The organism is Kribbella sp. NPDC020701 (assembly GCF_055562215.1).
On the sequence record NZ_JBVHFT010000010.1, the window covers coordinates 56,625 to 112,697 of the forward strand.

The 56,073-nt window shown below is 68.4% G+C and carries 52 protein-coding genes (2 of these 52 running past the window's edge); 22 read left to right on the forward strand and 30 right to left on the reverse strand.

Going from position 1 to position 56,073, the window contains the following annotated elements; all coding sequences use genetic code 11:
• Nucleotides 1-221, forward strand: the 3' portion of a protein-coding gene (locus tag ACZ3HV_RS23880; RefSeq protein WP_465687185.1) for an FKBP-type peptidyl-prolyl cis-trans isomerase. Its footprint begins 151 nt before the window's first position; only the last 221 of its 372 coding nucleotides appear in the window; the start codon falls outside the window, past its left edge; the stop codon is at nt 219-221.
• Nucleotides 222-338: 117 nt separating this feature from the next.
• On the forward strand, nt 339-965 hold the full coding sequence (locus ACZ3HV_RS23885; RefSeq protein ID WP_465687186.1) for a DUF2238 domain-containing protein: 627 nt from the start codon (nt 339-341) through the stop codon (nt 963-965).
• On the opposite strand, the gene ACZ3HV_RS23890 is transcribed toward ACZ3HV_RS23885, so the two are convergent.
• The 5 genes from ACZ3HV_RS23890 to ACZ3HV_RS23910 all read right to left on the reverse strand — a co-directional run bounded on the left by ACZ3HV_RS23890 (nt 944) and on the right by ACZ3HV_RS23910 (nt 10,518).
• Nucleotides 944-5,959, reverse strand: coding sequence for an AAA domain-containing protein (locus ACZ3HV_RS23890; RefSeq protein ID WP_465687187.1), 5,016 nt, complete (start codon nt 5,957-5,959; stop codon nt 944-946). The two genes, ACZ3HV_RS23885 and ACZ3HV_RS23890, sit on opposite strands and share 22 nt — an antisense overlap.
• Nucleotides 5,956-7,125, reverse strand: a complete 1,170-nt coding sequence (locus ACZ3HV_RS23895) for a M48 family metalloprotease (protein WP_465687188.1) — start codon at nt 7,123-7,125, stop codon at nt 5,956-5,958. The genes ACZ3HV_RS23890 and ACZ3HV_RS23895 overlap by 4 nt, the downstream gene beginning before the upstream one ends.
• A 60-nt stretch (nt 7,126-7,185) precedes the next feature.
• On the reverse strand, nt 7,186-8,166 hold the full coding sequence (locus tag ACZ3HV_RS23900; protein WP_465687189.1) for an ABC transporter ATP-binding protein: 981 nt from the start codon (nt 8,164-8,166) through the stop codon (nt 7,186-7,188).
• A gap of 3 nt (nt 8,167-8,169) precedes the next feature.
• Nucleotides 8,170-9,207, reverse strand: coding sequence for a FecCD family ABC transporter permease (locus ACZ3HV_RS23905; RefSeq protein WP_465687190.1), 1,038 nt, complete (start codon nt 9,205-9,207; stop codon nt 8,170-8,172).
• A gap of 240 nt (nt 9,208-9,447) precedes the next feature.
• Nucleotides 9,448-10,518 (reverse strand): FecCD family ABC transporter permease, encoded by a 1,071-nt coding sequence (locus ACZ3HV_RS23910; RefSeq protein ID WP_465687191.1) that lies wholly within the window; start codon nt 10,516-10,518, stop codon nt 9,448-9,450.
• 148 nt (nt 10,519-10,666) lie between these two features.
• Between ACZ3HV_RS23910 and ACZ3HV_RS23915 the strand changes: the two genes are divergently transcribed.
• Nucleotides 10,667-11,488 (forward strand): siderophore-interacting protein, encoded by an 822-nt coding sequence (locus ACZ3HV_RS23915; protein ID WP_465687192.1) that lies wholly within the window; start codon nt 10,667-10,669, stop codon nt 11,486-11,488.
• Nucleotides 11,489-11,541: 53 nt separating this feature from the next.
• Here ACZ3HV_RS23915 and ACZ3HV_RS23920 read toward each other — a convergent pair whose 3' ends face one another.
• Nucleotides 11,542-12,741, reverse strand: coding sequence for an alginate lyase family protein (locus ACZ3HV_RS23920; protein ID WP_465687193.1), 1,200 nt, complete (start codon nt 12,739-12,741; stop codon nt 11,542-11,544).
• 222 nt (nt 12,742-12,963) lie between these two features.
• Nucleotides 12,964-13,554 (reverse strand): TetR/AcrR family transcriptional regulator, encoded by a 591-nt coding sequence (locus ACZ3HV_RS23925; protein WP_465687194.1) that lies wholly within the window; start codon nt 13,552-13,554, stop codon nt 12,964-12,966.
• Between the two features lie 209 nt (nt 13,555-13,763).
• Between ACZ3HV_RS23925 and ACZ3HV_RS23930 the strand changes: the two genes are divergently transcribed.
• Together ACZ3HV_RS23930 and ACZ3HV_RS23935 are read left to right on the forward strand one after the other, a co-directional pair.
• Complete coding sequence (locus ACZ3HV_RS23930) at nt 13,764-14,465, forward strand: SDR family oxidoreductase (protein ID WP_465687195.1); 702 nt, start codon at nt 13,764-13,766, stop codon at nt 14,463-14,465.
• A gap of 52 nt (nt 14,466-14,517) precedes the next feature.
• The gene (locus tag ACZ3HV_RS23935) at nt 14,518-15,417 is read left to right on the forward strand and encodes a class I SAM-dependent methyltransferase (RefSeq protein WP_465687196.1); all 900 of its coding nucleotides are present in this window, start codon (nt 14,518-14,520) and stop codon (nt 15,415-15,417) included.
• Here ACZ3HV_RS23935 and ACZ3HV_RS23940 read toward each other — a convergent pair.
• Both ACZ3HV_RS23940 and ACZ3HV_RS23945 read right to left on the reverse strand, forming a co-directional pair.
• Entirely contained in the window at nt 15,414-16,007 is a 594-nt protein-coding gene (locus ACZ3HV_RS23940) for a DJ-1/PfpI family protein (protein WP_465687197.1), read from the reverse strand. The genes ACZ3HV_RS23935 and ACZ3HV_RS23940 overlap by 4 nt on opposite strands.
• 77 nt (nt 16,008-16,084) lie before the next feature.
• Nucleotides 16,085-16,405 (reverse strand): DUF1330 domain-containing protein, encoded by a 321-nt coding sequence (locus ACZ3HV_RS23945; RefSeq protein WP_465687198.1) that lies wholly within the window; start codon nt 16,403-16,405, stop codon nt 16,085-16,087.
• 115 nt (nt 16,406-16,520) lie between these two features.
• On the opposite strand from ACZ3HV_RS23945, the gene ACZ3HV_RS23950 reads away from it, so the two are divergent.
• A complete protein-coding gene (locus ACZ3HV_RS23950; protein ID WP_465687199.1) occupies nt 16,521-18,455 on the forward strand; it encodes a serine/threonine-protein kinase in 1,935 nt (644 codons plus the stop codon).
• Nucleotides 18,456-18,522: 67 nt separating this feature from the next.
• On the opposite strand, the gene ACZ3HV_RS23955 is transcribed toward ACZ3HV_RS23950, so the two are convergent.
• Both ACZ3HV_RS23955 and ACZ3HV_RS23960 read right to left on the reverse strand, forming a co-directional pair.
• The gene (locus tag ACZ3HV_RS23955) at nt 18,523-19,803 is read right to left on the reverse strand and encodes an adenylosuccinate synthase (protein ID WP_465687200.1); all 1,281 of its coding nucleotides are present in this window, start codon (nt 19,801-19,803) and stop codon (nt 18,523-18,525) included.
• Between the two features lie 311 nt (nt 19,804-20,114).
• The gene (locus tag ACZ3HV_RS23960; RefSeq protein ID WP_360366187.1) at nt 20,115-20,600 is read right to left on the reverse strand and encodes a VOC family protein; all 486 of its coding nucleotides are present in this window, start codon (nt 20,598-20,600) and stop codon (nt 20,115-20,117) included.
• A gap of 57 nt (nt 20,601-20,657) precedes the next feature.
• Between ACZ3HV_RS23960 and ACZ3HV_RS23965 the strand changes: the two genes are divergently transcribed.
• The gene (locus ACZ3HV_RS23965) at nt 20,658-21,479 is read left to right on the forward strand and encodes an AraC family transcriptional regulator (RefSeq protein ID WP_465687201.1); all 822 of its coding nucleotides are present in this window, start codon (nt 20,658-20,660) and stop codon (nt 21,477-21,479) included.
• Here ACZ3HV_RS23965 and ACZ3HV_RS23970 read toward each other — a convergent pair.
• The 3 genes from ACZ3HV_RS23970 to ACZ3HV_RS23980 form a co-directional block, all read right to left on the reverse strand.
• Nucleotides 21,466-22,671 (reverse strand): MFS transporter, encoded by a 1,206-nt coding sequence (locus ACZ3HV_RS23970; RefSeq protein ID WP_465687202.1) that lies wholly within the window; start codon nt 22,669-22,671, stop codon nt 21,466-21,468. The genes ACZ3HV_RS23965 and ACZ3HV_RS23970 overlap by 14 nt on opposite strands.
• Nucleotides 22,672-22,824: 153 nt before the next feature.
• Nucleotides 22,825-23,571 carry a 2-phosphosulfolactate phosphatase gene (locus ACZ3HV_RS23975; RefSeq protein WP_465687203.1) on the reverse strand — a complete coding sequence of 249 codons (747 nt, stop codon included), beginning with the start codon at nt 23,569-23,571 and terminating at the stop codon, nt 22,825-22,827.
• Between the two features lie 43 nt (nt 23,572-23,614).
• The gene (locus tag ACZ3HV_RS23980) at nt 23,615-24,022 is read right to left on the reverse strand and encodes a DUF3151 domain-containing protein (protein WP_360366179.1); all 408 of its coding nucleotides are present in this window, start codon (nt 24,020-24,022) and stop codon (nt 23,615-23,617) included.
• Between the two features lie 145 nt (nt 24,023-24,167).
• Here ACZ3HV_RS23980 and ACZ3HV_RS23985 point away from each other — a divergent pair, with 145 nt between their 5' ends.
• The 3 genes from ACZ3HV_RS23985 to ACZ3HV_RS23995 all read left to right on the forward strand — a co-directional run bounded on the left by ACZ3HV_RS23985 (nt 24,168) and on the right by ACZ3HV_RS23995 (nt 26,103).
• A complete protein-coding gene (locus ACZ3HV_RS23985) occupies nt 24,168-24,617 on the forward strand; it encodes an HNH endonuclease (RefSeq protein ID WP_360366177.1) in 450 nt (149 codons plus the stop codon).
• 12 nt (nt 24,618-24,629) lie between these two features.
• Nucleotides 24,630-24,788 carry a hypothetical protein gene (locus ACZ3HV_RS23990; RefSeq protein WP_465687204.1) on the forward strand — a complete coding sequence of 53 codons (159 nt, stop codon included), beginning with the start codon at nt 24,630-24,632 and terminating at the stop codon, nt 24,786-24,788.
• 340 nt (nt 24,789-25,128) lie between these two features.
• Complete coding sequence (locus tag ACZ3HV_RS23995) at nt 25,129-26,103, forward strand: type IV toxin-antitoxin system AbiEi family antitoxin domain-containing protein (RefSeq protein ID WP_465687205.1); 975 nt, start codon at nt 25,129-25,131, stop codon at nt 26,101-26,103.
• Nucleotides 26,104-26,164: 61 nt separating this feature from the next.
• Here ACZ3HV_RS23995 and fbaA read toward each other — a convergent pair whose 3' ends face one another.
• On the reverse strand, nt 26,165-27,190 hold the full coding sequence (gene fbaA, locus ACZ3HV_RS24000; protein ID WP_360366171.1) for a class II fructose-bisphosphate aldolase: 1,026 nt from the start codon (nt 27,188-27,190) through the stop codon (nt 26,165-26,167).
• Nucleotides 27,191-27,382: 192 nt separating this feature from the next.
• On the reverse strand, nt 27,383-28,102 hold the full coding sequence (locus tag ACZ3HV_RS24005; RefSeq protein WP_130388014.1) for a GntR family transcriptional regulator: 720 nt from the start codon (nt 28,100-28,102) through the stop codon (nt 27,383-27,385).
• A gap of 139 nt (nt 28,103-28,241) precedes the next feature.
• On the opposite strand from ACZ3HV_RS24005, the gene ACZ3HV_RS24010 reads away from it, so the two are divergent.
• Together ACZ3HV_RS24010 and ACZ3HV_RS24015 are read left to right on the forward strand one after the other, a co-directional pair.
• The gene (locus tag ACZ3HV_RS24010) at nt 28,242-29,261 is read left to right on the forward strand and encodes an SIS domain-containing protein (RefSeq protein WP_465687206.1); all 1,020 of its coding nucleotides are present in this window, start codon (nt 28,242-28,244) and stop codon (nt 29,259-29,261) included.
• A 103-nt stretch (nt 29,262-29,364) separates the two neighbouring features.
• Nucleotides 29,365-29,796, forward strand: coding sequence for a VOC family protein (locus tag ACZ3HV_RS24015; protein WP_465687207.1), 432 nt, complete (start codon nt 29,365-29,367; stop codon nt 29,794-29,796).
• Between the two features lie 295 nt (nt 29,797-30,091).
• Here the strand turns inward: ACZ3HV_RS24015 and ACZ3HV_RS24020 are convergent, their stop codons facing one another.
• Nucleotides 30,092-30,874: an IclR family transcriptional regulator domain-containing protein gene (locus ACZ3HV_RS24020; protein WP_465687208.1), complete on the reverse strand. Its 783-nt coding sequence runs from the start codon at nt 30,872-30,874 to the stop codon at nt 30,092-30,094.
• A 140-nt stretch (nt 30,875-31,014) separates the two neighbouring features.
• Between ACZ3HV_RS24020 and ACZ3HV_RS24025 the strand changes: the two genes are divergently transcribed.
• From ACZ3HV_RS24025 to ACZ3HV_RS24035, 3 genes are read left to right on the forward strand one after another with little or no spacing between them, the layout of a single operon-like run.
• Nucleotides 31,015-32,193 (forward strand): maleylacetate reductase, encoded by a 1,179-nt coding sequence (locus ACZ3HV_RS24025; protein ID WP_465687209.1) that lies wholly within the window; start codon nt 31,015-31,017, stop codon nt 32,191-32,193.
• A gap of 11 nt (nt 32,194-32,204) precedes the next feature.
• Nucleotides 32,205-33,077: an intradiol ring-cleavage dioxygenase gene (locus ACZ3HV_RS24030; protein WP_465687210.1), complete on the forward strand. Its 873-nt coding sequence runs from the start codon at nt 32,205-32,207 to the stop codon at nt 33,075-33,077.
• The gene (locus ACZ3HV_RS24035) at nt 33,074-34,804 is read left to right on the forward strand and encodes an FAD-dependent oxidoreductase (protein WP_465687211.1); all 1,731 of its coding nucleotides are present in this window, start codon (nt 33,074-33,076) and stop codon (nt 34,802-34,804) included. Before ACZ3HV_RS24030 ends, ACZ3HV_RS24035 begins: the two co-directional genes overlap by 4 nt.
• Here the strand turns inward: ACZ3HV_RS24035 and ACZ3HV_RS24040 are convergent.
• From ACZ3HV_RS24040 to ACZ3HV_RS24050, 3 genes are all read right to left on the reverse strand, one after another.
• Entirely contained in the window at nt 34,793-34,981 is a 189-nt protein-coding gene (locus tag ACZ3HV_RS24040) for a hypothetical protein (protein ID WP_360366157.1), read from the reverse strand. The genes ACZ3HV_RS24035 and ACZ3HV_RS24040 overlap by 12 nt on opposite strands.
• A gap of 135 nt (nt 34,982-35,116) precedes the next feature.
• Nucleotides 35,117-36,364, reverse strand: a complete 1,248-nt coding sequence (locus tag ACZ3HV_RS24045; protein WP_465687212.1) for an alpha-amylase family glycosyl hydrolase — start codon at nt 36,362-36,364, stop codon at nt 35,117-35,119.
• A 1-nt stretch (nt 36,365) separates the two neighbouring features.
• On the reverse strand, nt 36,366-36,986 hold the full coding sequence (locus ACZ3HV_RS24050; protein WP_465687213.1) for a TrmH family RNA methyltransferase: 621 nt from the start codon (nt 36,984-36,986) through the stop codon (nt 36,366-36,368).
• A 63-nt stretch (nt 36,987-37,049) separates the two neighbouring features.
• Between ACZ3HV_RS24050 and ACZ3HV_RS24055 the strand changes: the two genes are divergently transcribed.
• The gene (locus tag ACZ3HV_RS24055) at nt 37,050-37,757 is read left to right on the forward strand and encodes a DedA family protein (protein ID WP_465687214.1); all 708 of its coding nucleotides are present in this window, start codon (nt 37,050-37,052) and stop codon (nt 37,755-37,757) included.
• A gap of 4 nt (nt 37,758-37,761) precedes the next feature.
• On the opposite strand, the gene ACZ3HV_RS24060 is transcribed toward ACZ3HV_RS24055, so the two are convergent.
• The 5 genes from ACZ3HV_RS24060 to pyrE all read right to left on the reverse strand — a co-directional run bounded on the left by ACZ3HV_RS24060 (nt 37,762) and on the right by pyrE (nt 43,590).
• Nucleotides 37,762-38,151 (reverse strand): hypothetical protein, encoded by a 390-nt coding sequence (locus tag ACZ3HV_RS24060; RefSeq protein ID WP_465687215.1) that lies wholly within the window; start codon nt 38,149-38,151, stop codon nt 37,762-37,764.
• Nucleotides 38,152-38,287: 136 nt separating this feature from the next.
• The gene (locus ACZ3HV_RS24065; protein WP_465687216.1) at nt 38,288-41,269 is read right to left on the reverse strand and encodes an AfsR/SARP family transcriptional regulator; all 2,982 of its coding nucleotides are present in this window, start codon (nt 41,267-41,269) and stop codon (nt 38,288-38,290) included.
• 220 nt (nt 41,270-41,489) lie between these two features.
• Entirely contained in the window at nt 41,490-42,278 is a 789-nt protein-coding gene (locus tag ACZ3HV_RS24070) for a LemA family protein (RefSeq protein ID WP_360366147.1), read from the reverse strand.
• Between the two features lie 38 nt (nt 42,279-42,316).
• Complete coding sequence (locus ACZ3HV_RS24075; protein ID WP_465687217.1) at nt 42,317-43,045, reverse strand: hypothetical protein; 729 nt, start codon at nt 43,043-43,045, stop codon at nt 42,317-42,319.
• On the reverse strand, nt 43,045-43,590 hold the full coding sequence (gene pyrE, locus ACZ3HV_RS24080; protein WP_465687218.1) for an orotate phosphoribosyltransferase: 546 nt from the start codon (nt 43,588-43,590) through the stop codon (nt 43,045-43,047). Before pyrE ends, ACZ3HV_RS24075 begins: the two co-directional genes overlap by 1 nt.
• 313 nt (nt 43,591-43,903) lie before the next feature.
• On the opposite strand from pyrE, the gene tdh reads away from it, so the two are divergent.
• Together tdh and ACZ3HV_RS24090 are read left to right on the forward strand one after the other, a co-directional pair.
• Nucleotides 43,904-44,953, forward strand: coding sequence for an L-threonine 3-dehydrogenase (gene tdh, locus ACZ3HV_RS24085; protein ID WP_360366140.1), 1,050 nt, complete (start codon nt 43,904-43,906; stop codon nt 44,951-44,953).
• The gene (locus tag ACZ3HV_RS24090) at nt 44,953-46,137 is read left to right on the forward strand and encodes a glycine C-acetyltransferase (protein ID WP_465687219.1); all 1,185 of its coding nucleotides are present in this window, start codon (nt 44,953-44,955) and stop codon (nt 46,135-46,137) included. Before tdh ends, ACZ3HV_RS24090 begins: the two co-directional genes overlap by 1 nt.
• 6 nt (nt 46,138-46,143) lie before the next feature.
• Here ACZ3HV_RS24090 and ACZ3HV_RS24095 read toward each other — a convergent pair whose 3' ends face one another.
• Both ACZ3HV_RS24095 and ACZ3HV_RS24100 read right to left on the reverse strand, forming a co-directional pair.
• Nucleotides 46,144-46,554 (reverse strand): hypothetical protein, encoded by a 411-nt coding sequence (locus ACZ3HV_RS24095; RefSeq protein ID WP_465687220.1) that lies wholly within the window; start codon nt 46,552-46,554, stop codon nt 46,144-46,146.
• A gap of 535 nt (nt 46,555-47,089) precedes the next feature.
• Nucleotides 47,090-47,650 carry a hypothetical protein gene (locus tag ACZ3HV_RS24100; RefSeq protein WP_465687221.1) on the reverse strand — a complete coding sequence of 187 codons (561 nt, stop codon included), beginning with the start codon at nt 47,648-47,650 and terminating at the stop codon, nt 47,090-47,092.
• 135 nt (nt 47,651-47,785) lie between these two features.
• Between ACZ3HV_RS24100 and ACZ3HV_RS24105 the strand changes: the two genes are divergently transcribed.
• The 3 genes from ACZ3HV_RS24105 (at nt 47,786) to ACZ3HV_RS24115 (ending at nt 50,347) form a co-directional block, all read left to right on the forward strand.
• Entirely contained in the window at nt 47,786-48,343 is a 558-nt protein-coding gene (locus ACZ3HV_RS24105; protein ID WP_465687222.1) for a hypothetical protein, read from the forward strand.
• Between the two features lie 31 nt (nt 48,344-48,374).
• Complete coding sequence (locus ACZ3HV_RS24110; protein WP_465687223.1) at nt 48,375-49,460, forward strand: winged helix DNA-binding domain-containing protein; 1,086 nt, start codon at nt 48,375-48,377, stop codon at nt 49,458-49,460.
• A gap of 62 nt (nt 49,461-49,522) precedes the next feature.
• Nucleotides 49,523-50,347, forward strand: a complete 825-nt coding sequence (locus ACZ3HV_RS24115; protein WP_465687224.1) for an aldo/keto reductase — start codon at nt 49,523-49,525, stop codon at nt 50,345-50,347.
• A gap of 165 nt (nt 50,348-50,512) precedes the next feature.
• Here the strand turns inward: ACZ3HV_RS24115 and ACZ3HV_RS24120 are convergent, their stop codons facing one another.
• Nucleotides 50,513-51,556, reverse strand: a complete 1,044-nt coding sequence (locus ACZ3HV_RS24120; RefSeq protein ID WP_465687225.1) for a LysR family transcriptional regulator — start codon at nt 51,554-51,556, stop codon at nt 50,513-50,515.
• 352 nt (nt 51,557-51,908) lie between these two features.
• On the opposite strand from ACZ3HV_RS24120, the gene ACZ3HV_RS24125 reads away from it, so the two are divergent.
• The gene (locus ACZ3HV_RS24125) at nt 51,909-52,808 is read left to right on the forward strand and encodes a LysR family transcriptional regulator (protein WP_465687226.1); all 900 of its coding nucleotides are present in this window, start codon (nt 51,909-51,911) and stop codon (nt 52,806-52,808) included.
• 7 nt (nt 52,809-52,815) lie between these two features.
• Here ACZ3HV_RS24125 and ACZ3HV_RS24130 read toward each other — a convergent pair whose 3' ends face one another.
• Nucleotides 52,816-55,125 carry a N,N-dimethylformamidase beta subunit family domain-containing protein gene (locus ACZ3HV_RS24130; RefSeq protein ID WP_465687227.1) on the reverse strand — a complete coding sequence of 770 codons (2,310 nt, stop codon included), beginning with the start codon at nt 55,123-55,125 and terminating at the stop codon, nt 52,816-52,818.
• Between the two features lie 311 nt (nt 55,126-55,436).
• Nucleotides 55,437-56,073 carry the 3' portion of an SDR family NAD(P)-dependent oxidoreductase gene (locus tag ACZ3HV_RS24135; RefSeq protein WP_465687228.1) on the reverse strand. The gene runs 134 nt beyond the window's last position, so 637 of the gene's 771 nt are visible here — the last part of the coding sequence; its start codon lies off the right edge, out of view; it ends in the stop codon at nt 55,437-55,439.

Consider the following 56,073-nt stretch of genomic DNA (forward strand, 5'->3'; position numbering starts at 1 on the left):
AGTTCGACGCGTCGTACAACCGGGGTGCGCCGCTGGCCTTCCAGCTCGGCGTCGGCCAGGTCATCCAGGGCTGGGACACCGGCGTGCAGGGGATGAAGGTCGGCGGCCGGCGCCAGCTGGTCATCCCGCCGCACCTCGGGTACGGCGACCGCGGCGCCGGCAACGCCATCAAGCCGGGCGAAACCCTCATCTTCGTGGTCGACCTGATCAGCGTCAGCTGAGGTAGATCCAGCCGCTGTCCCGGGCCCCCGCGATCCGCCACAATGGCGGACATCGCGGGGGTCCTTCGCGTAGTTGTACTCATCCGTCTAGCCCAGCGGCCGGTTTGACTGGGAGGCATGACGACGATGGTTGCCACGAGCACCGCCACCGCGCGGGTCAACGTCACCCGGTACGCCGCGCCGGCCGCGAAGGTGCTGCTGTTCGTTTTGTTGCTCTTGGCCCTGATCTGGCCGGACCTGAGCGGGATCAAGGGCAAGGCGTCGACCGCGCGGCTGATCGTCTACCCGATCGGCGCGATGGTCTTACCGCTGTGGTGGTGGGCCTACGGGCGGACGAGGAGCAAGCTGCACAAGAGCTTCCCCTGGACCGCCGATCTGCTGATGACCCTGCCCTGGCTGATCGACCTGATCGGTAACCGCCTCAACCTGTTCGACACCGTCGACTGGTGGGACGACGCCATGCACTTCCTGCTCTGGGGTTTCCTCACCGCCGGCGTCGTGCTCGCCTTCGCGCCCCGCAACCTCTCCCGCGGCCTGACCGCCTTCGTCGCGCTCGGCTTCGGCGCCACCGCGGCCGTCGTCTGGGAGCTCGGCGAGTACGTCGCCTTCGTCCGCAACTCCCCCGAGCTCCAGTCCGCCTACACCGACACCCTCGGCGACCTGACCCTCGGCACCCTGGGCGCCCTCCTGGCCGGCCTCATCCTGTACGAGGTCCGCTCGCGTCAGGCGTCGACCTGGCGGTGAAGGGCGTCGAGAAGCTGAGTGACCACGGCGTCGGGAGAGCGGGTCCAGTCGGTCGACAGGACGTGGTGCACCCGCCAGCCGGTCACGGCGAGCGCTCTCGGGTGAGTGGTCAGGCGTTCCAGCAGCGTGTCGGCACCAACACGTTCCCGGGTATCCACTAGGACGGCCAGGCGGTGACCCTCGTCGCCGGGGAGTTTCAGCGCCAGGTCGCACCGGAACACCGACTCACCGACCGCTGTCTCCACCTCCACCCCCCGTGCTTCCAGGGCTGAGCGAAGCTGTTCGACCACTGAACTGACCGGAACAACGGAGGCCGCGGGCTTCACCGGCACGAGGGCTGACTTCGCGGCGGCTGCGTCTCCGCGGGACACCGCTGTGGCGTAGCCGAGGAAGCGGCGAAGGGTATTGGCGCCGTCGTTGTAGGTGTTGGTGATCGCCTCGGGTTCGATGCTGCTGACAACGACCATGTGGTGGCGAGCTCGGCTGAAGATGACGTTCAGGCGCTTCTCTCCGCCGGAGGTGTTGATCGGGCCGAAGTTCATCAGCATCCGCCCGTCCGCTCCGGCGGCGTAGCAGACGCTCATCACGACGATGTCGCGCTCGTCGCCCTGCACGTTCTCCAGGTTCTTCACGAACAGCCCGACGTCCTGCTCCCCGTGCGTCCGCACCTGCTCCGCCTCGTACCGCGCACCGAAGTCCGGATCCGCATCGGCCAGGTCGTCCAGCGCCCGCTCGATCTCTGCCTGCTGCGCCTCGGAGAACGCGACGATGCCCAGGCTCTTCCCCGTCTCGCGGGTCAGCAACTCTCGCACCAACTCGGCGATCCACCGTGCCTCAGCCGGGTTGGTCCGCCGGACGTAGACACCATCCACCAGCCGGACCGCCGTGATGCTGCCGGTCAGCACACTGTCGCAGACCTCGGACACCGCCGGAGAATCGGACCGCAATGTCCACGGCGGCGAGGCCTGCGCCGGCAGCCGATCCGGGACGGTCGCGAGCCTGCCTTGGTAGAACGCCGCATTGCTGAAGGAGATCAGCGCCTCGGAGCGGCTCCGGTAGTGCCAGGTGAGCATCGTGGCCGCGAGCCGCAGAGCGCTGATCGAGAGGAAGCTGTCCTCCGTCAGCGCAATCCCAACCTGCTCGGCCGCATCGTCCTCGAACCCGCTGTCTTCGGTACGAACCCGGAAGTACGTCGTCGGCGGGAGCTGCATCTGATCGCCGACGACGATCACCTGAGGTGCCCGGTGCAGCGCCGGGATCGCCTCCTCCACAGGGATCTGGCTCGCCTCGTCGTACACCACCACGTCGAACGCCGTGGTCAGCGGCAACGTGTCCGACACCGACGACGGACTCATCAGCCAGACCGGCCGCAGCAGCGAGGCCACCGCGCCCGGCGCACCCGACGCGAGGTCGCGGATCGACCGGTACCGCATCACCTTGCCGAACTCGTGCTCCAGCTCCCGTCGCCCCGCGGCGAACGCCTTCTTCCGCTCCCGATCCTCCGGCGACATCCCGGTCACGGTCTGCTCCGAGTGCGCCAGCTCGGTCAGGAACCGTCGCTTCACCTGTGCGACGACCACTTCGGCGTTCAACGAGGTCAGCTCGTCGTAGACCAGGCTCAGCTCGCCGACGATCGAGTCCACCCGCGCCGAACTGAGCTGCAGCGGCGCGGCGGTCCCGGCACGCTCCCATTCCGCCGCACACACCGCGTACTCAAGCTGGTCGGGCGACGCGTACAGCCGTCGCACTGCGGTCCGCACCGACTCCGGCGCGTCCTCCAGCTCCCGCAAGGCCGGACCAACAGCTCGTACGACGGAATCGGCCTCGACCAGCTGATACGCCAGCCCACGCACACCATCCACCGTCAGCGTCTCGTACTCCGCCGCCAGCAACCGCTGCGTCGGTTCCTCGGTTTGATCGAGCGCATCGGCCACGCGCTCCAGCTCCGAGGGAGCTCCGTCGCGCAGGACGAAACGCCAGTCCGCAAGGAGCGGATTCTTCCGCAACGACGTCAGCCGATCGGTCAACGCGACCGGATCGTCCACACCCCAGTCACGCCGCGTCCGTTCGGCGTGTTCCGCAACGGCAGCGGTGGCCTCCTGCGCGGCCACCAGGTCGGTGAGCACCTCGACGACAGACGGGCGTACGGCGCGCGCCGTACCGTCGAAGCGGCTCCGCACCAGGTCCCGCACCCGGCGCCAATCCCCGTTGAGGAAGGAGAACAGACCGCCCTCCTTGCTCTCGGCAACCTTCAGAGCGGACTTCGCGTCGGCCGGAGCCAGCGGCTCCCGCCACCCGACCGCCGTGTCCCAGGCAGCCCGCTCGGCTGCCACGAACCACTCCCGCCGGGCGCCCGCCGCCGACAACTCATGGGCCAGCTGAGACCGCGGATCGATCGCCTCCACACGGTCCCGCGCATCAAGCGGCGCGAGTGCGCGCCCGAGCTCCGCAAGAACCCGGACCTGCTGCACGCTCCAGCCGTCGTCCGGTGCCGTGGCGCCGACGTGGGCCAGAGCCGAGGCCACTCCCGCCCACGCGACCCGAACCTGGCGAGCGCTCTCGGGCACATCGGCATCACCCCACCGTTCCGCTGCGAGAAACGCCAACGGACTGCGCGCGAGCACCCCTTGACTGGCCGGGTCGGCGGCGGCTAGCTCCCGGGCGACCGTCCGTACGATGGAGCGCGCGGACCACCACTCACCGGGCGCCGGCACCAACGCCCGCTCATCCAAAGGCTCCCAGCGATGGTCGCGGAGCTCCGCCAACCGATTCACGACGTCTCGGAGCCGCGGTTCGCCGGCAGTCAGGTGCTGCTCGAACTCACCGACCGTGGCGAGCAGCCGGTCCACTCGGGCGACCAGCTGGTCACGGCGTCCGGTCAGCTCGTCCAGGTCGTCCTCGGCGGCCATCCAGGTCTCATACGTGTCCCGCAGCCCGTGGACGAAGGCCTTCTTGTCGGCCTGCGAGTCATGGATCAGTGCGCACAGCCCGTCCAGCCGGCGGCTCGCGAGGCGCGCATGCACGACATCCAGCGCGGCCCGCTTCTGGCAGACGAACAGGACGCGGCGGCCGCTGGCGACGAAGTCCGCGATCATGTTGGTGATCGTCTGCGACTTGCCGGTCCCCGGCGGACCCTGGATGACGAAGCTCTCACCCCGCCGCGCCCGCGCGATCGCCGCGACCTGCGACCCGTCGGCCGGCACGACCAGGTGCCGGTCGGCGATCGGAAGCTCCGGCGGCGCGCTGCTGATCGGCCGCGGGCGGTCGGAGAACAGTTGGTCGAACGAAGCGCACGACGCACCGGTCGCGAGCAGTTCGTCGTAGTCGCGGACCAGGCCGAGCGTGCGGTAGTTGAAGTTCGCGAGCGAGACCGCACAGAGGTCGACGTCCCACGAGTACGGGCCGCCCTCGGTGTCGAGCGAGTACATATCGGTCTCGATCGCGCCCGGCCGCCGCGGCTCCGCGCCGAGCGCGACGCCGAGGGGCAACTCCTGCCGGGCGAGCTGGGTCCGGAAGATCTGCACGCCGAGCGGCTGGTAGTCGGTCCGGCGATAGGAGTACGCGTAGTGCTTGCCGCCGAACTCGTAGGCGGTGTTGCCGTGCTTGCGCCGCTGGTAGCTCCGCAGCCGGACCATCGCGCGGTGCCGAACCAGGTCGATCCGGGGCTTCGCCCGCAGGTGCAGTTGCAGGCCCGGCTCGGTCGCTTGGATCTCCTTCGCCAGCCGCTCGTGCAGCGCGGGAATCGCACCCGGCTCGGAAAGGTCCACGGTCTCCGGCAGCGTGATCCCGTACAGCTGGCGCAGGTGATGGCGCAGGGTCGGATTGACCTCCGCGATCGGGTCGGCGACCCGGAGCGTGTACGAGTCCCGTACGCCGCGCTTCTTGGTGAGCTCGACCTTCGCCAGCACCAGCGGCGATGCCAGCCGAGTGTCCCGGTCGTTCTTCAGGTCGTGCCAGCGCAGGAACGCCGGAACCAGCCGCAATTGATCCTGCCCGTACTCCGCTCTGTCCCGCCGAGCCGTCGCGATCAGTTTGTCCAGCGTGTTCGCGGCGTACGGCGCCTCGTCGTACCGGACCCATTTGCCCAGCGGCTGGGGCTTGCCGAGGAGCTCGGCGGCGAGATCGTCGCGCCAGGTGAACAGCTGCTCCGCGCGGATCGTCCGAACGTCGAGCATCAACGGCACCGACACCTCGGTGACGTTCAGCGTCTGCGCGGTCGGCCGGAAGTTGATCAGCCGGTTCCGCCGGGACAGGTCGAACAGCCGGTCCCGCAGTGCCCCGAGCACCGCCGTACGCCGGTCGGCCGCCCCGCGGGTGATGGCTTCGACGTCGAAGTCGACAGGCTGGTCGCGGTAGTTCTCGAGCTGCTCGATCAGCGACCGCAGATCCTGGGCGCGGTGGTGCCGGTCCGGTTCGGCCATCTGGGCGGCCACCGAGACGATCACCGGGTGCAGGTCGGGATCGAGCCGATACAGGTTCCCGCGGGCGTCGATGAGGCTTGCGACGTCCGCCGTACGAGCCAGGTCGAGGCCGCAGCCGAGGGCGAGCAGCAACTGCCCGAGGCTGAAGATGTCGGTGAGCGGGTCGTGGTGGCCGACCACGTGCTCCCAGCTCTGCCAGCCGGCCAGGTGAACGGGTGCCGTGATTGCCTCGGGGAGCGGCTCGGTGACCACGGTCGTCAGCCGGCCACCGCTCGTACCGAGATCGAGATCAGCCTGGCGGTGCGCGACCACTTCCACCGCGATCGGCCGCGAACCCTGCCGGGCCTCGATCTCTCGCCGCGCGAGCGCGGGCCGGACGGCGTCCTCGGGCGCGAACCCCAGTCGGTGCTGCTCGTCGACGGTGATCCGGTCGAGGCCACGTAACGGCGCGACCAGACCCCGCTCGTGAACCTCGGCGGTCGCGTGGAACAACGGCAGCACGGCCGCGAGGAGAGCGTCGTTGCCGAGCCCGCCCTGCGAGACGGCCAGCGCGACCAGGTCGTCGGCGCTCATCTGACCACCTCCTCCGCGGCTCGCACCAAGCGCGCTCGTTGCTTGTCGCTCCACCCGAGCTCGTCGTCGGCGATGTCGTCGTACCCGGTCAGGCCGGAGCGCCGGGCGATCACGAGCGAGGCGACCAGGCCGTCGTCACCGGCGTCCGGATCGGTGGTGGCCAGATCGAGCAGCAGGTAGCACAGGTAGCGTTTAGTTGCCTCGGTCAACGGTCGTGGCCGTGGCATCGGCGCCCCGTCGATCGGACGGACCGCCAGTGGCTCGTCGAACCGCGGCACCGCTCCGCCCGGTACGCCGAGCGGGCCGGGCGGATCCGCGAAACCCGCCGCGGCCGTGGCGATCGCGTCCGTACGCAGTCCGCCGGTGTGGGCGATCGAGGCGGCGAAGTCACTGCTCAGCTCACAGAGCAAGCTCGCGTCGAGCAGGTCCGGCGCGTCGACGTCGAGCGGTCCGGTGACGAGCGCCTCGACGTCCTCACCGGCGAGCCAGTACTTCAATGCCCAAGCGCGGCCGACCCCTTCCGGATGCGTCGTCCCCCGGCTGCCGGCGCTGAGATCCAGCCCGTCGGCCTGCCGGAGATAGGCCTCGGGATCGGCGGTGCTCAACCCGGTCTGGAGCTTGAGGAGAGCGCGTACGGCGGTCGCGAGGTCGCCGCACGAGGTCAGCGCACCGCGGTCGGCGAACAGCTCGGTCGCCAGGGACCAGCGCCTATGGGTCTCGAGGTACTGCGGAGGGGTGCGCGCGTCACCGGCCGCGGCGTCGAGCAACCGGTCGACGGCGAGATACCCGCCGTCCTCGTCCTCCCACAGCAGTCGGTGCGCGAGCTCGTGACCGATGACAGCGGTCAGCTCGTCCTCGTCCAGCCGGTCGAGCAACTCTCCCTGGAAGAGAATCACCGCCTTGCCGGGCTGATGGATGTACGCCGCGTTCGGATCCCCACTCACCTGGAAGTAGTCGATGTCCGCATCCAGGTCCAGTGCCTCGGCGGCCCGCTGTCCGGCCCGATACACGACCGGGTGCGCACCCGCCTCCAGCCGGTACGCGTGCCGCAACAGTACGTCGCCGAGCCCATCGACCGGACCGCCCAGCAGGGCCGTCCACGCACGCTCGTCCAGGCGGCGCACAACCGCCAGGACAGCCCGGTGATACCCCAAGACGGACAACATGGCCGCCACGATAACCACCCCGACCGACGAATTCCGAGGGTCAAGGCCCCGCCAGGTGGGTCAGCGGTCGGTGGGTCGGCACACTCCGATGGCGGCGGCGGAGGCGGCCAGCGCCTGGGCCGCGGGGTTCGCGGGCCCTGCACCGGCGCCGGAGCCGACCTCGGACGGGACGCCCGCAGCACCGGACGAGTCGGCGGCGGCCGCGTCGGCGGCGGCCGCGTCGGTGCGGGTCGTGTGGCGGCCGATCGGGACGACCATCGGGCTGCCGGCGACCGGGTCGGGGATGACCTTGACGGCGAGTCCGAAGATGTCGTGGACGACCTGCTCGGTGATCACCTCCCGAGGGTTGCCCTCGGCAACGATCGCGCCGTCCTTCATCGCGATCAGGTGGTCGCCGAACCGGCAGGCCTGGTTGAGGTCGTGCAGGACCAGGACGATCGTACGGTCGTCGGACTTGTTCAGGTCGACGAGCAGATCGAGGACCTCGAACTGATGGGTCAGGTCGAGGAACGTGGTCGGCTCGTCCAGCAACAGGATGTCCGTCTCCTGCGCGAGCGCCATCGCGATCCAGACCCGCTGTCGCTGCCCACCGGACAGCTCGTCGATCGGCCGGTCGGCCAGCGACAGGACGTCGGTCGACGTCATCGCCTCCGCGACCGCCTCGTCGTCGGTCTTGGTCCACTGCCGGATCCACCGGGTCCGCGGGTACCGTCCCCGACCGACCAGGTCGGCGACCGTGATCCCTTCCGGCGCGGTCGGTGACTGCGGCAGCAGCCCGAGCTTGGTCGCGACCTCCCGGGTCGGGATCGACTGAATGCTCTTGCCGTCCAGCAGCACGGTCCCGCGCGACGGCTTGAGCAGCCGGGCGAGGGTCTTCAGCAGGGTCGACTTGCCGCACGCGTTGGCGCCGACGATGACGGTGATCTTGCCGGTCGGGATCCGGACCGACAGGTCGTGGATGATCTCCCGCTGGTCGTAGCCGACCGCGAGCCCATCGGCAGCCAGGCTGTGTGGTGTCACGGCTTCCACAGAGTTCTCCATCTCTCAGCCACCACTCCCCACCCGGTTGGTCCGGGCCAGCAGGAACATCAGGTACGGCGCACCCACCACGCCGGTCACCACACCGACCGGCAACTGCGTGTCGCCGAACGCGTGCTGCGCAATCAGGTCCGACAGGGCCACCACCAGCGCGCCGAGCAGTGCCGACGAGATCATCGCCGGCCCCGGCGACCTGGTCAGCCGCCGCGCGATCGGCGCCGCGACGAACGCGACGAACCCGATCGGCCCGGCCGCCGCGGTCGCCACCGCGGCCAGCAGGACCGCGATCACGATCAACCCGAGCCGCGAGCTCTCCACCCGCAACCCCAGCCCGTACGCCGTCTCGTCGCCGAGCTGGAGAATGCGCAGCCGGTGCACGAGGAACGTGGTCAGTGGCGCCAGCACCACCAGTGTGATCGCGAGCGACCGTACGTTCGACCAGTCTCGCCCGTTCAGGCTGCCGGTCAGCCAGATCAGCGCCTGCTGCGCGATCTCGACCCTCGCCTTGGTCAACAGGTACGACGTGATGCTGGTGGCGACCGCGCCGATGCCGATCCCGATCAGGATCAGCCGGTAGCTCGACACCCCGTGCCGCCAGCCCAGCACGTACATGATGAACGCGGTCAGCACGGCACCGACGATCGCGAAACCCGACACCGCGACGCCGGTCAGGCCCAGCGTGACGATGGCGAACACGGCGAACGCGCTGGCGCCGTACGTCACGCCGATGATGTCCGGGCTGGCCAGCGGGTTGCGGGCGATGCTCTGGAAGATCGCGCCGGACATGCCGAGCGCGGCACCGACCATCAGGCCGGTGAGTGCCCTGGGCAACCGGAGCCGGTTGACGATGAACTCGGTCGCCCGGTCGCCACCGCCGAACAACGTCTTCACCACGTCGACGACCGGGATCCTGAAATCCCCCAGCGACAACGAGACGCAGAACGTCACGAACACAATGACCGCGAGTACGACGATCACCATCAGCGACCGCGCCTGCCGAGCCGCCCGCGCCCGGCTGATGATCTGGATTGCCTCGGCGGTCATGGGGCCTCCCGGCCTGGACTGAGGAGCGCAGGGAGCGAAGCGACTGGAGCGACGAGGGAAGGCCGGGAGCCAAGGCCCCATGACCACGCCGGCGCCGAAGGCCCGGCCAAAAGCACGGTCATGGGGCCTCCCGGCCTGGACTGAGGAGCGCAGGGAGCGAAGCGACTGAAGCGACGAGGGAAGGCCGGGAGCCAAGGCCCCATGACCACGCCGGCGCCGAAGGCCCGGCCGAAAGCACTGTCATAGGTCTGCGAGCTTCCGGCGGCGGACGAGTGCGATGAAGAACGGCGCTCCGATGACCGCGGTGACGATGCCGACCTGCAGCTCACCAGGCTGCGCGACGATCCGGCCGATGACGTCGGAACTGAGCAGCAGGATCGGTGCCAGGACCATCGAGTACGGCAGGATCCAGCGGTAGTCCGGTCCGGTCACCAACCGCGCCACATGCGGGATCGTCAGCCCGATGAACCCGATCGGTCCGGCCGCTGCGGTGGCCGCTCCACAGAGCAGTACGACGACCACCGCCACGAACAACCGGGCCAGTCCGACCCGCTGCCCTAGCGACTTGGCTACGTCGTCACCGAGCGACAGCGCGTTCAGGACTCGCCCGGAGACCAGCGCCAGCACGATCCCGATCAGGATGAACGGCGCGACCTGCGCGGCGATCTCCGAATCACGGCCGGCCAGCGATCCGACCGACCAGAACCGGAACTGGTCGAAGGTGTCGACATCACCGATCAGCACCGCGGTCGTCAGCGACCCGAGCATCGCCGTCAGCGCCGCCCCGGCGAGCGCCAGTTTCACCGGCGTCGCGCCCTCCCGGCCGAGCGACCCGAGCATGTAGACGACGATCGAAGCGGCCGCCGCACCCGCGAACGCCAGCCAGACGTACGCCGTCAGAGTCGACAACCCGAACCAGTAGATGCCGCCGACAACGAACAGCGCGGCGCCACCGTTGACCCCGAGGATGCCGGGATCGGCCAGCGGGTTCCGGGTGACGCCCTGCATCAACGCGCCGGACAGGCCCAAGGCGGCACCGACCAGCAAGCCGATCACCGTCCGTGGCACCCGCAGTGAGTGGATGATCACGTGATCGGTGTTCGCCTCGTTGTAGTGGCGCAGGGCATCGAACACCGTCGGCAGCGGGATCTGCTTCGACCCGACCGCGATGCTGAGCAGCGTCACCAGCACCAGCAGGGCGATGCAGCCGATCAGGCCGAGTACGAGCGTCGCCCGCCGGGTCCGCCGAGGGCGCGACGATGTAACGACGGCATCCGGGCCGGTGTCGGCCACAGCAGTGGGCGGGGGCATTGGACTTTGGGATCCTCTTAGGTAAGGCTAACCTCTAGACGCCCCAGAATAACCCGGCCATCTTCGGGTCCGCACCTGGCGTCTTCCCTGCGTAGTTTCCCAGACCGGGGCGGAGGGGCGGGGCAGCAATGACAATGGAGAAACCAGCATGACGACTGTGCTCGAGCGGCCGATCGTGTTCGACTCGGTTCTCGCCGCCGTGGCGGCCGTTGACGACCTGAGCCCGCACCTGCGCCGCGTGACGTTCGTCGCACCGCGGATCGCGCAGGTGGTCAGCGCCGGACCGGACCAGCGGATCAAGGTGCTGCTCGCACCCCCCGACGGCACCGAGATCAGGCTGCCGTCCGGCCCCGAGTGGTACCCGGAGTGGTGTGCGCAGCCGGTCGAGGAGCGTTTCATCATGCGGACGTACACCGTCCGCGCGCTGCGTCCCGAGGTCGCCGAACTCGATGTCGAGTTCGTCCTGCACGGCGTCAACGGCCCGGCCTCGGCCTGGGTCAGCGAGGCGCAACTGCGTGACCAGGTCGGCCTGATCCTGCCCTTCGCGGTCGACACCACCAGCACCAAGGGCCTACTGCACTCCGGCGTCGACTACGTTCCGCCGGCCACCAGCGTGCGCCGGATCCTGGTCGCCGACGAGACCGCGCTACCGGCGCTCGCCGGGATCCTCGAGCAGCTCCCGGCCGCCGTCCACGCGACCGTCTTCGTGGAGGTCCCGGACGCCAGTGACATCCGGCCACTGCCGACCCCCGGCTCCGCCGATATCACCTGGATCACCCCGGCCGATTGCACCTCGTTGCTCGAGGCCCTCAAATCCGCCGAACTTCCGTACGACGCCGACTACGCGTGGGTGGCCGGTGAGTCGTCGATGATCAAGTCGGTACGTCGCCACCTGGTCAACGCGGCCGGGATGCCCAAGGCCGCCATCTCCTTCCAGGGCTACTGGAAGCGCGGCGAAGCCCAGGTCTGAACAGATCCGGGAGAGCTGAAGGGGCAGATACTCCAGCCCTCCCGGGAGCCTTGTTATGAAGGGTTCTCGGCGTGGGTCAGGGTCTCCCATGCCACGAACAGGTTGTTGGAGCCGGCCGGCCGACGAGACTCGGTGAGCGCCTGGGTGTTGGACATCGCGATGCCGAGGCGCGTGTGCAGAGCGTTGAAGCCGACCTCGGTGATCGGGCCGAGGCCCCGGTTGACGGTGCCGTTGCACAGCCAGGACGGAACCGGCTCGAGGTTGCGCTCCCAGCGGGACTGGAACCCGAGCGCCTGCCGGAGCCGCTCACCGAACTCCGGGTAGAGGTCGATCCCCTGGATCCGCGAGGTCTCCAGGACGTGAGAGATCGACGAAATGCCGTAGCCGGTGTGGGTGAAGTCGCGACAGGTCTCCTGAGTCAGACCGGTCACGAACGTTCCCTGCCCCTGCCAGTACGCGACGATCTTGTCGCGGGTGTTGAGGTTCTGGCTCGGCTTCGTCTTCGGCAGCGCGCCGTCCGACTCCAGATAGACGTAGGCCGGCACCCGCACCCGGTAGAGCACGATCGCCTTGTCGTACACCGTCTTGTCCTCGAGGAACACACCGATGCCCTGGATCGCCTCGGTCATGCTCAACTCCCAGTTCCCGTTGGAGTTCGAGCCGTTGATGATCTCGGGCAGGTAGACGTTGCGCAGCATGGTCGCGAACCGGCCGGAGTTCGGCCAGTTGCCGTAGACATGCTTGATGATCTCCGCGGCCTTCGGCCACGACGACGCGGCCCACGCGGTCTGCAGCGGAGCGTTGCTATTGGTGTGATCGGTGATGGTCGCCGACCACGCGTCCATCAGCTGGATCGACTTCTGCGCGTATCGATCGTCACGGGTGAGGTACCACAGCAGCGCGTCCGTGTACGCCGCGATCGCGTCCTCACGCTCGTTGGTGCAGCCAAGGTTGGGATTCGAGTACGGACCGCACTCGACGACCGAGCGCGGAGTCGGCGTCCGGGACAGCGACGCGTAGGAGCTGTTCTTGGCCTGGTTGAATGCGTTCGTCCACGGCTGTGCACCGGCCTGGACCTTGGCCCGGACGAAATCCAGTTGGGCCCGGCTGACGCCAACGCCTGGATGGGTGAACGTCGCGGGTGCGTCGACGGCCATGGGTTCAGCTTTCGAGGCGGCTACTGCTGGACTGCTGAGCGCTCCGGCCACCAGCGCGGCGCACGCCGCGGCCAGGAGTAGGGGTTTGGTTCGCATGGGCGGATGTCCTGTCTTCGGGGGCGGTAGGACACTGCGCTCCCCCGCGTGCCCGGAGGCACTAGCGCAGGGTCTTTGCGAAAGTTTGACGACGGACGGTGAACGCGTCAACACCTGGCCCCGAACGGAACAGGCCGCGAGGTTTTCCCAGCTCAGTGGAACAAAGTGAGGCTTTGTCCCATTAACGGGAGAGCCTCTCGATCACTTTCTGCGACAGCGAGATCAGCTGACCTGCGTCGCCAGCTCGCCGACGCGAACTCCGGCCGCGTCCAGCAGGGCGGCCGCGGTGGTGACGCCGATGCCGGCCAGCGGCTGCGCCTTGACGACCGCCCGCGCGCTCGCGCCGTCGAAGATGATCGTCAGCTGGATCGCCAGCGTGCCCGGGTCCTCCGCGCCCGCCTTCACCAGCTCCCGGTGGAAGAAGTCGGTCAGCTGCTGCTTGAAGTGCCGCGCGACCACCGAGCCCGGGTGCTCGGGATTCTTCAGCTCCACCGCCGTACTCACGTAGGGGCAGCCGAGGAAGTTGCCAGCAGCAACCACCGAGTCCTGCCGCTCGAACACGGTCAGGATCCGCTCCCGGGGCGACCGGTCGTCCTCCGCGCCGGGCTGCAGCAGACTCTGGTACGCCGGTCCGCGGCTGGCCAGGCTCTCCGCGATCAGCTCGTCCTTGGACCGGAACAGCTGGTACATCGACTTCTTCGACACCCCGGCCGCCTTGCAGAGCGCGTCCACCCCGATGTTGACGCCGTCGCGGTAGAAGAGTTCGCCCGCGGCGTCGAGAAGCCGCTCACGGGGCGTCGCCGGGGTGGTCATGGGGCCTCCCGGCCTGGACCGAGGAGCGCAGGGAGCGAAGCGACCGGAGCGACGAGGGAAGGCCGGGAGCCAAGGCCCCATGACCACGCCGGCGCCGAAGGCCCGGCCAAAAGCACAGTCATGGAACGAGGGTACCGGCTGGATTTGAGTTTGGAAACCGATCGGTTTACAGTCGGGGAAACAGATCGGTTCCCACCAAGGAGTTTCAGATGACCACACTCACCGGCGCCGTCGTCCTGGTCACCGGCGGACAGCGCGGGATAGGCAAGGCGATCGTCGACGACCTGCTCGACCGGGGCGTCGCCAAGGTCTACGCGACCGCGCGCAACCCGCAGCCGAGCACCGACCCCCGCGTGGTCCCGCTGCCACTGGAGGTCACCGACCAGGCCTCGATCGACGCCCTGGCCGCGGCCGCGCCCGACGTCACCGTCCTGATCAACAACGCCGGCGCCAGTTCGCCGGACACCTATCTGGACGCGCCGGTCGAGGAGATCCGCGCGGTCTTCGACGCCAACTTCTTCGGCCCGCTCGAGCTGACCCGCGCCTTCGTGCCGATGATCGAGCGCAACGGCGGCGGCCACATCCTCAACGCCCACTCGGCCCTGTCCTGGGTCGCGCGGCACGGCGCGTACTCCGCGACGAAGGCCGCGTTCTGGCTGCAGACCAACGCGATCCGGCTCGAACTGCTCGACCGCGGCATCGGTGTCACCGGCCTGCACATGGGGTACGTCGACACCGACATGACCACCGCCGTCACCGCCCCGAAGTCCCGGCCCGAGGACATCGCCAAGCAGGCCCTCGACGGCATCGAGACCGGCGCGCACGAGGTGCTCGCCGACGACACCGCCCGCGGCGCCAAGGCCGCCGTCTCCCAGGACCTCGCGGTCCTCTACCCCGAACTGGCCAACTGACCGACACCCGGCCGCCATTTTTCGGTAGGGATCTTGCGTAAACTGGTCAGGGATGATCGACGTCCTTGCCGTTACCCGCCCGGAAGATGCCGTCACCGATTTCCTGTCCGTCCTCGACCCAGCACACGGCCGCGAGGTGCACCTCGTCGCTGCTGAGCGCGGGACCTATCTGAAACTCCCCGCCGGGATGCCGCTCGCCGGCCGGCTGGCCGCGATCGCCACGTTGCACGCCAGCACCGGCGAAGGGGACCGGCCGTTCTCCGCCGAAACCGCGGCTGCCGCGATCACGCTGGAGACCGGCAGCACACCCTTCACCGTCTGGACACACCATCCGTCCGATGCCCGCGGGCGCTGGGGCGAGGGCCTCATCTCCGTCATCCAGGCTCCCGTCCGGCACCCCGCCGGCCCACCGGCTGACCTCGTACTCGAGCTCGTGCAGCCGACGGCGTCGCCGTACGAGCAGGAGCGGCTGGACGCGACGGTTGCCTGGGTTCGGCGTCATCTGGACCCGGCAGCGGGCCGGGTGATCGAGATCGGTGCCCATGAGGGTGCGTTGACGCGGCGCCTGCTCGCCGACGGGTACGGCGTCGACGCGACCGAGCCGGACCCCGTGGCGCTGGATCGGCTCAGGACGAACGTCGCCGGTGACGTTCGGATCCATCCGCACAGCTTCGACGATCTCGCGACCACGGCCCGGCTGACGGGTTCGGCGTACCTGCTGATCGAGCTGTTGTACTACGGCCAGGACCTGATGCTGCTCGAACGGTTCCCCACCGACCGGCTCTTCATCGCGCTCGAGCCTGGCGAGCTCACCCAGCGGACTTGGCCGGCGACGTGGGCGATCGAGGATGAGGTCGAGCTCGTCCCGCCCCGGCTCGAACCACTGGCCGGCGGACCCGCCTTCCTGCGCAAGCGCGGCAGCCGGGGCGTCCTCCTGCGCCGGATGAACTAGCTGCCTACGTAGACATCCCGGTCGCGGGTGTACTCCATGGTCGCCGCGATCCCGTCCGCGACCTCCACGCCGTACTCGCGCTCGACGATGTGCAGCGCCAGGTCGATCCCGGACGTGATGCCGCCGGAGGTGACCAGCGTGCCGTCGTCGACGACGCGGTTCGTCTTGAGCTCGGCGCCGAAGGTTTCGAGCTCCGCCCAGGCACCGCGGTTCGTCGTGGCCGCGCGGCCCTTCACCAGGCCGGCCTCGGCGAGCAGCATCGAGCCCGTGCAGACCGAACCGATCCAGCTGAGCGTCGGCGCGAGCTCGGCGATCCTGGCCGTCATCACTCCGCGGCGCGCCTCGGCCCACGAGCCCTTCTCGGCGCGGTTCATCCAGCCGCCACCCGGGACGAAGAGTGCGTCCGGCGTACCCAGTCCTTCAGGTGCCTTGAATTGCAGGGTGTTCAGGCCGGTCACCTCGACCGGGCCGTCCAGACCGACCAGCGCCAGCTCGAGCGCGGTTCGCTTCGAGGCATGACTCCAGACCTCGAACGGACCCATCACATCCATCTCGTCCACACCGTCGAACACCAGCATCTCGATTCGCATGACTCCACCCAATCGGCCGGCACCGGTCTGCACCAGTGGCCACAACGCCGCCCTTCGCAAGGATCTGGCCAGCGCAATCAGACCAGTACGTCGGTGGCTTGGTGGGTCCGGTCGACGCCCTCGACGAAGATCACCACGCCGTCGGAGTTCTCGGTGCGGAGCGGGAGGATCTCCCGGTACGCCGCCGACTCGTACCAGCCGTACAGGTGGTCGCGGTCCGGGAACTCGATCACGATCGGCGCACCCTCCCAGTCGCCTTCGATCTGCTCCGGCGCGGCACCGTGCACGATGAAGTGCCCGTCGTACGGCGCCAGCGTCTCGTGGATGCGCTCCAGGTACTTGACGATGTCCGCGCCCATCCGGACGTTGCGCAGGTAGGCGATCGCGTAGTGCTTCATAGCTGTTCCTCCTCGGTGGTCGATGCGTTCAGCTTCGGGCACCTCGGTGAGTTCAGACGATTACCTCAGACGTCATCAGGGCTGCTTGGTCTGCTGCCGACGTACCGTAGATGGCATGTCAGTCACAGGGGGTCCGCCTTCTACGCCGGTCGAGGAGGCGGAGGAGCGGGTCGGGCCGTACCGGTTGATCCGGCGGCTCGGACAGGGCGGCATGGGTGTCGTCTACCTGGCCGAAGGACCTGAGCACCAAGAGGTTGCGCTGAAGGTACTGCGCCCGCACGTCGCCCATGACCCGATCGCACGGGCTCGGTTGCAGCGCGAAGCGACCACCCTGCAGAAGGTGAGCCACCCTGGTGTGGCCGGCATCCTCGACCACGACCTGGAGGGCGACCAGCCCTACCTGGTGACTCGGTTCATCCCAGGACGGCCGCTGGACGAGCAGGTGGACGAACGCGGGCCGCTGACCCCGCGCAAGTGGCTGCCACTGGCTGGATGCCTGGCGGAGTCGCTGCAAGCGATCCACCTGGCCGGTGTGATCCACCGAGACCTCAAGCCGGGCAACGTGATGATGTTGAACGGCAAGCCGGTCATGATCGACTTCGGCATCGCTCAGGCCGCTGATGACCTCCGCCTCACGCAGACCGGTCTCGTGATCGGTACGCCGGGCTATCTGGCGCCCGAGCTCATCGAGGGCGAGACGGTGTCGGAGTCGGCGGACTGGTGGGGCTGGGCGGCCACTGTGGCATTCGCGGCCACCGGACGCCGGCCTTTCGGCAAGGGTCCGTTCGAAGCGGTGCTGCATCGGGTGCACACCGGTCAGGCCGACCTGGAGGGCTTGGACCCGCGGCTGAAGCCACTGCTCGCGGCGGCCCTCTCACCTGGCAAGAGCGACCGTCCGACGCAGGACGAGATCATGGCCGGTCTCAACCGGTACGCCGAGGGCCGCGACGCACTGCCGCCCCGCGAGTCGCCGACGGTGATCGCCGTACCGGCGACCGTGCAACTCCACCCGCAGACCGCGCTCATGACGCGCGAGCTGCCGTCGGATGAGCCGTCACCCACTGATGTCGCAGAGCTGGTGCCGCCGGTCATTCCGCCGTGGTCGGCCTTCACACCGATCCGCGACAAGATTCGCGACGCCGCGGCCAAGAAGCCTGTTGCTGCCGCGCCGGTGCATCCCGCGACGTACAGTCCGGCACCGGTTGCCGCCGCGCCGGCCGCGATGCCCTTGCCGTATCAGAGTGGTCCGCAGCCGGTTGCGCCGTACCCGTATCAGCAGAATCCCTCGCCCTATCAGCAGAATCCGTCGCCATACCAGCAGAGTCCCTCGCCGTATCAGCAGCCCGGGCAGCCGCAGCAGCAGCCCGGTGGCGGCCACCCGGAGAAACCATCGAAGGCTCCACCCACCGGCCGGCGGACTCTGGTGGTCGTCGGGTTCATGGTGGCGCTGACCGGCCTGACTGCTCTCAATCCCGGCCTTGGAGCCGCCATCGCCATCGTGCTGCTGGTGATCGCTCGGACGGCCGACCGCACCAGCACTGCTCTGATGCGTCGCCGTCAGATCCGTGGCCGCTCCGGGCGTTCGGATGGCGTAGTTGCGGCAGCCTCCAGCCCACTGCAACTCGTCACCGCAGCGCTGATCACTCTGCCTTGTCTGATCCTGCCGCTGCTGATGGGCGTTGTGGTCGGTGGCATCGTCACTGCTGTTGCCGCTACCGCCTACGGCCTCGAATGGCAGCCGCTGTCGGCCGTCGGCTTCGGCAGCGCCGCTCTCGTCGCACTCTTCACCGCCTGGTGGGGGCCTGGCGGCAGTTCACTCCGCCGCGGCGCACACATCGCGGTGCGCAATACGTTCCGGCCACAGTGGGTCGGCGGCATGCTGGCTGCCGTGCTTCTGGCTGTCGGCGGCTTCACGTTCTACCAGGCGACTCAGGGTCAGGGTGCTGCCTGGGCGCGGAACCCCATCGAAGCCCCCACCATCGACCGTCCGACGTTCAGCGATCTCCGGGACGCGCCCTTCATCCGGGACCTCCCCATCATCGGACGATGACAGCATCGAGGCGATGACTGCATCGGGCGATGACTGCATCGGGCGATGACGGGGAGTCCGGCGGACCTCAGAGCTGGACGATCTGGCTGCGTTCGGGACCCACGCCGATGGCGGAGATCCGGGCGCCGCTGAGGGACTCGACGGCGCGGACGTAGGACTGAGCCTCCTTCGGGAGGTCCTCGAAGGTCCGGCAGCCGGTGATGTCCTCGGACCAGCCGTCGAACTCCTCGTAAACCGGGACCGCGTGGTGGAAGTCGGTCTGGGTCATCGGCATCTCGTCGTGCCGGACGCCGCTCACGTCGTACGCGACGCAGACCGGGATGGTCGAGCGCCCGGTCAGCGTGTCCAGCTTCGTGAGGACGAAGTCGGAGACGCCGTTCACGCGGGCGGCGTACCGGGCGATGACCGAGTCGTACCAACCGCACCGGCGTGGGCGGCCGGTCGTCGTACCGAACTCGAAGCCCTGCTGCCGCAGCCACTCGCCATCGGCATCCAGCAGCTCGGTCGGGAACGGGCCCTCACCGACTCGGGTCGTGTAGGCCTTCACGACAGCCATCACGCGATCGATCCGGGTCGGCGGGATGCCGGTGCCGGTGCACGCACCCGCTGAGATCGCGTTGGACGACGTGACGAACGGATACGTCCCGTGGTCGACATCGAGCAGCGTGGCCTGGCCGGCCTCCATCAGCACCGTCTTGCCGTCGTCCAGCGCCTGGTTCAGCAGGAGGCTCGTGTCGGCCACCATCGGCCGGAGGCGGTCGGCGTACCCGAGCAGTTCGTCGAGCACCTCGCGGATCTCCACCGCGCGCCGGTTGTACATCTTCACCAGCAGCTGGTTCTTCTGCTCCAGCGCGCCGGTCACCTTCTGCTCGAGGATCTTCTCGTCGTAGAGGTCCTGGATGCGGATGCCGATCCGGTTCATCTTGTCGGCGTACGTCGGGCCGATGCCACGGCCCGTGGTCCCGATCCGGCGGCTGCCGAGGAACCGCTCGGTCACCTTGTCGAGGGTCCGGTTGTACGGCGGAATGATGTGGGCGCTCGCGCTCACGACGAGCCGCGACGTGTCGACCCCGCGGGCCTGGAGCGCGTCGAGCTCCTCGAACAGCACACCGAGGTCGACCACGACCCCGTTGCCGATCACCGGGGTGACGCCCGGGGTCAGGATGCCGCTCGGGAGCAGGTGCAGCGCGTACTTCTCGGAGCCGATCACCACCGTGTGGCCGGCGTTGTTGCCGCCGTTGAACTTGACCACGTAGTCGATGACCTCGCCCGTGTTGCCGAGCAGATCGGTCGCCTTGCCTTTGCCCTCATCGCCCCACTGGGCGCCGACGAGCACGATTGCGGGCATCTCAGCCCTCCTCTTCACGCGCCGGACTACGGCCTCACACCCCGCGGCTGCCGACGCTGGAAACGGTGAAGCCCGGAGACGTTCACCGGACGTTCATCCGGCGACGAAACCAGGCTCTTGCGACCAAAGCCTACCGGACCGAAGAGCCGGCGTTTCGGCCCTGTCCACAAGGCCGGAACGCTCACTTCAAGTAACTGTTTCATCAACTGACGGGTTGCCATTTAGCGTGATCGCGTGCACACTCTTAGTCAGCGGCCCGCCGAAACTGCCGCAGGGGACGGTTCCGGCGGGCCGCTTCCTCTGTTCTTGGACTACTCCAGGCCCTCGGGGTTCGAGGCGAGCCACTCCTTCACCCGCCGGTCAGCCTCCTCACGGGACACGTCCTCCACCTTGGTGAGGATCGCCCAGCGGTGCCCGAACGGATCGATCACCGTGCCGAACCGGTCACCCGTCATGAACGTCTGCACTTCTTCCACCGGCTTCGCCCCCGCCGCGACGGCCTTCGCGTACGTCGCGTCCACGTCCGGCACGTAGTGCACCAGCGAGGAGTGCACCCACTCGCCGTTCGGCGCGCGCAACCCGATCTGCGGCATCTGGTCGCTCAGCTGCAGCATCGAGTTCCCGAACTTCAGCTCCGCCTGCCCGACCCGCCCGTCCGGCATGTCCTGCCGGCTGATCACCTCGGCCCCGAACACCGACTGGTAGAACTCGATCGCCTTCGGGCCGTCCGGCACGGCCAGGTACGGCGTCAGCGAGTGATAACCGTCGGGGATGGGGTTTACCGTGTTCGTCGTCATGACTCTTAGTCAATCTTCCGGCCGCCGTGCCGGTCTTGTAAGAAAGCGACAGCGAGGGTGAGCGTGCAGCCGCCGGACAGCGAGAAGGGCATCCTGCATCCGCGGGAGCAGGCCCGTCATCGGTCGCTGAGCCGTCTCGCCGCCGGCCCCGAGGTCGGCCGGTTCGTGGAGTGGTACTGGATCGTCGAGTGGGACCTGGACGAGCCGTACACGGCCGAGGTGCTGCCCTTCCCGAGCGTCAACGTGACCTTCGAGCAGCCGGGCGGTGCCTTCGTCAACGGGGTCTGCACGCGCAAGTTCGAGCGTGAGCTCGTTGGGCGGGGCCGCGCGTTCGGGGTGAAGTTCTGGGCCGGTGGGTTCGGTGCGGTGACCGGGCTGGACGTCGCGTCGTTCCGTGACCAGGTTCTGCCGCTGACCGCGGTCTTCCCGGACGGCGACCGGCTGGCGGATCTGGTGTTCGCCGCGGAGTCCGACGTACGGCGTCGCGCGGTGTTCGAGGCGTTCTTGCGGGACCACCTGGCTCCGCCGGATCCGTCGTACGAACTGGTCCGGGAGATCGTCACGGCTATGTCCGTGGACCGGTCGGTGGCGCGGGTGGACCAGGTCACCGAGCGGTTCGACATTCCGATCCGGACCTTGCAGCGGCTGTTCCGCCGCTATGTCGGCGTGGGTCCGAAGTGGGTGCTCCGTCGCTACCGTCTGCACGACGGTGCGGAGCTTCTGGCACAGGGCGAAGTCGCCGAGCTGGCGGAGCTGTCCGCCTCGCTCGGCTACTTCGACCAGGCCCACTTCTCCAAGGAGTTCAAGCAACAGATCGGCCTGACTCCGGCCGAATACGCGACCAGAGCCGCGGCCGAACGTCAGATCACCTATCGCTGACCTTGACGGTTACGGCCATGACCGTGGCTGTGAGGGTGGCGCACAGTGCGACGAGGAAGCCGTACTGCGCGCTGTGCGTATCGACGACGTGGCCCGCAACCGCTGCACCCAAGGCCATCCCGGCCGCGCCCCCGGAGTTCAGCCAGGTGAAGGCCTGCGTGAGTACGGCGGACTCCACCGAGGACTCGGCCAACACGGCCGAGATCGTCTGGAACGGCGCTATGGCCAAGCCTGGCAGGGCCAAGGCGAACGCCGCCGTGAGCGCGGAGTTGGCCGCCAGCAACGGCAGGCAGGTCAGGGTCAGACCAGCCAGGACGATGATGAGCTGCGTCTGCGGTGCCGTCCGCCAACGCCTCGCGCCGTAGGCGATTCCGGCAAACAGACCGACCAGACTCGTGATGCCGTAGAGCGGTCCGGCCAGGCCCGGTGTGCCACGCGCGACGGCGAAGGCGGTGACCGAGACCTGCATGCTTCCGAAGAACAGTCCGATGCCGACGTTCGTACCGATCAGGCCGAGGAAACGCTTGTGCAACAGGCGACTCGAGCTCTCGTGCTGACCAGGTTCGGTCGACGGGGGCGCCGTACCGCGTTGTACCGCCAGGAGGAAACCGCCTGCTAGCAGCAGGCTCGTCGCGAGAACTGAGCCTGCTACCGGACTGACTAATGCACTGACTGTGCCCACGAGCCCAGGGCCGACCATGAAAGCGAGGCCGACGCTGAGCGACTCCAGAGCGAAGGCCGACGAGAGTAGCGGGGTGCCACGCAGTGCATGTGACCAGCGGGCGGCGGTCTGCGCACCTAACTGCGGCAGCGATCCACCGGCGAGGACACCCGCGGTGATGAGCGACCACAGTGGTGCGCCCGAGACGGTCAGGCCGATCAAAGCGGCTACTGCCGCAGCATGCGCGAGCAGAGTGATCGGCAGCATGCGGGTCTGACCGAAGCGGTCGATCAGACGGGCGACTTGTGGACCAGCCAGTGCCTCGGCGACTGCGAAGCCACCGGTCACACTGCCGGCCGCGGCGTACGAACCGGTGGATCCGTGGACCAGCCAGACGATGCCGAGGCCGGTCATGGCGATACCGATGCGAGCCGGTGCCGCTGCTAAGTAGAACTTCCACGCCCCGGGAGTGCGCAGAGCCGCTGCGTAGGTGTTGGTGGGCGTGCTGATCCGTCCGGTGAGAGCCGGCACGGTGAGACCTTCCGCTGCCCGAAGGGGCGGGGACCCGACCGTGGGCGTCCAGCTTCACCGGTCTGTCCTAGTCCGCCTACAACCGTCCATGTTCGGCAGGAAGCGGGGACGCGCACCGCCTGCCGGCTCTTTCAACGGGCAGAACCTCGTGGTTCAGGTTGACGCGAACATCGTACCGTCCCGGAGGACGGGGACGCTGCGACTTTCATCCACCTCGGCCGCGATCGCGACGTCTTCGGGGTAGCCATACTGCGTGAGCTCGCGACCACCGGCGCACTCGTGCAGGAGGGTCGGGAGCTCATCCGCAACAGCGTCGTACGCCGCCATCGCGGCCCGCGCCTCCGGGGACAGGTCGTCGAGCTGCAGCGCACTCAGGAACCCACCGGCACCCCACAGGTCCTCCACTGCCGGCCGGAGCGAGCCGTCCTTCCACCGCTCCCCTGCCGCGATCGCCACGACCTTCGCGCCGGGGCGCTCCGTCAGCTGCTTCCGCACCCACTCAGCAGCCGCAACCCGGTTGCGCAGCGACACCGCGATCACCGTCGCTCCACCATCACTGAGCTGCTTCGCGATCGTCGACCCGTTGGGTGACGGCAGTACCAGCCGGCTGACTCCCACCGCCCGCCGAATCGTCATCGGCGACAGACTCACGTCCCCGGTGCCCGCTTCGGACCGCCCGACCGCCAGCACCGCGTCGCACTGCTTGGCGTACGCCATGGCGGTCTCGTCGCGCCAGCGGTACGGGTACACGTCGATGCCTTGGTCAACGGCGACCGTCACCGCGGTGGTGAAGGACAAGACGTCCACGACGGCGACCAGATTGCCGCCGACAACGTCCGCGCCGACCGGTCCCCAGTCGAAGCCGACTCTGAATCCATCCTGGGCATAGGGGCTGGTCACCCGACGGATCATGCCGCCGAGTCACCAGCCCGACAACCAGGTTTCAGCTCAGTACGTCGGCTGCGGTGGGTGACGAGTCGCGGAGGAAGGTGGCGCAACGCTCGGCCTCGTCCTTCTCGTCGATCAGCGCGGCCGCCTTGCCCAGCGCGGCCAGGCAGCGCAGGAACCCGCGGTTCGGCTCGTGCTCCCACGGGACCGGCCCGTGACCCTTCCAGCCGTTGCGCCGGAGCAGGTCCAGGCCGCGGTGGTACCCGGTCCGGGCGTAGGCGTACGCCTCGACGGTGCGGCCGTCCGCCAGGGCCGCCTCGGCGAGCAGGCCCCAGGCCAGCGAGGACGTGGGGAACTTGGCGGCGACGTCGGTCGCAGCTGCCCCGGCGGCGAGTTCCGCCGCGGCCGGGTCGACGGGGAGTAGTGTCTCGGGTGGACCAGACAGCAGATTGTTCAATTCCATAAGCACATCTTCGCCGATCACGCAGCCGTACCGGCACGTGACCGTCTGACGAAATCCGTTGACCGTTCACCGACCGGCCACGGATGCTTGAGACCCTGCGTCATAGCCGCCGTGGTTCCCAGCTACGGCCGGAAGGAGGCACCGGATGAGCGTCATAGTCCTGAACGCGTCATACGAGCCGCTGCACACCGTGTCGATCCAGCACGCCATCCGGATGCTGGTCCGCGAGGTCGCAGTGGTGGAAGAGGCGCACGGAGAGCGGACCATCGGCCCTTTTCCGGTTCCCCGCGTCCTACGCCTGGTCCGGTACGTCGTCACGCACTGGCGCTACGCCGCCGGTCGGATGAAGTACAGCAAGCACGGTGTGCTCCGGCGGGACAGGTTCCGGTGCGCGTACTGCGGTCTGGACAACGCCGACACCATGGACCACGTCCAACCCAGATCCAGGGGCGGCCGCACCGAGTGGCTGAACGCCGTGGCCGCCCATGCCGCCTGCAATGAGCGGAAAGGCAACCGCACCCCGTCCGAAGCCGACATGCCGCTCCTCTGGCAACCCTGGGTACCAACCCGCGCGGAGCTCGTCATAGACAAATGACGGGCTTTTTTCATGTCCGCTTCCAGGCTGCCGTCCGGGCACACCGTCGAGATCACCACTGTCGCTGACCGCCCGGACCTCGCCGGCGCGGACATCGACGTCGGCCCCTGGCCCGAGTTCATGCGCCACAACCGAGTCTCCGAGGCCTACTTCGCAAGCGCCAACCTCTGAGGGACTACGCGGAGCGGACTCGGGCGGATGGGCTTCCGGTGGATCCTTGGCTTCGGACACATGTCCGGGTTGGCGGGCAACCTGCTGGCCTCGAGCCGGCGTCGTGGGTGGTCGCGGGGTCGCTGGAGGAGTGGCGGCGGTGGACCGGGCTGCCCTTCGATCGCAGTGGTGCGGTCAAGGTGCCTGGAGCTTTGTCTCTCGTGCACTGTGACGTCGACGGCGACTGCGCGACGTACGTGGAATCCAATGTCTGGGTTCGCCATCGGTTGTGATCCCCAGGTTCTCCACAGATTTGAAATCGTCGATCTCGCCGGGGGTTGATCGCGGCAGTTTCTAGGGCATGAACCCTCAACTTTCCGTGATGGCCTCGATCCGCGGCGGCGTCTTCACCCGAGCCGATGCCCGTGCCTGCGGCTACCCCGACCCGGACATCGATTCCCTGCTGGACACCGGCGGCTGGCGCCGGATCCGGCCGGGCACGTATGCCGAGCGCCGCTCACTCATCCTCATCACCGACGAGGTCCTCCACCTGCGGAAGGTGTACCGCGTCCTCCGCTCCGGCGGACCCAACACCTACGCGAGCCATCAATCAGCGGCAGCCCTCCATGCGCTGCCGCTCTGGGGACTGGACTTGTCCGGGGTGCACGTGACCGCACCCGCCGGACGCTCGGGCTGCCTCGGCGGCGTGCACCGGCACATCCGCGATCCCGTCGGCCCCGGCATCCAGCTCTGGAACAAACTGCGCATGGTCTCCCCGGCCCGCGCCATCGCCGAGGTCGCCGCCACCGCACCCACGACGCCCGCCGTCGTCCTGGCCGAAGCCGCCCTGTACGCCGGCCTCGTCACCAGACGCTCGCTCAGACGTGCGGTCCACGACCACGGGAACGAACGCGCCCTCGAGGTGGTCTCTCATGCCTGCACGAATTCGGCGTCGGTTGCCGAATCACGCCTGCGCTACATCCTCAGCGAAGCCGGCTTCCCGACCCCTGCACCTCCGCCGGTTCCGGACTCGGGCGCACCTGACACATCCGACCCGGAGACGACGACCCTGTGGTTCTCCGAGGAACGCACGATCCTCGAGTTCGAACCGCGTTTCCCCTTCTGGTGCGACGATTTCGAGCAGGAGGAGGACGAGCCGCCGGTCCCCGCACCGACTGCCGATCCGTTCGCGCCGCAACCGGTCGAGCGCTGCTGGATCTCCTGGGCCGACCTCAACGACCCACCTGCCGTGATCGACCGAGTCCGTGCCGCCTTCACCCGGGCATCCCGCCGTACGGGCATCCGGCACTTCGACCTCGCCCGTGCCCGGATGTGACCAAGGGGCCCACCGCTCGCAGCGGTGAGCCCCTCGAAGAACCCTTAGGAGGATCCGAATGTCAGGCGTTCAGCGACGTACCCGTCGAGCGGAGGCTCTCGCAGGCCTCGGCGACGCGCCCGGCCATGCCGGCCTCGGCCGCCTTGCCCCAGGCGCGCGGGTCGTAGGCCTTCTTGTTCCCGACCTCGCCGTCGATCTTCAGCACACCGTCGTAGTTGGCGAACATGTGGCCGGCGGCCGGCCGGGTGAACGCGTACTGCGTGTCGGTGTCGACGTTCATCTTGATCACGCCGTGGTCGACCGCGGCGCGGATCTCCTCCAGCGTCGAGCCGGACCCACCGTGGAACACCAGGTCGAACGGGCGGTCCTTGCCGACCTTGGCGCCGACCTGGTCCTGGATCTCCTTCAGGATCTCCGGCCGCAGCTTGACCGCACCCGGCTTGTAGACGCCGTGCACGTTGCCGAAGGTCAGCGCGGTGATGTAGTGGCCGTTCTCACCGGTGCCGAGCGCCTCGACCGTGGCCAGGCCGTCCTCGACGGTGGTGTAGAGCTTCTCGTTGATCTCGTTGGCGACACCGTCCTCCTCGCCACCGACGACACCGACCTCGATCTCCAGCACGATCTTGGCCGCGGCCGTCTTGGCCAGCAGTTCCTTGGCGATCTCCAGGTTCTCCGTCAGCGGCACCGCGGAGCCGTCCCACATGTGCGACTGGAACAGCGGGTTCTCGCCCCGGGCGACGCGCTCGGCGGAGATCTCCAGCAACGGCCGGACGAAGCCGTCCAGCTTGTCCTTCGGGCAGTGGTCGGTGTGCAGCGCGATGTTCACCGGGTAGTTCTTGGCGACCTCGTGCGCGTAGGCCGCCAGCGCGACCGAACCGGTGACCATGTTCTTCACGGTCGACCCGGACAGGTACTCCGCGCCGCCGGTGGAGACCTGGACGATGCCGTCCGAGCCCGCCTCGGCGAAACCGCGGATCGCGGCGATCAGCGTCTGCGACGAGCTGACGTTGATGGCCGGGTAGGCGAAGCGGTTCTGCTTGGCCTTGTCCAGCATCTCGGCGTAGACCTCAGGGGTGGCAATAGGCATGTCTCGCGGTACTCCTCACAACAAAGTCCATGTGGGTTGAGCTCCAGTATGGCCATCGCGTACTTCGTCGTACCCGGCGGCCCACCTGCCGAGCCGGCCAGGTGGCCGGGGAGCGATCGGCAGGGATGCAGACCAGTTGATGAACAGGACAGATCCAGTTGGTTGCGGCCCGATGACGTTCGTGCGTCGGGTCTAGGCCGACCCGGTCCTCGGTCCGCGGGGGGTCAGGGCCATGTGCAGCCGGTAACGATCCGCCCGGTAGGCCGACCAGGACAGCTCGACGACCTTGCGGCCGGCGAAGGTGGTGCGCTCGAGGACCAGCAGGGGTGCCCGCCTGGCCACGCCGAGCACCCGGGCGACATGACCGTCGGCGTTGTCCGCCCGGACGGTCTGCTCACCGGAGGTGACGACGACGTCGTACTCGCTGGCGAAGACGTCGTACAGAGTGCCGAGCTCACGGCCGAGCAGGCCGGGGAAGAGCGCGGACGGGTAGTAGCCGACCTCGTAGGCCATCGGCGAGGCGTCGGCGGTGCGGAGCCGTTCGACCCGGATCACCTTGGTGCCCTTGGCGACCCGCAGACCCTTCGCGGTCTCGTCCGAGGCCTCGATCTCGCTGGCCGACAACACCACCGTGCCGGGCTCCAGGCCACGGGCCCGCATCTCCCGGGAGAACGAGGTGAGGTGCAGTTGGGAGTCGACCTGGGGGCCGGTGACGAACGTCCCCTTGCCATGCACGCGTTCCAGCGCGCCGGACTCGACCAGGTCGCTGATCGCCTGCCGCACGGTCACTCGCGACACGTTCAGCTTGTCGACCAGCGCCCGTTCGGAGGGGATCGGGTCCCCTGGATGAAGCTCGACATCGATCAGCCGTTCCAGCACCGATCGGACCTGCGCCCGCTTGGTCGCCACCATCGAATCTCGATCCTCCAGACCTGGGCGGGTCTCGGGGGTGCCCCGGGGCGCCGCTCACTGCTATCGTGCGCAGCATACCTGTTAAGACCAGATAGGACCAGTGATCGTAGTGGTGTCTGTTCCCGCCCAGGAAACTCAGATGGCGCGCGAGATCGCCGAGCAGCCGGCCGCTCTGGCCGCGACGTTCGAGCACGTTCTGCCGCTGCGGCACGACATCACGCGGCTGGCCGCGGGTCGCCGGCACGTGATCTTCGTGGCCCGGGGATCGTCCGACAACGCGGGTGTCTACGGCCGCTATCTGACCGAGATCCACGCCGGCCGGCAGGCGTCCCTGGCCGCGCCGTCGGTGGCGACGCTGTACGGCGCCAACCTCGACCTGTCGAACTCCCTGGTGGTCGCGGTCAGCCAGTCGGGTGCGACCCAGGAGATCATCGACACCGCCGAGTGGGCCAAGCGCAACGGCGCCGCGGTCGTCGGCATCACGAACGACAGCAACAGCCCGCTGGCGTCGACGGCCGATGTCGCGCTGATCACGCAGGCCGGGCAGGAGCTCGCCGTACCGGCGACCAAGACCTACACCACCCAGCTCGCCGCGATCACGGTCGCCGTCGATGCGCTGGCGCAGCGGCCCGGCACGCTCGACGCGGACATCGCCCGCGTTCCCGACGCGGCGTCGAAGATGCTGTCGGGATCCGTCGAGGCAGCCGCGGATCTGCTCGCCGGAGCGCACGACGTCCTCGCGAGCGGGCGCGGGCTCACGTTCGGCACCACGCTGGAGGTCGCGCTCAAGCTCGAGGAGACCTGCCTCCAGCCGGTCCGCGGCCTGTCGTACGCCGACCTGAAGCACGGCCCGATCGCGGTCGTCGACGCGGACTTGGTCACCATCCTGGTCGCGGCCGGCGAAGGTCCCGCACTGCCCGGCATGATCGAGCTCGCCGGCCTTGTCCGCGAGAAGGGCAGCAAGATCCTCGGCATCGGTGGCGACTCCACCTTCACCTCGCGCTGCGACGTGAACCTCCCGGGTCCCGACCTCCCCGAGACCCTCGCTCCCCTGGCCCTCGTCATCCCGGCCCAGCGAGCCATCGAGTTCCTGGCCCGCAAGCTCGGCCTCAACCCCGACGCGCCCCGCGGCCTCCGCAAGGTCACCCAGACGGACTGAACCAGCTGCGCCAAAAGATTCCAGCAAAGTGCTCATTCGGTGAGCACTTTGACTGGAAGTGTGGTGGTCATCAACCGGGAAAACCGAGGGAAGGACCACCGAGATGTTGCGAGGACTTGCCACCGTCAGCTTCTACGCCGACGACGTGAAGGCGGCGCGGGAGTGGTACTCGAAGCTGCTGGGGATCGAGGCGTACTACGCCGTGCCGAGCGTCGAGGAGCCGGCGTACGTCGAGTTCCGGTTCGGCGACTTCCAGTGCGAGCTGGGCATCATCGACGCGAAGTACGCGAGGCAGGAGGTCGGCTCGGGGCCGGCCGGCGCGATCATCAACTGGCACGTCGACGACCTCGAGGGTGAGCTCCAGCGTTTGCTCGACCTGGGCGCGACTCTCCACGAGCCGATCATCGAGCGCGGCAACAACACCGGCTTCCGTACCGCCGCGGTCGTCGATCCGTTCGGCAACCTCATCGGCATCATGAACAACCCGCACTACCTGCAGATCCTCGCCAACCTTCGGGCCAACGCGCCGGCCTGAACCTCGGGCAGCAGCCGGCCGTGGGTGCCTCGTACGGCACGTGGTGGCCGTGAACAAGCTCTGCTATGTCCCAGGCCACCACAACCTGTTCAAGGCCACGGCTCCCGCGCGCTGTGCGGGCTGGGGGTGCGCGGGCTGCGGCGGGGGGTGGGGTGCACGCTGCGGCGGGGGTGTGGTGCACGCTGCGGCCGGGGTGGAGTGCACGCGCTGCGGCGGGTGGGGTACGCGCGGTGCGGCGGGGGTCGGGTGCGCGCGATGCGGCCGGGGTCGGGTGCGCGCGATGCGGCGGGTGGGGCTAGAGGGGGCCGCGGTGGGTTAGGGCTGTGGTGATTTGGGCTGCGGCCTGGTGGAGGTGGGGGAGGACGTCGGCGCGTAGCGAGGTGGGGGTGCTGCGGGAGGCGTGGGCGGAGACGTTGAGGGCGGCGATGGTGCGGCCTCGGGCGTTGCGGATGGGGGCGGCGATGGAGCGGAGGCCGAGTTCGAGTTCCTGGTCGACGAGGGCGTAGCCGTCGGTCCGGGCGCGGTCGATCGTGACGCGGAGTTTGTCCGGGGACGTGACCGTACGGCCGGTGAGTGACTCGGCCTGCAGGGTCGAGAGGTACGACGTGAGCTCGTCGTCGGCGAGGTCGGCGAGCAGGACGCGGCCCATCGAGGTCGGGTACGCCGGGAGGCGGGCGCCGACCCCGAGGGCGACCGTCATGATGCGGCTGGTCGGCACGCGGGCGACGTACACGATGTCGGGGAGGTCGAGCGTCGCGATCGAGCAGGACTCGCGGGTCTTGGCGCTCAGCTCCTCCATGAACGGGCCCGCGAGTTCGCCGAGGTCCAGCGAGGACAGGTAGGCCCAGCCGAGCGCGAGTACGCGCGGGGTCAGCGAGAAGCGTCGGCTGTCGTTGCGGACGTAGCCGAGCTCCTCCAGCGTGAGCAGAATCCGGCGCGCGGTCGCGGGCGTGATCCCGACAGTACGCGCCACCTCGCTCAGCGTCAGCGACGGCGCCTCGGCCGAGAACGCGCGGATCACCGCGAGACCTCGCTCCAGCCCCTGCAGGAACGTGCCTGTAGACGCCTCACCCGCCATCGGCTAGCCTACTTTTCGTTGAAAGAAGAACTATTCGCTCAGCGAAATCGTAGCGGAGCAGCACATGCCACGTCCAGTTCTCCCGCCTGACGCCCACGAGGTGAGCGCCCTGCGCCGGCGCTGCCGTCAGGAGGTCACCGATGAGTGAGTCAGCTTTCGTGCACACGTTCCTGCCGGGGCGGGTGGTGTTCGGGGCGGGGTCGCTGGATCAGGTCGCCGCTGAGGTGGAGTTGCTCGGCGTACGGCGGGTGCTGGTCGTGGCGACCAGGTCCGCGCGGGATGCGGCGGATGTGGTCGAGGTCGAACTGAAGGACCGGTTCGCGGGGCGGATCGACGGGGTCGCCCAGCATGTGCCGACCGAGGTCGCCGAGGCGGCCCGGGACAAGGCGCGGGAGATCAGTGCCGACGGCATCGTGGCCATCGGCGGTGGCTCCGCAATCGGCCTCGCAAAAGCAGTAGCCCTCACGGGCGCGCTACCGGTGAGAGAGGCAGGCGGCCGGGCCGGCGGCGAGGCGGGTGGCCGGACCGGCGGCGAGGCGGGTGTCCGGACCGGCGGCGAGGCGGGTGGCCAGGCGAGCGACCTACCGATTGTGGCGGTGCCGACAACGTACGCGGGGTCGGAGATGACACCGGTCTGGGGCGAGACATCCGGTGGCAGCAAGACGACTGGGACCGATCTCAGGGTGTTGCCACGAACCGTCGTCTATGACCCGGTGCTCACTCAGCACCTCCCGGCGAAGTTGACAGCCGCGAGTGTTGCCAATGCGATCGCGCATTGTGTGGAAGCAGTATGGACGCCCAAGACCGACCCGATCACCGAGACGACCGCGGTAGAAGGTTTCCGAGCCCTCACCGCCGGACTCCGGGCAGTCTTGCAGGATCACACCGATTTAGATGCCCGCAGCAACCTTCTGTACGGCGCCTGTCTCGCCGGCTCCGCGCTCGCGACGGCCGGGACCGGGTTGCATCACAAGCTGTGTCATCTGCTCGGGGGCACCTACAACCTCCCGCATGCGGAGACCCACGCGGCAGTACTCCCCCAAGTGGCCCGCCTGAACGCGCCCGCCGTACCGAGGGCCAAAGCCCGGCTGGAAGAAGCGCTGCAGACCGACGACCTCGCCGCCGGACTGTTCGATCTGTTCACCACAGCAGCAGTCCCGACGAGCTTGCGGGAGTTGGGGTTGAGTCAGGACCAGGCAACGGAAGCGGCGCACACGTTCCAGCCGACGCCCAACCCGATCCCCGTCACCGAAGAACTCGTGCAAGAGATTCTGACCCGGGCCTGGTCCGGAACCAGGCCCGGAAGCCAAGAAGTATGAGGAGCAACCGGATGGACCTGCAAGGCGACGACCTGACCACAGCGGTGGTGGCCAGTTTCGACGGCAGCGCGAGCCAACGCACCAGGACCTTGATGAGCGCCCTGGTGCGTCATCTGCACGCGTTCGCGCGGGAGGTGGACCTGACTGAGGACGAGTACTTCACCGCGATCGACTTCCTCACCCGCACCGGCCAGATCTCCACCGGCACGCGCCAGGAGTTCGTCCTGCTGGCCGACGTCCTCGGGCTGTCGATGCTCACCGTCGGACTCGGGAACCGCAAGCCGGCGGCGGCCACGCAGTCGACCGTGTTCGGCCCGTTCTTCGTCGAGGGTTCGCCCGAAGCACAACTGGGCGACGACATCGCGAACGGCGCCCCCGGACAGCCCTGCCTGGTGAGCGGGCGGGTCCTGAACATCAAGGGCGAGCCGATCGCCGGAGCGCTCGTCGAGACCTGGCAGGCCGACGAGGAAGGCTTCTACGACGTCCAGAAGGACCTCGACGGCCCGCAGAACCGGGCGCATCAGACAACCGATGCCGACGGCAACTATGCGTTCTGGGCGGTGAAGCCGGTCGCCTACCCGATCCCGGACGACGGCCCGGTGGGCGAGCTGCTTCGCGCCGGCGGCCGTGGCCCGATGCGCCCGGCCCACATCCACTTCATGGTCACCGCTCCCGGGTACGCGCGGCTGATCACCCACGTCTTCGCCGCCGGTGACGAGTACCTCCGCAACGACGCGGTCTTCGGCGTCAAGGACTCTCTGATCACCGACTTCACCGAACATCCGGCCGGCGACCAAGCGCCCTATGGAAAGACCCCGGATCGGCCGTACCACTCCGTCAACTACGACCTTGTGCTCGCCACGACCGAGGAGACGCAGCAGTGATCACGACAGACGTTCTGATCGTCGGCAGTGGCCCGGCCGGCGGTGCCGCCTCCCTCTTTCTGTCCACGTACGGCATCGACAACGTCGTACTCTCCCGCTACGGCTGGACCGCCAACACGCCCCGCGCGCACATCACCAACCAGCGCACGATCGAGCTGATGCGCGACATGGGCATCGAGGACCAGGTCGTCGACAAGGGCACGGCGCACCACCTGATGGGCGAGACCGCGTTCTGCACCAGCCTGGCGGGCGAGGAGATCGGCCGGATCCGCACGTGGGGCACGCATCCGCGCCGGCTGGCCGACTACACCGAGGCGAGTCCGAGTCTCCCGGTTGACCTGCCGCAGACGTTGTTCGAGCCGATCCTGGTCAGTACGGCGGCCAGCCGTGGGGCCCGGCTCCGGTTCAACACGGAGTACCTCTCCCTGGAGCAGGACGAGGACGGGGTCACTGCGACCGTCCGCGATCGGCTGAGCGACACGACGTACCAGATCCGCGCGAAGTACCTGATCGGCGCGGACGGTGGTCGCAGCAAGGTCGCCCAGGACATCGAGCTGCCGATGGCCGGCGCGATGGACATCGAGGGCTCGATGAACATCGTCTTCGAAGCCGACCTGAGCCGGTACGTCGCGCATCGCCCGAGCGTCCTGTACTGGGTGCTGCAGCCAGGTGCGCAGATCGGCGGGATCGGCGCCGGCCTGATCCGAATGGTCCGGCCGTGGAACGAGTGGCTGATCGTCTGGGGCTACGACATCACCCAGCCGGCCCCGGTGGTCGACGAGGCGATGGCGACCGAGATCGTGCACAACCTGGTCGGCGACGACACCATCGACGTGAAGCTGAAGGCTACGTCGGTCTGGAGTGTCAACCACATGTACGCCGAGCAGGCCTCGAAGGGCAGGGTGTTCTGCATGGGCGACGCGATCCACCGGCACCCGCCGAGCAACGGCCTCGGCTCGAACACCTCGATCCAGGACGCGTACAACCTCGCCTGGAAACTCGCGCTCGTGCTGAAAGGACAGGCCGCGCCCGAGCTCCTCGAGACCTACGACCAGGAACGTACGCCGATCGCGCGGCAGATCGTGGACCGGGCGAACAAGAGCCGGACCCAGTTCGACCAGATCTTCCGCGCACTGGGGATGACGCCGGACGCGCCGCCCGGGCGGACGATCGAGTCGCGCAAGGACGAGACCCCCGAGGGCGCCGCGCAGCGTGAGGAGTTGCGGACCGCGATCGAACTGAAGGACTACGAGTTCAATGCGCACGGTGTGGAACTCGGCCAGCGGTACAACTCGGCCGCCGTGATCGCTGACGGTACGCCGGAGCCGTCGTACGACCGGGATGAGGAGTTGTACTACCACCCGACGACGTGGCCGGGCGCGCGGATCCCGCATTGCTGGCTGACGCGTGGGTCGGAGACCGTCAGCACGCTCGATGTGGTCGGCAAGGGCCGGTTCACGCTGCTCACCGGGATCGGTGGCGACGCGTGGGTGAAGGCGGCGCAGTCGGTGTCGGAGCACCTCGGCGTACCGATCGAGCCGTTCGTGATCGGGCCGGGCCGGGAGCTCGAGGACCTGTACGGCGATTGGTCACATATGCGCGAGATCCCGGACGGCGGTTGCCTGCTGGTCCGGCCGGACGCGCACATCGCGTACCGCGCGTTCGAGCAGCCCGACGAGCCCACCGAAGCTCTGCGGCAAGCCCTCACCACACTGCTAGGCCGCTGACGACTGCTGGGCCTCCAGGAGGATCCGGTCGAGGATCGCCGAGATCTCCGCGGTCTCGGCGTCCAGCAGGGTGATCAGGGCGACCCGCGACGTTTCCGTGCGCGCCTCCAGAGCCGCCGCGCTCAAGGCGCGCACGGTCCCTAACTCGTGAATCAGTTCGTCCCACAGAGCGTTCATCAACAACCCCCATGTTCCCGTCACAAACCCAATACGACGTACTGATGCACGCCGAGCCCCCCGAGTTGGGGCTGACTTTGGTCGAGAAGCCTCACTTCTGTCTTACGAGGGACAACGCGGGACCCAGCGCGGAGGTTACGGACTTGTGAGCAATCTCCAGCTGTGCGCCGGCACGACCAACGGGTCCTCCGCCGACACGCCGGTCTCAGATTGCGCGCCGATCGTCAGTCCGGTCGCGTCCACCGGAAAGCGCTCAGCCTGGTCGGAGATGTTCAGCAGAAGCAGGACAGACCGCCCGGAACCGACGGTCCGCAAGGCAACCAACTGGTTGGACAGATGCTCGACCGTCGTCCGGCCGCGGGTCAGCCATGAGTTCCGCCGTCGTACGCCGATCAACCGCTGGTGCAGCCGGTACGTCGGCCAGCCGTCGGCCGCCAGCTCCGAAGGCGTCTCCGGGAAGGCCGGCCGGATCGCGTCGTCACCGCCGGCCCGATCTTCCTTCAGCCCCCGGAACGCCTGCTCGTCGCCGTAGTACACACTCGGTACGCCGCCGACCGCGAACAGAATCGCGAGCGCGTGGCCAAGATGCCGCCCATCCTCCAATCGAGTCGCGAGCCGGGTCACATCGTGGTTGCCGACAAAGGTCTGCGGCACAAAGCCGTCGAACAACTCGTCATGCCGCCCGAGCGCGTAGGCGAGCTCGAAGAAGTTGCCGTCGTTGAGCGAACTCCAGATCGCCTTCCACAGCTCGTACTGCGTGACCGAGTCCAGGCCGCTCTTCGCGACGTACCCGGCGTAGTCGCCGTGGATGACCTCACCGAAGAACCACGCGTCCGGATACCGCTCGCGCGGCACCACAGTGCGCCAGAACTCCGCTGGTACGGCGTACGCCGCATCGAGCCGCCAGGCGTCGACACCACGATCGAGCCAGTGACTCAGGACATCGGTGACGTACTGCGCGACGGCGGGCCGGCTGTGATCCAGCGCAAGCAGGTGTTCGTGGCCTTCGAAGGTGTCGAGCGTGCCGTCGGGGCCACGGCGGAACCATTCACCAGGTCCGCTGAAAGAACGGGCGACATGGTTGAAGACGCCGTCGAGGCCGATCCGCAGTCCCCGATCATGAGCGCGCGCGACAAGCTGGTCGAAGTCGGCGTCGTCCCCCAGCCGAGGGTCGATCCGGAAGTGATCGACGGTGTCGTAGCCGTGGGTCTCGGAGGCGAAGACCGGCCCGAGTAGGAGCCCCGAGCAACCAAGTTCGATCGCGTAGTCCAGCCAGTTCTCCACCCGGGCCAGCCGATGGACGACCGGCGTACGAGCGTCCTTCTCGGCACCGGTGAAGCCGAGCGGATACACCTGCCACCAGATCGCGTGATCGGCCCACACATCAAGTCCTTTGGTCGAAGGTGTGACGGCGGATCCAGGCGTGCATGGCGATCGCGGCCGCGGCGCTCGCGTTGATCGACCGCGTCGAGCCGAACTGAGCGATGGACAACACCGCCGTGCAGATCTCGTGTGCCTCCGGCGTCAGTCCCGGCCCCTCCTGACCGAAGAGCAACACACAAGCGGCCGGCAGCTCGAATGTCTCCAACGGAACCGAGCCCGGCAGGTTGTCGATACCGATCACCGGGAGATTCCGCTCAGCGGCGTACGTCGCCAGGTCCGCCAGCTGAGGGTGATGCCGCACATGCTGGTAGCGGTCGGTGACCATCGCGCCGCGGCGGTTCCACTTCCGGTTGCCGACGATGTGCACCTCGGCCGCCAGGAAAGCGTTCGCCGTCCGGACGACCGAGCCGATGTTCAGGTCGTGCTGCCAGTTCTCGATGGCGACGTGGAACGTGTTCCGCTGCCGGTCGAGGTCCGCGACGATCGCCTCGAGCTTCCAGTACCGGTAGTTGTCCACAACGTTGCGGCGGTCACCCGCGGCGAGCAACTCCGGATCCAGCCGCGCATCATCGGGCCACTCTCCCTGCCAAGGACCGACTCCGACCTCGTTCGGTCCCACCATGTCTGCCCCGCGAGGATCCTCGCCACTCAGCTCCTGCACAGCTGAGGACGCTACCCTGTCCGCGTGCTTTCTCTTGTCGCGATGCTGATGCCGAACTGGATGGACCCGGAGTACCTGCTGCACTGGCTGGGTGACTGGGCCCTCTGGGGAACGGCCGCAGTCGTGTTCATCGAGTGCGGATTGCTGTTCCCGATCCTGCCCGGTGACTCACTGCTGTTCGCCGTCGGCCTGTTCATCGCGGCCGGGACGATCCACGTCCCGCTGTGGCTCGCCTGCGTGATCCTGACGGTCGCGGCGTTCCTCGGCAACGTCTCCGGCTACTACATCGGCCGGGTTCTCGGTACGAGGCTCTTCCGCAACCCGAACGCCCGTTTCCTGAAACCGAAGTACATCGAGCAGACGCACGAGTTCTTCGAGCGGTACGGCCCGCGGGCGCTGGTGCTGGCCCGGTTCGTGCCGATCGTGCGGACGTTCATCACGGTCGTGGCGGGCGCCGGCAAGATGGACCCGAAGAAGTTCTTCCTCTGGACCGGGATCGGCGCCGTGCTCTGGGCGACCGGCATCACGCTGCTCGGCCACGCGCTCGGCAACGTCGAGTTCATCCACAAGAACCTCGAGGCCGCCCTGGTCCTGCTGGTGCTGATCTCGCTGATCCCGATGGTCGTGGAGTACGTGCTCGCCCGGCGCCGCAAGCGCAACGCCGGCCCGGCCGCGGGTACTCCCAAGCACGCTGCCCCGAAGCACCCGGTAACCAACCATACGAACGACTGAATCCTCAGTGCCCGAACGGGAAATGTGGGTCTGACCAGACCCAGTCGGTGCTGAGGACCGAGAGGTCCGCGGTCTCGACCGGTCCGGTGAGCAACGGGCCGACCACCTGACCGGAACCGAGCGAACAGGCCACCCGGATCCGGTCTGCCGCGTGGTACCAGACCAGCGCCCCCCGTGGCGCTTCCCCCTCGCGCAGCAGGGCGTGCTGATGCAGCCATTGCACCGCGTCCCCCGCGTCGTGCCAGCCGCTGTCCTGGGCATACCCGAACGCCATCCGCTGGAACTTCAACGGCCAGTCCTGCCAGGCCGCCGATCCAAGCCGTTCCAGCTGCCAGTTCAGCGCCGCCTCGGTGTCCCGCGGGTTCGCCACCCGCGGGACGTTCCGGCGTTCCACGACAACCTCCCCCCAGGCCATAGCTGGTCCCCCGTTTTCCCCGAACCGCCTGGCCTGCGTGCCGTGGCGTACTTCAGATGTTGACCGAGGCGGATACAGCCGCCGTACATTCGCGAACGCCAACCACACAACGTGGTCAGCCCGTGGCAGCACCGGTGTCGAAAGTGGCCAACGCGCGGCGGCACTCGGCGGCGCGGACGTCGTTGCCCGCCTGCTGCCAGACCCGCGCGGCCCGGTCGAGGGTACGCCGGGCGGAGTCGAGGTTGCCCGTGGACACGTACAGCTGGCCGAGGTGCTGCGCGGCTTGTCCCTCGACGCTGCGATCGCCGAGCCGGTGGCCGATGTCGACCGCGTCGAGCAGCATCTTCCGGGCCGCGGCCACCTCGCCGCGCGCCATCAGCGCACGGCCCAGTTCGGCCCGGGTGTATGCCGCGCAGTGGTCGTCACCGATCCCGTTGAAGATCGCCAACGAGGTCCGCAGCTGACGCACCGCCTGGTCGTAGCGCTCCTGGTGGATGCGGACCGCCGCGATCCGCCGCCGTACCTTGGCCTCGCGGTGGTTGTCACCGAGCCGTACGCCGAGCAGGAACGCTTGGGCCAGATAGCGCCCGGCCGTGACGGTGTCGTCGCGGGACAGCCAGATGGACGCGGCCGCGGTCCGGCCGACCGCCTCGCCGTTCGCGCTGCCGACCTCGACGAACGCCTCGATGGCCTTCTCGTACTGCGCCAGCGCCTCGTCGGGCCGACCGCGTTCGCGCAGCCAGGTGCCGAGTCCCACGGCGGTGATGCCGTCGCCGAGCCGGTCACCGGCCTCGGCGAACCCCTGGGCTGCATCGCTCAGGTGCCGCCACGCGGGATCCCAATCGTCCTGGTAAAGCCCGAGCTGGCCCAGGTTGCGATGCATGATCGCCTCGCCGCGCCGGTCCCCGCAGGCGATCGCGCTGAGCAGGCCCTGCTGGTGCGACCCGTTCCAGTCGTCGAAGCCGGCCCGCATGTCCAAATACGGCCCCCAGGCGGCGGCGATTCGCCAGGCGTAGTCGTGCAGCCCGTTCTGCGCCGCGGCCCGGATCGCGGGCACGAACGTGCTGCGCTCGCTGTCGAGCCACGCGATCGCGTCAGTCTCGGTGAACGGTGCGGGATCCGGACCCGTCAGCGGCCCGGTGTGCTCGAGGACGCCGAAGTACTCGAAGGCCAGGGCGTTGTTGGCCCGGCGGATCTTGTTCAGGAGCGCGTCGAGCACGGTCTCGACGTCCCGGACCGCCTGCGCCTGCTGCTCGTCGTCCCCGACCCCGAGCGCGTGCAGCCGCAGCAGGTCATGGACCCGGTAGCGCGCCGTACCGCGGTGGTCGACCGAGCTGATCCGGACGAGGTTGACCTCGATCAGCCGGTCGAGGCTGCGACGTACCGAGGCTGGTGACGCGACCGCTTCCAGCGCCCGCGCCGAGAAGACGCCGACGGCGAAGTGACCGATGAGGCGGTAGAGCCGGGCCTCCTCCGGGCTGAGCGCGTCGTAGCTCAGGTCGGCGCTCGTACGGACGGCGAGCTCGCCGATGCTCAGCTCGTCCAGCCGGGAGGTCTCGTCGCGCAGCCGCCGCGCGAGCTCCCGCGGGCTCAGGTCGGGGCGCTGGGCCAGCCGGCTGCCGACGATCCTGATCGCCAGCGGCAGGTTCGCGCAGGCGGCGAGGATCTCGTCGGCCTCGGGCGACTTCCGGACGACGCGACCGACCCCGGCCACCGACTCGAGCAAGGCGGCGGCTTCGCGGTCGTCGAACGTGTCGAGCGGCATGCTGTCCGCGCCGGCCAGGTCCATCAGCCGGTTACGGCTTGTCACGACGACCGCCGAGGCGCCCGTACCCGGCATCAGCGGAGTGACCTGACCGGCCGTCGCGACGTCGTCGAGAATGATCAGCACCCGGCGGCTGGCCAGCTCGGACCGCAGCATCGCCGACCGTCGCTCGGGATCGGTGGGGATCGCGAAGTCCGGCAGGTTGAGGCTGAGCAGCAGATCGGTCAGTGCGGCGGCCGGATCGCGCGGCTGCGTCGCGCCGTGCATGTCCAGATAGATCTGCCCGTCCGGGAAGGACTCCCGGACCAGATGCCCGAGCCGTACGGCGAGCGACGTCTTCCCGGTCCCCGGGGCTCCGGAGATGACCGCGATCGGCGGCCGCACCGGGTCTCGGCCGCAGACGAGATCGCGCAGCTGGTCCAGCTGTTCCTGCCGGCCGTTGAAGTCGGCCAGGTCGAGCGGCAACTGACTCGGCGGCCGCTGCGGATCGGTCAGCTCGGGTGCCGACATCGGGCCCGGCTGGACGACGGCATCCGGCCGTTCCGCCGTACGGGCCGAGGGGATACCGGGGTTGGGCCAGTTGGCCGAGCGGCCGTTCTCGGCGCGGGCGCCGGCGGCCTCGAGCTCGGGGCCGGGCTTGATGTCGAGCTCGTCGGCGAGGGTCTGCACGGCCTTCGCATAGGCAGCGCGAGCCTCACCGACCCGGCCGGCCGCGAGCAGGGCGTCGACGAGCCGGCGCCAGAGTTGCTCGTCGTACGGATCGTCGGTGAGTCGTGCGCTGAGGAGTACGGCGGCTCCGCTCGCGTCGCCGTACTCGAGCCGCAGGTCGAGCAGGCTGTCGACCAGGCCGCGGTGCTGCGCCTCCAGGCGGGCGATCGAGCCTTCCCATGCGGCGGGAACCGACAGGTCCTCCAGCGGGCGGCCGCGCCAGAGCGAGTAGGCCCGGGACAGCACCTGCATCGCCTGACGGCCGTCTCCGGCGTCGCGGAGGTGACCGCCTTCGGCGAGCAGCGACTCGAACAGACTGGCGTCCAACTCGTCGACGCCGACCTCGATGCTGTAGCCGGCGGCCGAGGTGTCGATCGGTGCGGGCAGTCCGGCTTCCTGCAGGACCCCGCGGAGCGCCCGTACATAGGTCCGGATGTTCGCCGTGGCGGAGCGCGGCGGATTGGTCTCCCAGAGCGCGTCGGCGATCAGATCGGTCGAGACGAACCGATTAGGGTGCAGGAGCAACGTGGCGAGCAGCTGGCGCGGTTTCGCGGCCTTCAGCGGCTGGCCCTGGGCGTGAACGAGGCGCAGCGGTCCGAGGATCCCGTACCTCAGACTGTCCACTCGTCCTGCCCTCTCCGTTCCTGAGTCGACCTATCGTGGCATCCGCCCGCACCCGGCGTGAAGTCCGATGTACGCCGGATGTATCTCATTGCGGCACTGTTGACACAGGTACCGGGGGGAGGGCAGGCCCGGTGGTGGCGACTTGACCGCCGCCATCTCCGGGTCTGGCACTGGTAGGGAGCTCGGGGTCGGGGGTCCTGGGCTACGGGGAAACCGGTGCCTATTGGCCACCGGTGAACGGCGGCTGTCCGTCCTGTGGAGCGGGGGAACCCGCAGGCGGGCCGCCGACCGGTGGCTGGCCCTGCCCCTGCTGGTAGCCCGGGAACTGCTGCTGGCCCTGGTAGTTGCCCTGGTCCCCCGGCATCTGCGGGTGGATCTGACCCGACGACGGCGCGCCCGGCTGCATCTGCGGCGGCGCCTGCTCGCCCGCGACCGAGCCGATCGTGCCGAAGGAGACCTGCGGGACCGAGCGGACCTGCTCGTCCTTCACCTCGAAGTACCCGGCCTTCTCGAACTTGAACGCCCCCGCGATGACGTTCGACGGGAACGCCTCGATCCGGGTGTTGTAGTCACCAACGTTGGCGTTGTAGAACCGGCGCCCGGCCGCGATCCGGTCCTCGGTGTCGGTCAGCTCGCGCTGCAGGCCGAGGAAGTTCTGGTTCGACTGGAGCTGCGGGTACGCCTCGACCGAGATCATCATCTGACGCAGCGCGCCGGACAGCTCACCCTCCGCGGTGGCCCGCTGCTCCGGGGTCGCGCCCTGCACGTTGACCGCTTGGGTGCGCAGCCGGGCGACCTCCTCGAAGACGTGCCGCTCGTGCGCGGCGTACGCCCGGACGGTCTCGACCAGGTTCGGGATCAGGTCGTACCGGCGGTGCAGCTCGACGTCGATCTGCCGCCACGACTCCTGGATCAGGTTCCGCTGCTTGACGAACCGGTTGTACGACGTGATCAGCGCGATGGCCAGAATCACGACCACCACCACGATCGCGATGATGACGAAAGTCATGTTCCTGCTCCCGAGTGTCGGTAATGCTGCCTGCGACTTTACGGGTAACCAGGTCCGCGCGGCGGTTGCTGCACACGAGGGTCGACACCGGCGTAGTCGCGCCAGACGTACGGCGGAACCTGCTCGACGACCTGCTGCAGCAGGGCGAGCCGGTTCATCACCTCGTTCGGATGGTGAGCGCCCTTGTCCCACCCGACCAGCGAGTTGCCCTCGACCCGCCAGCCGATCTCGCCGCGGGCCAGCAGGAGCTCCATCATCCGGGGCGTGACCACCGCGTGGCCGAAGCGCTCGTCGTCCGCCTTCACCCGGAACGCACGATTGAACTGCTCGCTCTCGAACTGGATGTCCCGGAACCCGAAGGCGTTCGCCACCGCGCCGCCGAAGATCCCCTCGTGGGTGACCTCCAGGTGCGGCAGCGCGCCCGGCAACTGCAGCACGACCACGCCGAACTTGTGGGTGGTCGTCGTACGACGGCCCTTCGAGTCGGTCGAATGGGTCTGGTAGCTGTAGTCGAAGGCAACCATCTGGTGGCCGTTGAACGCGCCGGAGAGCACGTTCAGGACCCGCCAGTTGTCACCGGTCTGGAACGGCGTACCCGACCACTGGCCGGCCAGCATGTTGTTCGACGGCAGGTACGACCAGCCCTGTTGGGCGGCGAACCCCGCGAACAGTTCGCGCCGCTTCTTCGCCTGCAGATAGCTGAAGTAGAAGATGCCGCCGCCGATCAGGACGGCGATGAGGACGAACAGGACGGGGCTGATGTTCATCAGCCGAGGCCCAGGTCCTCGAGTCCGAACACCGTCCTGTACTCCAGGCCCTCCGACTCCACCTTCTCGCGCGCGCCGGTCGAGCGGTCCACGATCACCGCGACCGCGACCACCTCGGCGCCGGCCTCGCGCAGCGCCTCGACCGCGGTCAGCACCGACCCGCCGGTGGTCGACGTGTCCTCGACCGCGAGCACCCGGCGGCCCTTCACGTCCGGACCCTCGATCCGCCGCTGCAGACCGTGCGTCTTCTCGGCCTTGCGTACGACGAACGCGTCGAGCGACCGTCCTTCCCGCGCGGCCGCGTGCAGCATCGACATCGCGACCGGATCCGCGCCGAGGGTCAGACCGCCGACAGCGTCGTACTCGAGGTCCTTGGTCAGCTCGAGCATCGCCGGGCCGATCAGCGGCGCCGCGGCCGCGTCCAGCGTGATCCGGCGCAGGTCGACGTAGTAGTCGGCTTCCTTCCCCGACGCCAGCGTCACCCGGCCATGCACGATGGCCTTGGTCTTGACCTGCTCCAGCAGTCCGTCCCGGTCATAGCTCATGAGCGTTGAGCTTAGAACAAAGGCCAGCTCAGGACTTCTTGCCAACCCTCACCAGGTGACCGAAGGCGACGGAACGGTCCGGGGGAGTGGAACAGGTCCTGGCAGGTGGTCAGGGGTGATCGTCGACCCGGTGTCCGGCGAGCGCGAAGTTCCCCGGCCGGCCGGCCGTGCCGAGTGCCGCGCAGTAGGCGTGGGATCGGGAGACCTGCCCTGGTATGCAGATGAACTGCAAAGGCTGTGCACGACGTGTCGATGGACGCCGGTGGTTGCCCGGGACGACGATGTGGACGATCGTCGAAGGTGGAGGTGTGCCGTGAAGGCACTGGTGAAGGCCGAGGCCGAGCCCGGTCTGTGGTTGCAGGACGTTCCGGAGCCGAAGATCGAGGCCGACGAGGTCCTGATCAAGGTGCTCCGGACGGGGTTGTGCGGCACCGACCTGCACATCCAGAGCTGGGACCACTGGGCGCAGAAGAACGTGCCGGTGCCGATGGTGACCGGTCACGAGTTCTGCGGTGAGGTGGTCGAGATCGGCGTCGGTGTCCGCGATGTCGCGGTGGGTGACCTGGTCAGCGGCGAGGGCCACCTGGTCTGCGGCCGCTGCCGCAACTGCCGCGCCGGCCGTCGGCACCTCTGCATCAAGACCCGCGGCCTCGGTGTCCACGTGCCGGGCGCGTTCGCGGAGTACGTCGCTCTGCCCGCGAGCAACGCGTGGGTCCACAAGGACCCGGTCGACCTGGATGTCGCCGCGATCTTCGACCCGTTCGGCAACGCCGTACACACGGCTTTGTCGTTCCCGCTGGTCGGCGAGGACGTGCTGATCACCGGGGCCGGGCCGATCGGCGTGATGGCCGCGGCGGTGGCGCTGCACGCCGGTGCGCGGAACGTGGTGATCACGGACCTGTCGGAGTACCGGCTCGACCTGGCCCGCAAGATCGGCGTCACCCGGGCGGTCAACGTCGCCGACGAGTCGATCGCTCAGGCGCAGCAGAGCCTCGGTATGCGCGAGGGGTTCGACGTCGGCATGGAGATGTCCGGACAGCCGGCCGCGCTGCGGGACATGCTCGCGAACATGACGCACGGCGGGAAGGTCGCGATGCTCGGCCTGCCCGCGGACGAGATCGCGATCGACTGGAGCACGGTGGTGCTCAACATGCTGACGATCAAGGGCATCTACGGCCGGGAGATGTTCGAGACCTGGTACTCGATGTCGGTGATGCTGGAACGCGGCCTGGACCTGACCCCGGTGATCACCCACCGGTTCGGGTACGGCGACTTCGAGCGCGCCTTCGATGTGGCTCGGCAGGGGCACTGCGGCAAGGTGATCATGGACTGGACGACGGAATCCCTGGAGGAGAAGCACTGATGTTCGGGCGGATGCGGGACGACCTGACGGCGACCATCGGCGAGATCCGGGATGCCGGACTGTACAAGTCCGAGCGGGTGATCACCTCACCGCAACAATCCTTGATTTCCGTTGCATCCGGCAACGAGGTGCTGAACTTCTGCGCGAACAACTACCTCGGCCTGGCCGACCATCCTGAGGTCATCGCGGCCGCTCGGGACGCTCTCGACCGGTGGGGCTTCGGGATGGCGTCCGTACGCTTCATCTGCGGGACGCAGCAGGTCCACAAGGACCTGGAAGGTGCGCTGAGCAACTTCCTCGGCACCGAGGACACCATCCTCTACAGCTCCTGCTTCGACGCGAACGGCGGCCTGTTCGAGACCCTGCTCGGCGCCGAGGACGCGATCATCTCCGACGAGCTCAACCACGCCAGCATCATCGACGGCGTCCGGCTGTCGAAGGCTCGCCGCTTCCGCTACAAGAACCGCGACATGGCCGATCTGGAAGCCCAGCTCAAGGACGCCGCCGACGCCCGCTACCGGCTGATCGCCACCGACGGCGTCTTCTCGATGGACGGGTACGTCGCTCCCCTCGACGAGATCTGCGACCTGGCCGAGCGGTACGACGCCCTCGTCATGGTCGACGACTCCCACGCGGTCGGCTTCGTCAGCGCGGACGGAGCTGGTACGCCGTCGCTGTTCGGCGTGAAGGACCGCGTCGACGTCGTCACCGGCACCCTCGGCAAGGCGCTCGGCGGCGCGTCCGGCGGCTACGTCTCCGGCCGCCGCGAGATCGTCGAGCTGCTCCGCCAGCGCTCCCGCCCGTACCTCTTCTCGAACTCCCTGGCCCCGTCCGTCACCGCGGCCTCCCTGAAAGCGCTCGAACTCATCGGCGGCTCCAGCGACCTCCGCGACAAGCTCAAGGCCAACACCACCCTCTTCCGCACGAAGATGACCGAAGCCGGCTTCGACGTCCTCCCCGGCGACCACCCGATCTCCCCGGTCATGATCGGCGACGCCGCCGCGGCCGGCCGCCTCGCCGACAAACTCCTCGACCTCGGCATCTACGTCATCGGCTTCTCCTACCCCGTAGTCCCCCACGGCAAGGCCCGAATCCGAGTCCAACTCTCCGCCGCCCACTCCACCTCCGACGTCGAACGCGCCATAGCCGCCTTCATCGAAGCCCGCGCCGCGCTCGCGGGGTAGCCGGCGTCAGTCGGTTGGGGGTGGTGGGGCGAGGGTTTGCTCGAGTTGGGTGGCGACTGCGTCCAGGTTCTGCGGCATCGTCGTCGGTGTGCTGGATGCCAGGAGGTTCTGGATGTCGGCTCGGGCTGTTCGTACGGCGTCTCGTAGGGTGCGGGCCCGGGTTGCGGCGGCTTCGTCTGGTGCCGACGATTCGAGAGCGGTCAGGCTGTCCTCGGCGGCGATGACTCGGCTCTCGGCGACGTTCCAGCCGCCGGCTGCTTCTGCTGGCGAAGGCTGCTGGCGGAGCTGCGGGATGAGCACGCGCGCGAACCACGCCACCTCGTCTTCGGCGGAGGCGAGGTTGTCCCGCCATGTCCCGCGGCGGCGCGCTCTGACAAGGAGCGGCACACCTACGGCTAGTGCGAGCACTATCGCCAACAGCACCCACCACAACCAGGAAGACGTTCCGTCCGTCTCGGCCGAGGAGGGCTGTACCGACGGCGAGGTCGTCGGTGACGGGGTCGCTGTGGGCGTCGTCTGGGTCGGTGCGGTGGTCTCCGTCTCCGTCGGTTCGGATGACGTGGTGTCGGTTGGCTCGGGTGTTGTCTGGGTCGGCTCCGCGCGTACCGATGACTGGGTGGGGCTTGGTACGGCCACGGGCTGGGACGAGTTCTCCGATCTGGTCGGGCTTGGTTCGGCCTCAGACTCGGAGGAGTTCTCCGAGCGGGTCGGGCTTGGTTCGGCCTCGGACTCGGATGAGGACGAGCTCTCCGGGCGTTCGGGTGAGCGGGTCGGGTTCGGGAGCGACGCCGTCAGGGACGGCAGCGAGGATGGCGTGCGCGTCGACGATGGAGACGGCCGGTCAATGGACCCGGACTCTCCGCAGGAGACGAGGAGCAGTACTGCCAGTGCCAGACCAGCGGCTCGCACCATCCGGGGCACCGGGGCGGACCTCGCCCTCCTGGTCACCAGCTCACGCGCCCGACGTGCCGGCGTCACTGTCGACGGTGCTCGCGGCTCGGGCGTCGCGTTCGATCTCGGCGGTATCGGCCTTCAGTTCCTTGGCCTCGGTCTTCTTCGCACGACGCATCGCCTGCTCGATCTTGGCGCCCATGTCGGCCACTCCGACGACCACCAGTCCCACTTGGCCGGCGTCCAGGTGCTCACCGAGCTCTTTCAGGTCGCCACGGCTCATCCCCATCGCCGCATGTCCCGTGACCGCGCCCAGGACGGCTCCGCCGGCGGTCGTGGCCGCGAGCAGCCCGCCGCCGATCGCGGCGAACGGGAACAGCGCGACGACCAGGCCGGTGGCCAGGCCCACACCGCCACCAAGCACGCCTCCCACCCGCGTCGGCGTCTCATGCTTGTGGGCGATCTTGACCTTCCCGTCGTCGCGGTGCTCGACAACAGCCGCGTCGTAGGCATCGATCAGTCCGGCTTTGGTGTGCAGTTCTTTGACCACCGCGTAGTCCGCCTCCGCGTCAGCCAGCTCGTCGTACACCCCGACGTAGACGATAAAGGTGTCGATGGCCATTTCAGGTTCCCCTCGTCCTCGCTGCTTGTCAGGACGAACATCGCACCTTCAGCCCCACCTCGGATTCATCCACCCGGGGCGATATTCGGACGCCCGGGCTAGGGTGAGCCGGTTCGGTCCGGGTGAAGGAGAATCGTGCGTCAAGTGCTGTCGGTTGTTGGTGTCGTCGGGTTGCTGGGTGTCGCCGGGTGTGGTGGGGGTGAAGAGCAACCGGTTGATGCCGCACCATCGAGTACGGCGCTGTCGCCGAGCAGTACCCCCGCCCCGGTGCGGAGTGTTCCGGTGGTGAGGGCTACGCCGGTGCCGATGAGTCTGGCTGCCGCGGGTCAGCGGTACCTGCAGGTGACCCGGCCGTACAACGTCGCCCTCGAACGCTTCGAGAAGGCCGCCAACAACGGCTCGTCGGCCGCCACCCTGCGAGCGCGGGCCCGGGCGGTAGCCGCGGCCAACCTCGCCGAGTCCAAGCAACTCCTGGCCATCACCTGGCCGCCGAAGGTCGCCCAGCAGATCCGAACCTTGGCCCAGGCCGACACCGCCGCGCGCCCGCACTGGCTGAAGGCCGCCGAGGCGGACAACCTCACGGAGATGGCTAGGCACGTGAAGCTCGCCTCGGCGGAGAGTGGCAAGTCGCCCGCCGCCGAAATCCGCCGCCTCCTGAACCTGCCGAAGTACGACGAGAAGGACTACAGCTGACTTTGTCGGAGCCGCCGGGCAGGATGCCTGCATGGTGGTGATGAGTGGGCGGGCGGTCAATCGGGCGACGCTGGCGCGGCAGTTGCTGCTGGAGCGGGAGAGTGTCTCCGCGGTCGACGTGGTGGGGCGGCTGGTGGGGATGCAGGGGCAGGAGCCCAAGCATCCGTACGTCGGCTTGTGGTCGCGGATCGGTGGGTTCGAGGAGTCGGAACTCGATCGGGCGGTGGCTGATCGGGAGGTGGTGCGGGCGACGATGTTCCGCGGGACCTTGCATCTGGTGACAGCCGCGGACTATCTACGGTTTCGGACGACGGTGTCGCCGGTGCTCGAGGCGGGCTTGAAGGTGCTCGGGGATCGAGGGACCGGGCTGGAGCCTGCGAATGTAGTTGCGGCGGCGAAGAAGCTGCTGGCGAAGGAGCCGTTGACGTTCACCGAAGTGCGGGATGCGTTGCAGAAGCAGTTCCCGGACGTGAACGAGCGAGCGCTCGGCTTCTGCACGCGCATGCTGGTGCCATTGGTGATGTACCCAACGGACGCCCGCTGGAGCTGGTCCGCGAACGCGCGCTTCACACCGGCAGAGGATTGGATCGGTGGCAAGCTGCACACGCGCGCCGAGCCACAGGAGCTGGTCACCCGGTACCTCGCGGCCTTTGGACCGGCCACTCCCGCGGACTTCCAGACCTGGTCCGGGCTGCAGAAGGCGAAGCCGTTGTTCGACGAGCTCGAGCTGGAGACCTTCACGGACGAGGCCGGCAAGACGTTGTACGACGTACCGGATGGGCCGCGGCCGGACCCGGACACTCCGGCGCCCGTGAGATTTCTTCCCGAGTTCGACAACATCCTGCTCTCGCACGCGAAGCGGGAGCGGATCATCGCGGACGAGCACAAGCCGGCTGTGTACACGAAGAACCTCCGGGTCAAAGCGACGTACACCGTCGACGGCTTGGTCGCCGGGCTGTGGACGGCCGAGAAGAAGCGTGGTGTGGCGACTCTCACCGTGACGCCGTTCGGGCGAACTCTGAAGAAGACGCTGACCGAGCTGGAGCGTGAAGGGACCGCGCTGCTGCGGTTCCTCGAGCCAGATGCGAAAACCCACGAGGTGGTTACGGGGAGTTAATGAGGTTGTTGTCACACGTCGGATGACTGGGCCAGAGCCCTTCGGCCCGGTGGAATAGACAAATGAGCACAGTCCCCACCATCACTCTGGACAACGGCGTCGAGATCCCGCAGCTGGGCCTGGGGGTCTGGCAGATCGAGGACGAGATCGTCACCGACGTCGTCACGACCGCGTTCGAGGCCGGGTACCGGCACATCGACACCGCCGCCATCTACGGCAACGAGGCCGGCGTCGGGCGCGCGATCGCCGCGGCGGACCTGCCCCGTGACGAGCTGTTCATCACCACCAAGCTGTGGAACAGCGACCAGGGCTTCGACAGCACGCTGAAGGCGTTCGACACGAGCCTCGAGCGGCTCGGCCTCGAGTACCTCGACCTGTACCTGATCCACTGGCAGTCGCTGCAGCGGGACAAGTACGTCGACACCTGGAAGGCGTTCGAGCAGCTGTACGCCGACAAGCGGGTCCGCGCGATCGGCGTCTCCAACTTCCACGAACCGGCGCTGCGGCGGCTGTTCGAAGAGACCACGATCCGCCCGGCGGTGAACCAGATCGAGCTGCACCCGGCGCTGCCGCAGGACGAACTGCGCGCGTTCAACGCGGAGAACGACATCGTGACCCAGGCGTGGAGCCCGCTGGCGCAGGGCGAACTGCTCTCGCAGCCGGCCCTGAAGACGCTGGCCGACAAGCACGGCAAGACCCCGGCCCAGGTGGTCATCCGCTGGCACCTGCAGCTCGGCAACGTGGTGATCCCGAAGTCGAAGACCCCGAGCCGGATCCAGGAGAATTTCGCCGTCTTCGACTTCCAGCTCGACAACGACGACATGGCCACGATCGCCGACCTCGAGACCGGCATCCGCACCGGCGGCGACCCCGACATCTTCGGCTGACCCACCCGCCACCCATCCCGCCCGCCACCCATCCCGCCGGCCACTCATCCCGCCGGCCCGGCCCGGCCCCACCGCGCCGCGCCATCCGGCGAACCCTCCAACTCAGTGGGCAGCCCCTCAGCTGGAGGGTTGCCCACTGAGAATCTGAGCGGGCAACCCTCCAGGTCAGGGGGCAGGCTCAAGGAGTTCGAGGAAGCGGGCCAGGGCTGGGGAGCGGTTGTCCGGGGACCAGGCTACGGAGAGTTGCCAGGGTGGTAGGTCGTCGGACAACTCGCGGTAGACGACCGCTTCCGGGTTGGTCAGCGGGGTCGGGCTGATCAGCAGCGAGACTCCGAGGCCGGCGGCGACGAGCGACACGATCGTCTGTACGTCGGCCGCCTCCTGCTCGATCCGCGGCAGGAACCCGGCCGCCCGGCAGAACCCGACGATCGTGTCGTGCACCGCGGGACCGCTGGGCCGCGAGTAGAACACGAACGGCTCGTCCGCGAGCTCGGCCAACCGGATCCGCTTCCGCCGCGCCAGCCGATGCCGCGCCGGCAGCACCGCCACCAGCGGATCCGCCGAGACCGCCCGCGACGCCAGCCCAGGCGCGAGCTGTACGACGACCGTCCCGCCACCCGGCGGCTCGTCCCCTCCGCCGCTCGCCTCCAGCCGCTTCCCACCCCCTCCACCGCTCGCCGCCAGCCGCTTCCCACCTCTTCCTCCGATCGAGGCTGGCGAGAGCCCGGTGATCGGGTCCTTGGCACCGACCGACGCCGGAGCGTTCGGCCGGAGCAGGCCGACATCGATGCGGCCGTCCCGCAGCGCCTCGGTCTGTTGGAGGGTCGTCATCGTCTCCAGATCCAGGACCACGTCCGGATAAGCGTCGCGGAACGTACCCAGCAACCGCGGCAGTGCCTCGTGGGTCGCGGACTGGACGAACCGCAGCCGCAGTGTCCCGAGCTCGCCCCGCTGCGTTCGCTGCGCCGCGCGTACTGCTTCGTCGGAGCGCCGGAGCAGGTCCTGTGCGTCGGCCAGGAAGGTCGCCCCGGCCGCGGTCAGCACGAACCGGCGGCGGACCCGGGCGAACAGTTCCACGCCGAGATCGTGCTCGAGCGCCGCGATCTGCCGGCTGAGCGACGGCTGGGTCAGATGCAGCCGGGTCGCCGCCCGGCCGACGTTGAGCTCCTCGGCCACCACCACGAACGATCTGAGCTGCCGTAGTTCCATACCCACGATCATGCACCACATGCATCAACTCTGCGAAGAACTTTCATTGGACGTATCACTGTGCCGGTTCTTACTGTCGAAGAGACGAAAGGAACTACCGTGCACTACGTCCCGTTCTCCGTGATCAAGTCGATCCACGAGCAGACTCACTCCGCTATGCCGAACGCACCGGTCCGGCCCTATGTCCCGCGGCGTCGTCCACTCCGCGCCGCCGTCCGACGCCTGCTGCAGCGGCAGGCACAACCCGCACCCGCCCCGCAGCCCGCACCGACGCCGGCATCGGCGCCGCGCGCTGCGCTGACACTGGTCGCCTCGGAGCAGTCCGCCGACCAGCTGTGCGAAGCTGAGGTCCGTGATCGAGGTACGACGCCTACGGGTGTTGCGCGCGCTGGCTGACCACGGGACCGTGACGGCGGCCGCCGAGGTGCTGCATCTGACGCCCTCGGCGGTCTCCCAGCAACTGGCCGCCCTGGAATCCGAAGTCGGCCAGGAGCTGCTCGAACGCCGCGGCCGGCGGGTCGCGATCACCTCGGCCGGCCGCCTGCTCCTCGCCCACACCGACACGATCCTGACCGAGGTCGAACGCGCCGAAGACGCGATGCGCCTGCACGCGAACGGCGCGAACGGCGAGGTCCGCGTCACCGCCTTCGCGACCGCGATCAGCCTGCTCGTCGCCCCCACTCTGACCCGCCTCCGGGAAACCAACCCCGGCCTCGACCTCGTCGTCCGCGACGCGGAAGGCCATCAAGGCATCACCCAGCTGCTCGACGGCGACGCCGACATCGCGATCGCGGTCGAGCACCGCGGCTCACCCCGCGCCGACGACCAGCGCCTGATCCGGATCCCCTTGTACGCCGAGCCGTTCGTCGCCGTGCTCCCGCCGACGCACCCGGCCGCGGCAGGCGGGACTATCGAGCTCGCTCAACTCGCAGCAGACGACTGGGTGATGACGGCTCCCGGCAACCCGATCCGCGACGTCGTACTGCTGGCGTGTGAGCAGGCCGGCTTCCAACCACGCGTGGTCCATCAATCCGACGACTTCCGGGCCGTCGCCGCGCTGGTGGCGGCCGGCGGTGGTGTCTCGCTCGTCCCGCGCCTCGGCGTACCGACGCCGACTCTCGCGGTGATCCGCCCACTGCCCGAGCCGGTCCCGACCCGACGCGTGTACGCCGCAATCCGCTCAAGCCGAGCCGATCACCCGCTGGTCTCCGCAACCCTCGCCGTACTCACCGAGGTCGCCGAGAAGCTGTAATCCGCCATCACGGTTCGTTGTCAACGGGGAGCTGCTGCTGGGGAACGGCGACCCGTACCACGGCGGCCGTGTCCACCGGCGGCTTGATCGTCCCGCGGCCGACCCAGTCGGTGATGTTGTTGACCATGATCGTCACGACCTGCTGTGCGGCCGCCGACGGTGTGGGGATGTTCCAGTTGGACGGGCAGCGGCGTACCAGGAAGCAGCCGTAGGCGAAGGTGGAGCCGTTGAACACCCGGGCTCCCGATGGTGCGACGAACGCAGTCGCATGCATCGGAGTCGCGCGGCCGCTCGTCCGGCAGATACCGGTGCCGCTGGCAACAACGGTCAGCCCTGGATGCTTGTACAGACCGGGCCAGACGAAGTCGACCTCACCGGCGAGGAACCCTGGTACGGCGGTGCCGGCCGAGGTGCCCTGGAACAACCAGCCGCTTCCGGTGGTGAGGGTGTGGCCCAAGTCGGCGCAGAAGTACTCGGCACCAAGCAGCGGCTGCGACGCATAGGCATCACCCAGGTAGCGCCAGGTCGTCGAGTCGAAGCCGGCCGTGTACCGGTCGACGTCCCATGCCCGCCGACTGCTGTCCGTGAACGCAATTCGCCGGAACGCCGCGTTCGCTCCGAGACTGGCCACGTTCACGCCTCGCGTGATCGCCTGGCTCAGCGCCGCCCGCATAGGCAGCGAGTAGTACTCGTCGTGCCCCGGCAAGAAGATCGTTCCTGCCCGCAACGGCAACTGACCACCGAACTCGTCGAGGTCGTTGTCGGTCCAATAGGTGACGTCCAAGCCCATGGATTCGGCCCAGAAGACCAGCCCCTGCTCGAGAGGCAGGAACTGACCGGAACCCTGCCCCTCGTTGTACGGACGATCGAAGGTCAGGCGGCCCGATCCGGTGTCCAATCCGGTGTAGAAGCTCACGCCGCCGTACTTGTTGTACGCCTCCCACGTCGTGTTCGCCTGCTGGATCAGCAGATCGTGCTTGGTCCCCGTGTCATCCCGGACCGTCAGCGGAGCGTACGACGCGAACCGGCCGTCGCTGACCCGGATGAGATACGTGCCGGGCACCCAGTCGCTCGTCACCGGAATGCTCAACGTCTTCGACCACGACGCGGCCGACGTCATCTGCAGCGGGTGACCGTTGGCCGTACCACCGGTTGTCGGGGCGGGTTGCACAATGGTCGGCGCGTTGTCCGTGCGCCACACTTCACGCGCTCCGAGGCCGGCGTAGTGCCCCATCCGGTAGGCCACCACGCTGACGGGATTGCCGGAGGTCACCTTGATGTCCACGGTGTCACCGCAGCTCGCCGAAACCTCCGTGAGGTACGCCGCCAGCGTCCCGTTCATACTGTCCGGAATGACCCACGCACCGGTGCCCGCCTTTGCGTTCTCGGCGGTCGTCGTCGGCCAGGCGGACGGGCAACCTGCCGGAACCGGGCGGAACGGGGCGACTGCCACCGCCGGCATCGGTGCGGGTGGCGCGATCAGGGCCAAGGTTCCCGAGCCGGACATCATCAGGCCGCCGGTCGAGCTCGTGGCCGAAACCGCCAGCGTGAAGATACCGCCGTACTTCGACAACACCGCTCCGTAGATCGGGATCGCCAGTCGCGCTCCGGCCGCATAGCTCCGCAGAGTAAATGCCTTCCAGGTCGCGTAGCCACCCGAGGTCGTCAGCGTCCCGTTGACGCTGGTGACAGCTCCCGACGTGCCGGCCGGCAGCTGCATCCGAACGGCAGAAAGGATCCCCGGGCTCGTGAGTGTGCCGTAGTAAGACAGCGTGGTCTTCTGCCCCGGGATCGGGTTGCTCGCGGTGATGGCTACGTTCGGAGAGATCGTCACCGGCCGGGTCAGTGTTCCGGTACCGGACGAGAGCACCGCACCCGTGGTGGCGGTCGCCTTGAAACTCAGCGTCCACGGTCCACCGCTCGGCAGCCGGAGGCCGTAGAACGGGATCACGAAACGGGTGCCTACGGCAACCTTTATCGTCTTGGTCGGTGTCCACCGCAGGACGCCGGGCGAGACGGTGCGGACCGTGCCGTTCACGGAGGTGACTATCCCGGTGGAACCCGTCGGGATCGTGACGACGATGTCGCGCACGGTTCCCGCTGCGGTCGCGGAGGCTCGGTACGTCACTGTGGTGGTGCCATTCGAGCCTGCGGTCCCCGTGATCGTGACGTTGGCCACGACCGCCGATGCCGGTCCGGCGACAACTGCCAAAGTTGCTGCCACCAGCAGGAGTGCCATGGCCGCCGCGGTCCATTTCCGCCGAACCGACGAGAATCTCCTGCCCATCCGGCGTCGTACGGCGTCGCTGATGTCCATGGTGCTTCCCCCCTGCCTCCGCGGAGGAATGCACGCCCCGATCCGTCAATCCCCCGCTCGCACTCCTCCGCTCACCCCGGAGGCCCCTTCAAGTGCGAACTAGCAGCAGGATCGCACAAAGTCAGCAATGTCCCTAGGGACTCATAGCCACGCCTACGCTGAGCAGCACGGGCGTCGCGTTCGGTGGAGGAATTAGTTTGGCTACGCCAACGGTATTTGGTTGGTTATGCCAACGGACATCCGAACGACTGCCGCGTCGTCGATCGCGCTGAGCAGTTACGCCGCCACGTCCGCGCGACCGCTTCGGCCAGTCAGGCGCGGCGCCGGCCACCGTCCAGGCCCACGGTCGACACCCGTGCGATCAGTGCGCGCGGGGTGTAGCGGGCGGCGGCGACGATGAGTTTGTAGCGGCGGGTGGGGATCGAGATCGCCTTGCCGCGCATCAGGTCCTTCCAGGCGGCGTCGACCAGGTCGCCCGCGTCCAGCCACAGGAACGACGGGATGAGCGACTTGTCCATCCCCATCCGCTCGTGGAACTCGGTGTGCACGAACCCCGGGCACAACGCCATCACGGCAACGCCCTTGGAGTGCAGCTCGACCGCCAGCCCGGCCGAGAAGTTCGTCACCCAGGCCTTGTGCGCGCTGTAGACGTTGCGCTGCAGGAACCCGGCCACCGACGACACGTTGATCACCGCGCCCGAGCCACGCTCGATCATCGGAAGCACGGCGGCGTGCGTGAGCCGCAGTACGACGCGGACCAGCAGATCGAGCTGGTTCTCCTCGGCCTCGATCGTGTTCGCCCAGAAGGGCTTCTTCTGCCCGAAGGCGGCGTTGTTCACCAGCACCTCGACCGGCCCGGTCCGGAACCGTTCCTCCACCCGGGCCAGGTCGTCCGCGTCGGTCAGGTCCGCGGCCAGCACCTCGCACGCGACACCGTGCAGGCGGGAG

Excerpts from the sequence above, each read along its gene's own strand:
- ACZ3HV_RS23915 (WP_465687192.1), top strand. The coding sequence starts at position 10,667 with ATGACGACTGTGCTCGAGCGGCCGATCGTGTTCGACTCGGTTCTCGCC.
- ACZ3HV_RS24110 (WP_465687223.1), top strand. The coding sequence starts at position 48,375 with ATGGTGGTGATGAGTGGGCGGGCGGTCAATCGGGCGACGCTGGCGCGG.
- ACZ3HV_RS24020 (WP_465687208.1), bottom strand. The coding sequence starts at position 30,874 with ATGGCGGGTGAGGCGTCTACAGGCACGTTCCTGCAGGGGCTGGAGCGA.
- ACZ3HV_RS23980 (WP_360366179.1), bottom strand. The coding sequence starts at position 24,022 with ATGGAATTGAACAATCTGCTGTCTGGTCCACCCGAGACACTACTCCCC.
- ACZ3HV_RS24115 (WP_465687224.1), top strand. The coding sequence starts at position 49,523 with ATGAGCACAGTCCCCACCATCACTCTGGACAACGGCGTCGAGATCCCG.
- ACZ3HV_RS23900 (WP_465687189.1), bottom strand. The coding sequence starts at position 8,166 with ATGGAGAACTCTGTGGAAGCCGTGACACCACACAGCCTGGCTGCCGAT.
- ACZ3HV_RS24025 (WP_465687209.1), top strand. The coding sequence starts at position 31,015 with ATGAGTGAGTCAGCTTTCGTGCACACGTTCCTGCCGGGGCGGGTGGTG.
- ACZ3HV_RS23945 (WP_465687198.1), bottom strand. The coding sequence starts at position 16,405 with ATGAAGCACTACGCGATCGCCTACCTGCGCAACGTCCGGATGGGCGCG.
- pyrE (WP_465687218.1), bottom strand. The coding sequence starts at position 43,590 with ATGAGCTATGACCGGGACGGACTGCTGGAGCAGGTCAAGACCAAGGCC.
- ACZ3HV_RS23955 (WP_465687200.1), bottom strand. The coding sequence starts at position 19,803 with ATGCCCGCAATCGTGCTCGTCGGCGCCCAGTGGGGCGATGAGGGCAAA.
- ACZ3HV_RS23905 (WP_465687190.1), bottom strand. The coding sequence starts at position 9,207 with ATGACCGCCGAGGCAATCCAGATCATCAGCCGGGCGCGGGCGGCTCGG.
- ACZ3HV_RS24130 (WP_465687227.1), bottom strand. The coding sequence starts at position 55,125 with ATGGACATCAGCGACGCCGTACGACGCCGGATGGGCAGGAGATTCTCG.
- ACZ3HV_RS24090 (WP_465687219.1), top strand. The coding sequence starts at position 44,953 with ATGTTCGGGCGGATGCGGGACGACCTGACGGCGACCATCGGCGAGATC.
- ACZ3HV_RS24050 (WP_465687213.1), bottom strand. The coding sequence starts at position 36,986 with ATGGTGGGACCGAACGAGGTCGGAGTCGGTCCTTGGCAGGGAGAGTGG.
- ACZ3HV_RS24010 (WP_465687206.1), top strand. The coding sequence starts at position 28,242 with ATGGCGCGCGAGATCGCCGAGCAGCCGGCCGCTCTGGCCGCGACGTTC.
- ACZ3HV_RS23995 (WP_465687205.1), top strand. The coding sequence starts at position 25,129 with ATGAACCCTCAACTTTCCGTGATGGCCTCGATCCGCGGCGGCGTCTTC.
- ACZ3HV_RS23930 (WP_465687195.1), top strand. The coding sequence starts at position 13,764 with ATGACCACACTCACCGGCGCCGTCGTCCTGGTCACCGGCGGACAGCGC.
- ACZ3HV_RS23885 (WP_465687186.1), top strand. The coding sequence starts at position 339 with ATGACGACGATGGTTGCCACGAGCACCGCCACCGCGCGGGTCAACGTC.
- ACZ3HV_RS24030 (WP_465687210.1), top strand. The coding sequence starts at position 32,205 with ATGGACCTGCAAGGCGACGACCTGACCACAGCGGTGGTGGCCAGTTTC.
- ACZ3HV_RS24070 (WP_360366147.1), bottom strand. The coding sequence starts at position 42,278 with ATGACTTTCGTCATCATCGCGATCGTGGTGGTGGTCGTGATTCTGGCC.
- ACZ3HV_RS23920 (WP_465687193.1), bottom strand. The coding sequence starts at position 12,741 with ATGCGAACCAAACCCCTACTCCTGGCCGCGGCGTGCGCCGCGCTGGTG.
- ACZ3HV_RS24015 (WP_465687207.1), top strand. The coding sequence starts at position 29,365 with ATGTTGCGAGGACTTGCCACCGTCAGCTTCTACGCCGACGACGTGAAG.
- ACZ3HV_RS24120 (WP_465687225.1), bottom strand. The coding sequence starts at position 51,556 with ATGGAACTACGGCAGCTCAGATCGTTCGTGGTGGTGGCCGAGGAGCTC.
- ACZ3HV_RS23960 (WP_360366187.1), bottom strand. The coding sequence starts at position 20,600 with ATGACGACGAACACGGTAAACCCCATCCCCGACGGTTATCACTCGCTG.
- ACZ3HV_RS23950 (WP_465687199.1), top strand. The coding sequence starts at position 16,521 with ATGTCAGTCACAGGGGGTCCGCCTTCTACGCCGGTCGAGGAGGCGGAG.
- ACZ3HV_RS24075 (WP_465687217.1), bottom strand. The coding sequence starts at position 43,045 with ATGAACATCAGCCCCGTCCTGTTCGTCCTCATCGCCGTCCTGATCGGC.
- ACZ3HV_RS23890 (WP_465687187.1), bottom strand. The coding sequence starts at position 5,959 with ATGAGCGCCGACGACCTGGTCGCGCTGGCCGTCTCGCAGGGCGGGCTC.
- ACZ3HV_RS24100 (WP_465687221.1), bottom strand. The coding sequence starts at position 47,650 with ATGGCCATCGACACCTTTATCGTCTACGTCGGGGTGTACGACGAGCTG.
- ACZ3HV_RS23895 (WP_465687188.1), bottom strand. The coding sequence starts at position 7,125 with ATGTTGTCCGTCTTGGGGTATCACCGGGCTGTCCTGGCGGTTGTGCGC.
- ACZ3HV_RS23985 (WP_360366177.1), top strand. The coding sequence starts at position 24,168 with ATGAGCGTCATAGTCCTGAACGCGTCATACGAGCCGCTGCACACCGTG.
- fbaA (WP_360366171.1), bottom strand. The coding sequence starts at position 27,190 with ATGCCTATTGCCACCCCTGAGGTCTACGCCGAGATGCTGGACAAGGCC.
- ACZ3HV_RS23925 (WP_465687194.1), bottom strand. The coding sequence starts at position 13,554 with ATGACCACCCCGGCGACGCCCCGTGAGCGGCTTCTCGACGCCGCGGGC.
- ACZ3HV_RS23910 (WP_465687191.1), bottom strand. The coding sequence starts at position 10,518 with ATGCCCCCGCCCACTGCTGTGGCCGACACCGGCCCGGATGCCGTCGTT.
- ACZ3HV_RS24005 (WP_130388014.1), bottom strand. The coding sequence starts at position 28,102 with ATGGTGGCGACCAAGCGGGCGCAGGTCCGATCGGTGCTGGAACGGCTG.
- ACZ3HV_RS24040 (WP_360366157.1), bottom strand. The coding sequence starts at position 34,981 with ATGAACGCTCTGTGGGACGAACTGATTCACGAGTTAGGGACCGTGCGC.
- ACZ3HV_RS23935 (WP_465687196.1), top strand. The coding sequence starts at position 14,518 with ATGATCGACGTCCTTGCCGTTACCCGCCCGGAAGATGCCGTCACCGAT.
- ACZ3HV_RS23990 (WP_465687204.1), top strand. The coding sequence starts at position 24,630 with ATGTCCGCTTCCAGGCTGCCGTCCGGGCACACCGTCGAGATCACCACT.
- ACZ3HV_RS23940 (WP_465687197.1), bottom strand. The coding sequence starts at position 16,007 with ATGCGAATCGAGATGCTGGTGTTCGACGGTGTGGACGAGATGGATGTG.